54 protein-coding genes and 7 tRNA genes (2 of these 61 only partly in view) are annotated in these 57,280 nt (G+C 54.1%); 30 read left to right on the forward strand and 31 right to left on the reverse strand.

The features are described 5' to 3' along the window. The 3 genes in view from holA to leuS are tightly spaced (at most 14 nt apart) and all read right to left on the reverse strand, a layout consistent with a single transcriptional unit that may run on beyond the window. Positions 1-794 carry the 5' portion of a DNA polymerase III subunit delta gene (holA, locus tag C1N64_RS08395; protein ID WP_394515406.1) on the reverse strand. 238 nt of this gene lie to the left of the window's left edge, so 794 of the gene's 1,032 nt are visible here — the first part of the coding sequence; it begins with the start codon at positions 792-794; its stop codon lies beyond the left edge, outside the window. Further along, entirely contained in the window at positions 791-1,390 is a 600-nt protein-coding gene (lptE, locus tag C1N64_RS08400) for an LPS assembly lipoprotein LptE (protein ID WP_006118413.1), read from the reverse strand. Before lptE ends, holA begins: the two co-directional genes overlap by 4 nt. Before the next feature lie 14 nt (positions 1,391-1,404). Next, positions 1,405-3,987: a leucine--tRNA ligase gene (leuS, locus tag C1N64_RS08405; protein ID WP_039342889.1), complete on the reverse strand. Its 2,583-nt coding sequence runs from the start codon at positions 3,985-3,987 to the stop codon at positions 1,405-1,407. A gap of 222 nt (positions 3,988-4,209) precedes the next feature. Between leuS and C1N64_RS08410 the strand changes: the two genes are divergently transcribed. Beyond that, positions 4,210-4,692 (forward strand): zinc ribbon-containing protein, encoded by a 483-nt coding sequence (locus C1N64_RS08410; RefSeq protein ID WP_394515407.1) that lies wholly within the window; start codon positions 4,210-4,212, stop codon positions 4,690-4,692. Positions 4,693-4,725: 33 nt separating this feature from the next. On the opposite strand, the gene C1N64_RS08415 is transcribed toward C1N64_RS08410, so the two are convergent. The 4 genes from C1N64_RS08415 to C1N64_RS08430 form a co-directional block, all read right to left on the reverse strand. After that, on the reverse strand, positions 4,726-5,451 hold the full coding sequence (locus C1N64_RS08415) for an amino acid ABC transporter ATP-binding protein (RefSeq protein WP_039342886.1): 726 nt from the start codon (positions 5,449-5,451) through the stop codon (positions 4,726-4,728). Further along, entirely contained in the window at positions 5,452-6,129 is a 678-nt protein-coding gene (gene gltK, locus C1N64_RS08420; protein WP_006118417.1) for a glutamate/aspartate ABC transporter permease GltK, read from the reverse strand. It lies immediately after the preceding gene. Continuing rightward, the gene (locus tag C1N64_RS08425) at positions 6,129-6,869 is read right to left on the reverse strand and encodes an amino acid ABC transporter permease (RefSeq protein ID WP_006118418.1); all 741 of its coding nucleotides are present in this window, start codon (positions 6,867-6,869) and stop codon (positions 6,129-6,131) included. The genes gltK and C1N64_RS08425 overlap by 1 nt, the downstream gene beginning before the upstream one ends. A gap of 153 nt (positions 6,870-7,022) precedes the next feature. Next, positions 7,023-7,919 carry an amino acid ABC transporter substrate-binding protein gene (locus tag C1N64_RS08430; protein ID WP_394515408.1) on the reverse strand — a complete coding sequence of 299 codons (897 nt, stop codon included), beginning with the start codon at positions 7,917-7,919 and terminating at the stop codon, positions 7,023-7,025. Positions 7,920-8,269: 350 nt separating this feature from the next. On the opposite strand from C1N64_RS08430, the gene C1N64_RS08435 reads away from it, so the two are divergent. Beyond that, positions 8,270-8,482 (forward strand): hypothetical protein, encoded by a 213-nt coding sequence (locus C1N64_RS08435; protein ID WP_394515409.1) that lies wholly within the window; start codon positions 8,270-8,272, stop codon positions 8,480-8,482. Here C1N64_RS08435 and lnt read toward each other — a convergent pair. The 5 genes from lnt to miaB all read right to left on the reverse strand — a co-directional run bounded on the left by lnt (position 8,473) and on the right by miaB (position 14,127). Further along, complete coding sequence (gene lnt / locus C1N64_RS08440; protein ID WP_394515410.1) at positions 8,473-9,996, reverse strand: apolipoprotein N-acyltransferase; 1,524 nt, start codon at positions 9,994-9,996, stop codon at positions 8,473-8,475. The genes C1N64_RS08435 and lnt overlap by 10 nt on opposite strands. Before the next feature lie 4 nt (positions 9,997-10,000). Further along, positions 10,001-10,882, reverse strand: a complete 882-nt coding sequence (gene corC / locus C1N64_RS08445; RefSeq protein ID WP_033739293.1) for a CNNM family magnesium/cobalt transport protein CorC — start codon at positions 10,880-10,882, stop codon at positions 10,001-10,003. Positions 10,883-10,963: 81 nt separating this feature from the next. Next, positions 10,964-11,437, reverse strand: a complete 474-nt coding sequence (ybeY, locus tag C1N64_RS08450; RefSeq protein WP_033739295.1) for an rRNA maturation RNase YbeY — start codon at positions 11,435-11,437, stop codon at positions 10,964-10,966. Further along, the gene (locus tag C1N64_RS08455) at positions 11,434-12,495 is read right to left on the reverse strand and encodes a PhoH family protein (RefSeq protein WP_394515411.1); all 1,062 of its coding nucleotides are present in this window, start codon (positions 12,493-12,495) and stop codon (positions 11,434-11,436) included. The genes ybeY and C1N64_RS08455 overlap by 4 nt, the downstream gene beginning before the upstream one ends. 207 nt (positions 12,496-12,702) lie before the next feature. Continuing rightward, positions 12,703-14,127 carry a tRNA (N6-isopentenyl adenosine(37)-C2)-methylthiotransferase MiaB gene (gene miaB / locus C1N64_RS08460; protein ID WP_033739300.1) on the reverse strand — a complete coding sequence of 475 codons (1,425 nt, stop codon included), beginning with the start codon at positions 14,125-14,127 and terminating at the stop codon, positions 12,703-12,705. A gap of 168 nt (positions 14,128-14,295) precedes the next feature. Between miaB and ubiF the strand changes: the two genes are divergently transcribed. After that, a complete protein-coding gene (ubiF, locus tag C1N64_RS08465; RefSeq protein ID WP_006118486.1) occupies positions 14,296-15,468 on the forward strand; it encodes a 3-demethoxyubiquinol 3-hydroxylase in 1,173 nt (390 codons plus the stop codon). A gap of 93 nt (positions 15,469-15,561) precedes the next feature. Here ubiF and C1N64_RS08470 read toward each other — a convergent pair. The 12 genes from C1N64_RS08470 to nagB form a co-directional block, all read right to left on the reverse strand. Then, positions 15,562-15,636 (reverse strand) — tRNA-Gln (locus tag C1N64_RS08470). A 26-nt stretch (positions 15,637-15,662) separates the two neighbouring features. Beyond that, a tRNA-Gln gene (locus C1N64_RS08475) sits at positions 15,663-15,737 on the reverse strand. 6 nt (positions 15,738-15,743) lie between these two features. Beyond that, positions 15,744-15,820, reverse strand: a tRNA-Met gene (locus tag C1N64_RS08480). A gap of 22 nt (positions 15,821-15,842) precedes the next feature. Continuing rightward, positions 15,843-15,917 (reverse strand) — tRNA-Gln (locus C1N64_RS08485). A gap of 34 nt (positions 15,918-15,951) precedes the next feature. Beyond that, positions 15,952-16,026 (reverse strand) — tRNA-Gln (locus C1N64_RS08490). A 22-nt stretch (positions 16,027-16,048) separates the two neighbouring features. Further along, positions 16,049-16,133, reverse strand: a tRNA-Leu gene (locus C1N64_RS08495). 10 nt (positions 16,134-16,143) lie between these two features. Continuing rightward, positions 16,144-16,220 (reverse strand) — tRNA-Met (locus tag C1N64_RS08500). 217 nt (positions 16,221-16,437) lie between these two features. Beyond that, positions 16,438-18,105, reverse strand: a complete 1,668-nt coding sequence (gene asnB, locus C1N64_RS08505) for an asparagine synthase B (protein ID WP_006118422.1) — start codon at positions 18,103-18,105, stop codon at positions 16,438-16,440. A gap of 304 nt (positions 18,106-18,409) precedes the next feature. Further along, positions 18,410-19,162, reverse strand: coding sequence for an HAD-IIA family hydrolase (locus C1N64_RS08510; RefSeq protein ID WP_033739305.1), 753 nt, complete (start codon positions 19,160-19,162; stop codon positions 18,410-18,412). A gap of 40 nt (positions 19,163-19,202) precedes the next feature. Further along, positions 19,203-20,423: a DNA-binding transcriptional regulator NagC gene (locus tag C1N64_RS08515; RefSeq protein ID WP_394515412.1), complete on the reverse strand. Its 1,221-nt coding sequence runs from the start codon at positions 20,421-20,423 to the stop codon at positions 19,203-19,205. Between the two features lie 7 nt (positions 20,424-20,430). Then, entirely contained in the window at positions 20,431-21,579 is a 1,149-nt protein-coding gene (gene nagA / locus C1N64_RS08520; RefSeq protein ID WP_033739310.1) for an N-acetylglucosamine-6-phosphate deacetylase, read from the reverse strand. A 60-nt stretch (positions 21,580-21,639) separates the two neighbouring features. Continuing rightward, on the reverse strand, positions 21,640-22,440 hold the full coding sequence (nagB, locus tag C1N64_RS08525; RefSeq protein ID WP_039337946.1) for a glucosamine-6-phosphate deaminase: 801 nt from the start codon (positions 22,438-22,440) through the stop codon (positions 21,640-21,642). Positions 22,441-22,758: 318 nt separating this feature from the next. On the opposite strand from nagB, the gene nagE reads away from it, so the two are divergent. The 3 genes from nagE (at position 22,759) to C1N64_RS08540 (ending at position 27,239) form a co-directional block, all read left to right on the forward strand. Further along, the gene (gene nagE, locus C1N64_RS08530) at positions 22,759-24,792 is read left to right on the forward strand and encodes an N-acetylglucosamine-specific PTS transporter subunit IIBC (protein WP_039337948.1); all 2,034 of its coding nucleotides are present in this window, start codon (positions 22,759-22,761) and stop codon (positions 24,790-24,792) included. A gap of 151 nt (positions 24,793-24,943) precedes the next feature. Then, the gene (glnS, locus tag C1N64_RS08535) at positions 24,944-26,611 is read left to right on the forward strand and encodes a glutamine--tRNA ligase (RefSeq protein ID WP_006118428.1); all 1,668 of its coding nucleotides are present in this window, start codon (positions 24,944-24,946) and stop codon (positions 26,609-26,611) included. Between the two features lie 232 nt (positions 26,612-26,843). Continuing rightward, on the forward strand, positions 26,844-27,239 hold the full coding sequence (locus tag C1N64_RS08540) for a hypothetical protein (RefSeq protein ID WP_033739315.1): 396 nt from the start codon (positions 26,844-26,846) through the stop codon (positions 27,237-27,239). A gap of 59 nt (positions 27,240-27,298) precedes the next feature. On the opposite strand, the gene fur is transcribed toward C1N64_RS08540, so the two are convergent. The 4 genes from fur to ybfF all read right to left on the reverse strand — a co-directional run bounded on the left by fur (position 27,299) and on the right by ybfF (position 29,945). Then, positions 27,299-27,742, reverse strand: a complete 444-nt coding sequence (gene fur, locus C1N64_RS08545) for a ferric iron uptake transcriptional regulator (protein WP_033739317.1) — start codon at positions 27,740-27,742, stop codon at positions 27,299-27,301. A gap of 337 nt (positions 27,743-28,079) precedes the next feature. Continuing rightward, positions 28,080-28,610 carry a flavodoxin FldA gene (gene fldA / locus C1N64_RS08550; protein WP_006118431.1) on the reverse strand — a complete coding sequence of 177 codons (531 nt, stop codon included), beginning with the start codon at positions 28,608-28,610 and terminating at the stop codon, positions 28,080-28,082. 131 nt (positions 28,611-28,741) lie between these two features. Next, complete coding sequence (ybfE, locus tag C1N64_RS08555) at positions 28,742-29,017, reverse strand: LexA regulated protein (RefSeq protein ID WP_006118432.1); 276 nt, start codon at positions 29,015-29,017, stop codon at positions 28,742-28,744. Between the two features lie 163 nt (positions 29,018-29,180). After that, on the reverse strand, positions 29,181-29,945 hold the full coding sequence (gene ybfF, locus C1N64_RS08560) for an esterase (protein WP_263756849.1): 765 nt from the start codon (positions 29,943-29,945) through the stop codon (positions 29,181-29,183). A gap of 250 nt (positions 29,946-30,195) precedes the next feature. Here ybfF and seqA point away from each other — a divergent pair, with 250 nt between their 5' ends. Then, the gene (gene seqA / locus C1N64_RS08565; protein WP_006118434.1) at positions 30,196-30,747 is read left to right on the forward strand and encodes a replication initiation negative regulator SeqA; all 552 of its coding nucleotides are present in this window, start codon (positions 30,196-30,198) and stop codon (positions 30,745-30,747) included. A 25-nt stretch (positions 30,748-30,772) separates the two neighbouring features. Then, entirely contained in the window at positions 30,773-32,413 is a 1,641-nt protein-coding gene (gene pgm, locus C1N64_RS08570) for a phosphoglucomutase (alpha-D-glucose-1,6-bisphosphate-dependent) (protein WP_033739321.1), read from the forward strand. 39 nt (positions 32,414-32,452) lie between these two features. Here the strand turns inward: pgm and kdpE are convergent, their stop codons facing one another. Then, on the reverse strand, positions 32,453-33,127 hold the full coding sequence (gene kdpE, locus C1N64_RS08575) for a two-component system response regulator KdpE (protein WP_006118436.1): 675 nt from the start codon (positions 33,125-33,127) through the stop codon (positions 32,453-32,455). Positions 33,128-33,383: 256 nt separating this feature from the next. On the opposite strand from kdpE, the gene C1N64_RS08580 reads away from it, so the two are divergent. Continuing rightward, a complete protein-coding gene (locus tag C1N64_RS08580) occupies positions 33,384-33,584 on the forward strand; it encodes a YbfA family protein (protein WP_054634317.1) in 201 nt (66 codons plus the stop codon). A 381-nt stretch (positions 33,585-33,965) separates the two neighbouring features. On the opposite strand, the gene C1N64_RS08585 is transcribed toward C1N64_RS08580, so the two are convergent. Beyond that, the gene (locus tag C1N64_RS08585) at positions 33,966-34,436 is read right to left on the reverse strand and encodes a carboxymuconolactone decarboxylase family protein (RefSeq protein ID WP_277281665.1); all 471 of its coding nucleotides are present in this window, start codon (positions 34,434-34,436) and stop codon (positions 33,966-33,968) included. Positions 34,437-34,493: 57 nt separating this feature from the next. Here C1N64_RS08585 and C1N64_RS08590 point away from each other — a divergent pair, with 57 nt between their 5' ends. From C1N64_RS08590 to C1N64_RS08645, 12 genes are all read left to right on the forward strand, one after another. Beyond that, on the forward strand, positions 34,494-34,964 hold the full coding sequence (locus C1N64_RS08590) for a MarR family winged helix-turn-helix transcriptional regulator (protein ID WP_282498598.1): 471 nt from the start codon (positions 34,494-34,496) through the stop codon (positions 34,962-34,964). A gap of 133 nt (positions 34,965-35,097) precedes the next feature. After that, entirely contained in the window at positions 35,098-36,057 is a 960-nt protein-coding gene (locus C1N64_RS08595) for a YbgA family protein (protein ID WP_006118440.1), read from the forward strand. Positions 36,058-36,069: 12 nt separating this feature from the next. Beyond that, positions 36,070-37,497 carry a deoxyribodipyrimidine photo-lyase gene (phrB, locus tag C1N64_RS08600; protein ID WP_394515503.1) on the forward strand — a complete coding sequence of 476 codons (1,428 nt, stop codon included), beginning with the start codon at positions 36,070-36,072 and terminating at the stop codon, positions 37,495-37,497. 17 nt (positions 37,498-37,514) lie between these two features. Continuing rightward, complete coding sequence (locus C1N64_RS08605) at positions 37,515-38,258, forward strand: type 2 GTP cyclohydrolase I (RefSeq protein WP_033739329.1); 744 nt, start codon at positions 37,515-37,517, stop codon at positions 38,256-38,258. Positions 38,259-38,413: 155 nt separating this feature from the next. Beyond that, on the forward strand, positions 38,414-39,070 hold the full coding sequence (gene pxpB / locus C1N64_RS08610; RefSeq protein WP_172912279.1) for a 5-oxoprolinase subunit PxpB: 657 nt from the start codon (positions 38,414-38,416) through the stop codon (positions 39,068-39,070). Then, positions 39,064-39,996, forward strand: a complete 933-nt coding sequence (pxpC, locus tag C1N64_RS08615) for a 5-oxoprolinase subunit PxpC (RefSeq protein ID WP_394515413.1) — start codon at positions 39,064-39,066, stop codon at positions 39,994-39,996. The genes pxpB and pxpC overlap by 7 nt, the downstream gene beginning before the upstream one ends. Next, on the forward strand, positions 39,986-40,723 hold the full coding sequence (pxpA, locus tag C1N64_RS08620) for a 5-oxoprolinase subunit PxpA (protein ID WP_394515414.1): 738 nt from the start codon (positions 39,986-39,988) through the stop codon (positions 40,721-40,723). The genes pxpC and pxpA overlap by 11 nt, the downstream gene beginning before the upstream one ends. 57 nt (positions 40,724-40,780) lie before the next feature. After that, complete coding sequence (locus C1N64_RS08625; protein ID WP_006118446.1) at positions 40,781-41,512, forward strand: DUF969 domain-containing protein; 732 nt, start codon at positions 40,781-40,783, stop codon at positions 41,510-41,512. After that, positions 41,509-42,525, forward strand: coding sequence for a DUF979 domain-containing protein (locus C1N64_RS08630; protein WP_394515415.1), 1,017 nt, complete (start codon positions 41,509-41,511; stop codon positions 42,523-42,525). The genes C1N64_RS08625 and C1N64_RS08630 overlap by 4 nt, the downstream gene beginning before the upstream one ends. A gap of 6 nt (positions 42,526-42,531) precedes the next feature. Beyond that, positions 42,532-43,179: a pyroglutamyl-peptidase I gene (gene pcp, locus C1N64_RS08635; RefSeq protein ID WP_394515416.1), complete on the forward strand. Its 648-nt coding sequence runs from the start codon at positions 42,532-42,534 to the stop codon at positions 43,177-43,179. A gap of 11 nt (positions 43,180-43,190) precedes the next feature. Continuing rightward, a complete protein-coding gene (gene nei / locus C1N64_RS08640) occupies positions 43,191-43,979 on the forward strand; it encodes an endonuclease VIII (protein ID WP_039337980.1) in 789 nt (262 codons plus the stop codon). A gap of 94 nt (positions 43,980-44,073) precedes the next feature. After that, positions 44,074-44,661 (forward strand): GNAT family N-acetyltransferase, encoded by a 588-nt coding sequence (locus tag C1N64_RS08645; RefSeq protein ID WP_205955002.1) that lies wholly within the window; start codon positions 44,074-44,076, stop codon positions 44,659-44,661. Positions 44,662-44,741: 80 nt separating this feature from the next. Here the strand turns inward: C1N64_RS08645 and C1N64_RS08650 are convergent, their stop codons facing one another. Beyond that, entirely contained in the window at positions 44,742-46,025 is a 1,284-nt protein-coding gene (locus tag C1N64_RS08650) for a citrate synthase (RefSeq protein ID WP_006118451.1), read from the reverse strand. 625 nt (positions 46,026-46,650) lie between these two features. Between C1N64_RS08650 and sdhC the strand changes: the two genes are divergently transcribed. The 9 genes from sdhC to cydA form a co-directional block, all read left to right on the forward strand. Further along, complete coding sequence (sdhC, locus tag C1N64_RS08655) at positions 46,651-47,040, forward strand: succinate dehydrogenase cytochrome b556 subunit (RefSeq protein WP_033739345.1); 390 nt, start codon at positions 46,651-46,653, stop codon at positions 47,038-47,040. Then, on the forward strand, positions 47,034-47,381 hold the full coding sequence (sdhD, locus tag C1N64_RS08660; protein ID WP_006118453.1) for a succinate dehydrogenase membrane anchor subunit: 348 nt from the start codon (positions 47,034-47,036) through the stop codon (positions 47,379-47,381). Before sdhC ends, sdhD begins: the two co-directional genes overlap by 7 nt. Then, positions 47,382-49,148, forward strand: a complete 1,767-nt coding sequence (gene sdhA, locus C1N64_RS08665; RefSeq protein ID WP_006118454.1) for a succinate dehydrogenase flavoprotein subunit — start codon at positions 47,382-47,384, stop codon at positions 49,146-49,148. Between the two features lie 14 nt (positions 49,149-49,162). Further along, positions 49,163-49,879 carry a succinate dehydrogenase iron-sulfur subunit gene (locus C1N64_RS08670; protein ID WP_006118455.1) on the forward strand — a complete coding sequence of 239 codons (717 nt, stop codon included), beginning with the start codon at positions 49,163-49,165 and terminating at the stop codon, positions 49,877-49,879. A 200-nt stretch (positions 49,880-50,079) separates the two neighbouring features. Beyond that, positions 50,080-52,887, forward strand: a complete 2,808-nt coding sequence (gene sucA / locus C1N64_RS08675; protein WP_006118456.1) for a 2-oxoglutarate dehydrogenase E1 component — start codon at positions 50,080-50,082, stop codon at positions 52,885-52,887. 15 nt (positions 52,888-52,902) lie between these two features. Next, positions 52,903-54,126, forward strand: a complete 1,224-nt coding sequence (odhB, locus tag C1N64_RS08680; protein ID WP_006118457.1) for a 2-oxoglutarate dehydrogenase complex dihydrolipoyllysine-residue succinyltransferase — start codon at positions 52,903-52,905, stop codon at positions 54,124-54,126. Positions 54,127-54,194: 68 nt separating this feature from the next. Continuing rightward, positions 54,195-55,361: an ADP-forming succinate--CoA ligase subunit beta gene (gene sucC / locus C1N64_RS08685; RefSeq protein ID WP_006118458.1), complete on the forward strand. Its 1,167-nt coding sequence runs from the start codon at positions 54,195-54,197 to the stop codon at positions 55,359-55,361. After that, positions 55,361-56,236, forward strand: coding sequence for a succinate--CoA ligase subunit alpha (sucD, locus tag C1N64_RS08690; RefSeq protein ID WP_394515417.1), 876 nt, complete (start codon positions 55,361-55,363; stop codon positions 56,234-56,236). The genes sucC and sucD overlap by 1 nt, the downstream gene beginning before the upstream one ends. Before the next feature lie 742 nt (positions 56,237-56,978). Then, positions 56,979-57,280, forward strand: partial view of a cytochrome ubiquinol oxidase subunit I gene (gene cydA, locus C1N64_RS08695; protein WP_006118460.1) — the 5' end (the start) only. The gene runs 1,270 nt beyond the window's last position; only the first 302 of its 1,572 coding nucleotides appear in the window; its start codon is at positions 56,979-56,981; its stop codon lies off the right edge, out of view.

Below are 57,280 nucleotides of genomic sequence, written 5' to 3' on the forward strand. Positions count from 1 at the left end.
GTCTGATGACGTTGCAGGTGCAGCAGAGTCATCAGATCGCGCTGCAGCGCCCGCAGCAATATCGTCACTTCGCTGTCTTCACTTTCCAACTGTTGCAGGATATGCAGTGCGCGACGGCTCTTGCCTGCCAGTAGCGCGTCGACCCAGTGATAAGGCGTAAAGTGCGCGGCATCACTGACTGCGGCTTCAACGCGCGGTAGCGTGAGCTTGCCATCGGGCCACTGAAGAGACAGACGTTCAAGTGCCTGCGCCAGCGCCAGCAGGTTACCTTCGTAGCAGTAACAGAGTAGCTGGACCGCCGCATCGTCGATCGCGAGCTTCATCGCTTTGGCCCGGCTGGTGACCCAGCGCGGCAGTTGCGCCTGCTCCGGCGTCTGGCAGGGGACCAGCACCGCATGGGCTGACAGATCTTTAAACCAGGCGCTGTTTTCCTGCGCTTTGCTGAGTTTCGCCATCCGGCAAATCAGCAAAATATCCTCATGAAGCAGCGAGGCGAGCGTGATCAGATGTTCGGCGATGGCGGCATTGGGACCATTTTCAGGAAACTGCAATGTAAGCGTCTGTCGCTGAGTAAACAGGCTCATTGACTGGCAACTGACAAACAGGCTGTCCCAGTCTGTTTGTGCATCCAGGGTAAAACTCACATGTTCTTCAAAGCCCTGCGCCACGGCGCTGGCGCGAATGGCATCCGCACTTTCCTGCAACAACAGAGGTTCATTGCCGGTTAATAAATAACAGGCGCGCAGCCCCTCACGGAGCTGCGCGCTGAGTTGTTCCGGATAAATCCTGATCATTGCGTCAGGGGCGCCGCGGAAGAGGCCGTTCCCGCAGCAGAGTGAACCGGTTTTGCCACCGTTGACGAAGAGGATGTCTGCGGGCTGTCCATCTGGGCCGCATGTACCGCCAACAGCTTACGAACCAGTTGTTCGGCTGCACGTTGACGCATCTCCTGGGTGATCATGTCCTGTTCCGCATCTTTCGCCAGGGCCGCGTTCGGGTTATCAAAGAACGAGCGATAAACGGTCGTGCTGATAGGGTAGATCCCTTTGTTGGGAATCAAGACCTGAGCCGTAACCACCATCGCCATCTGATATTCAGCGGTGGTGCCGCTGATGAAGACGGATGCGGTGCTTCGACCCTGAGATTCCCCGCCCAGACGCAGGGTCGGTACGACCATGCTGTTTTTCTGCGTCGCTTCAACGATGTTAACGTTGTTGATTCGCAACTGCTGACGCACCACGCGCGTCAGCGGCCCGTAAGGATCGCCCGTTTCTAAGACCAGCGTTCGCAGTTCCGTCGGCACCTGAGTGGTGCCGCGCGGGTGAAAACCACAGCCAGCGGTGATCACCGCCGCCAGCATGACAAACAACCTGATAATCGGATGTCGCACAGTTCCTCCTGAACTTAACCCACAACCAGGTTAAGCAGTTTGCCCGGTACATAAATGACTTTACGAATGCTCACACCATCAAGGTATTTCGCCACCAGGGGCTCCTCAGCAGCGCGCGCCTGAACCTGCTCCTGTGTAGCCTCGGCTGCCACAGTAATTTTACCCCGCACTTTACCGTTGACCTGCACCACGACCAGCAGAGAATCTTCGACCATTGCGGCGTCATCCGCCACTGGCCATTCCGCATTGTCGATAGTGCCTTCGCCGCCCAGCGTCTGCCACAGCACGTAGCTGGCATGCGGGGTGAACGGATACAGCAAACGCGTCACGGCCAGTAAGGCCTCCTGCATCAACGCACGATCCTGCTCGCTGTCCTGCGGCGCACGCGCCAGCTTGTTCATCAGCTCCATGACCGCCGCAATCGCGGTGTTAAAGGTCTGGCGACGACCAATATCATCCGACACTTTGGCAATGGTTTTGTGCAGGTCGCGGCGCAACGCTTTCTGATCGTCATTCAGGCTGGCGACGTCCAGGGCAACCGTTGCACCTTTCTGTGAATGATCGTAGACCAGTTTCCAGACACGTTTCAGGAAGCGATTTGCCCCTTCCACACCGGATTCCTGCCACTCCAGCGTCATATCCGCAGGCGAGGCAAACATCATGAACAGACGGACGGTATCGGCACCATAGCGCTCAACCATCAGCTGGGGATCGATGCCGTTGTTTTTCGACTTGGACATTTTGCTCATGCCCGCGTAAATCACCTCGCGGCCCTGAGTATCTACGGCTTTAACAATGCGGCCTTTCTCATCGCGCTCGACAGTCACGTCAACCGGCGAAACCCAGTTACGTTCGCCGTTAACGCCCAGATAATAGAACGCATCCGCTAACACCATGCCCTGGCACAGCAGACGTTTGGCTGGCTCATTCGAATTCACCAGGCCTGCATCACGCAGCAGTTTATGGAAGAAGCGGAAATACATCAGGTGCATGATGGCGTGTTCGATGCCGCCGACATACTGATCTACCGGCAGCCAGTAGTTTGCTGCAGCCGGGTCCAGCATACCGTCCTTATAGTCTGCACAGGTATAACGCGCGTAGTACCACGACGATTCCATAAAGGTGTCAAAGGTATCGGTTTCGCGCAGCGCAGGCTGACCGTTCACGGTGGTTTTTGCCCAGTCCGGATCGGCTTTAATCGGACTGGTAATGCCGTCCATGACCACGTCTTCCGGCAGAATCACCGGTAACTGGTCTTCTGGTGTCGGCATGACGGTGCCATCTTCCAGGGTTACCATCGGAATCGGCGCGCCCCAGTAACGCTGACGAGAAACGCCCCAGTCGCGCAGGCGATAGTTGACTTTACGCTCGCCAACGCCTTTTGCCGCCAGCGCATCTGCAATGGCGTTAAAACCGGCACTGTGATCCAGGCCGCTGCACTCGGCAGAGTTAAACAGCGTACCTTTGTCGGTCATCGCGGCGGCGCTGACGTCAGGCTCGCTGCCGTCCAGATTGAGGATAACCGGTTTGATCGGCAGATCGTATTTGGTCGCAAATTCCCAGTCACGCTGGTCATGCGCCGGCACGGCCATGACCGCACCCGTACCGTATTCCATCAGGACGAAGTTCGCGACCCAGACAGGCAGGCGTTCACCCGTTAACGGATGCACGACAGACAGGCCTGTCGCCATGCCTTTCTTTTCCATGGTGGCCATATCGGCTTCGGCTACCTTGGTGTTGCGGCATTCTGCGATAAAATCAGCCAGAGCAGGGTTGCTGGCCGCCGCCTGTGCCGCCAGCGGATGACCGGCGGCGACAGCGACATAGGTCGCGCCGTAGAAGGTGTCCGGACGCGTGGTATAAACCGTCACTTTTTCGCTGCTGTCTGCCACGTCAAAGGTGATTTCCACCCCTTCAGAACGGCCGATCCAGTTACGCTGCATGGTTTTGACCTGCTCAGGCCACTCTTCCAGCGTATCCAGATCGTTTAACAGCTCTTCGGCGTAATCAGTGATTTTAATGAACCACTGTGGGATCTCTTTGCGCTCGACTTTGGTGTCACAGCGCCAGCAGCAGCCATCGATAACCTGCTCGTTAGCCAGTACGGTCTGATCGTTCGGGCACCAGTTCACCGCCGAGGTTTTTTTGTACACCAGGCCTTTTTCATACAGTTTGGTGAAGAACCACTGTTCCCAGCGGTAATACTCCGGTTGACAGGTCGCCAGCTCGCGGCTCCAGTCATAGCCAAATCCCAGCAGCTTAAGCTGGTTTTTCATGTACGCGATGTTGTCATAAGTCCAGGGCGCCGGCGCGGTATTGTTTTTGACCGCCGCGCCTTCCGCAGGCAGACCGAAGGCGTCCCAGCCAATTGGCTGCAGCACGTTTTTGCCGAGCATGCGCTGATAACGCGCAATGACGTCGCCGATGGTGTAGTTACGAACGTGGCCCATGTGCAGGCGGCCAGAAGGATAGGGCAGCATAGACAGGCAGTAGTACTTCTCTTTGCCTTCCTGCTCAGTCACTTTAAACGTTTCGTTTTCATCCCACTGCTGCTGAACGCGGGATTCAATCTCTTCCGGGCGGTATTGCTCTTGCATGGCTGCCTGTGGTCCTTAATAGATGACACTTTGCTGACTTTACGATCCGCATAGCATACCCATAAGGCCGCACATCAACAACACTTCCCACTTTTACGGGGGCGATTTATCGTCAACGCATCCCTGCTTTCACTCTTTTACGCTTCCTTACCCAGCGAGCCGGGCAAATGTGACAAAGTAGCTAAACTTAGTACAGGTACTGAGCGCAAAAAGGAGAATAAAATGAATAAAGTGGCCCAGGAATATCACGCCTCACTGGCGGTATTAACCGAACGTCTTCGCCACGGCTATCGCGATCTGGATACGTTAGTCGACGATCGGCGCCGTCATTTACAAGCGCACTCCGATCTGACGCCGGACGAAATCGATCGGGCGCTGACGTCGGTGCGTCGCGATCTGGCAGAGTTTGGCCGTAACTATGCAGAGGCGGAAGAGCCGGTCGCTGACTCCGTTTTTATGCGCGTGATTCGGGAAAGCATCTGGAAGGAGCTGGCAGATATTACGGATAAAAGCCAGTTAGAGTGGCGTGAGGTTTTTCAGGATTTGCAACATCACGGTGTGTACCAAAGTGGTGAGGTGGTGGGCCTGGGCAATCTGGTCTGCGAAAAATGCCACTTCACTCGCGCCATTTATACGCCGGAGACGCTGTCACGTTGCCCCGAATGCAATCACGATCAGTTTTATCGTCAGCCTTTTGAGCCGTAGAAGAAGCAGGCGGGCTTTGTGCCCGCCTGATGTTTAGTGCAGAATTTTTGCCAGGAAATCCTTTGCCCGCTCAGACTGTGGATTATTAAAGAAGTCATCTTTATGGGTGTCTTCGATAATTTTTCCTTCGTCCATAAAGATCACCCGATTGGCCACCTTACGGGCGAAGCCCATTTCATGTGTCACGACCATCATGGTCATGCCTTCCTGGGCCAGTTCGACCATAACGTCCAGCACTTCATTGATCATTTCGGGATCGAGTGCGGAGGTCGGCTCATCAAACAGCATGGCAATCGGATCCATACAGAGTGCCCGCGCAATCGCGACACGCTGCTGCTGACCGCCCGAGAGCTGGCCGGGAAATTTATCTGCATGCGCTGACAGGCCCACGCGAGTCAGCAATTTGAGGCCTTTCTCGCGGGCGGCGGTTTTGTCGCGCTTTAAGACTTTGACCTGCGCCAGCACCAGGTTATCAATAATGCTCAGGTGAGGGAACAGTTCGAAGTGCTGAAACACCATGCCGACCTTACTGCGCAGCTTGGCCAGATTGGTTTTTTTATTGTTTACTTCAGTACCGTTTACCGTAATGCTGCCCTGTTGCACAGGTTCCAGGCCATTCACGGTTTTGATCAGGGTCGATTTGCCCGAGCCTGACGGCCCGCATACCACAACCACTTCACCGGTCTTGACTTCGGTAGAGCAGTCGGTCAGCACCTGAAATTGACCATACCACTTAGAAACGTTTTTCAGGCTAATCATTTAAACCGTCCTTTTTCTTTTTAGATAGCTGACCAACAGTGACGCGCTCAGGCTGATCACGAAGTAGACCAGACCGGCAAACAACACCATCTCAACCTGGGTACCGTCACGCTCACCGATGGTGGAGGCGGTGCGGAAGAAGTCCGCCAGGCTCAGCACATACACTAACGAGGTATCCTGGAACAGGACGATGCCCTGGGTCAGTAACAGCGGAACCATGGCACGAAACGCCTGAGGCAGAATCACCAGGCGCATGGACTGCCACTGCGTCATGCCCAGCGCCAGCGCCGCGCTGGATTGCCCACGCGCAATACTGATGATGCCGGCGCGAATGATTTCCGAATAATACGCCGCTTCGAACAGCGAAAAGGCGACCATTGCCGAAATCAAACGAATGTCGGTTTTAGGGGAAATACCCAGCACCTGCTGCAGGAAACTCGGCACCACCAGATAAAACCACAGCAGCACCATAACCAGCGGTACCGAACGGAACAGGTTAACGTACAGTTTGGCAAACCAGCTGATGGGCCTGAAGGTCGACAAACGCATCACCGCCAGCAGCGTGCCCCACAGGATGCCGAAGACCACCGCCGTAAGCGTGATTTTAAAGGTAATGACCAGACCATTAAGCAGGTAAGGCAGGCTGGGAGGAATGGAACTCCAGTCAAACGCGTACATCACTTGCCTCCCATATTGCCGGGCAGACGCACTTTGCGCTCAACCAGGCTCATCAAAAACATAATCACCAGGTTGATGGCAATGTAGGCCAGCGTAATGGCCGTAAACGATTCATAGGCGTGTGCGGAATAGTCCAGCAGCTTGCCCGCCTGCGCAGCCATGTCCACCAGGCCGATCGTCGACGCAATCGCCGAGTTTTTAACCAGGTTAAGCATTTCTGACGTCATTGGCGGCACAATCACGCGGTAAGCATTAGGAAGCAACACATAGCGATAGGTTTGCGGCAGCGTCAGGCCCATTGCCAGCCCGGCATTCTTTTGTCCCCGCGGCAAAGACTGAATCGCCGCGCGCACCTGCTCGCAGACGCGTGCGGCGGTAAACAGGCCCAGACAGATCACCGACGAGATAAAGAACTGCAGGTTGGGATCCAGCTCCGACTTAAACCACATGCCAAGCTTCTGACCAACCAGCTCTGGCGCCACCAGATACCAGAAGAAGAACTGCACGATCAGGGGGATGTTACGAAACAATTCCACATAGCAGGTGCCAATCGTTGCCAGCAGCCGATTAGGCACGGTACGCAGAATGCCAAAGAATGAACCTACGCAGAAAGCGATAATCCAGGCACAGCAGGAGACAGCAATTGTCACCTGAAAACCGGACCACAACCAGCCGAGATAGGTGGTATTTCCGAACGGGGCCTGTTCGAGAAAAATGCCCCAGTTCCAATCGATACCCATAACGAACTCCGGTAAAAAAGGGTAGCAGAGCTACCCTGAAGATTGATGAACGGCTTAATGCGCCTGAGTCAGGGGAACGACCCGATCAGGCGGTCTGTCCACGCCGCGGTTTCAGCAATCGAGAGGGCGACAGCGCCGCCCTTGTTATCGTTGTTAATTCAGCGCTTTATCATTCGGCGTTTTGAACAGGGCTTTCATGTCATCAGACAATTCAAAGTTCATGTTCAGGTTTTTAGGAGGAATAGGCTGTTTAAACCAGGTGTCGAACCATTTTTCTGCCTGGCCGGAGGTCTGGGCTTTTGCAATGGTGTCATCAACCAGCTTTTTGAACTGCGGATCGTCTTTGCGCAGCATACAGCCATAAGCTTCTTTAGACTGTGGCGTACCGATAATGACCCAGTCATCCGGTTTTTTCGCTTTAGCGCGTTCGCCAGCCAGCAGGGCGTCATCCATCATAAAGGCCACGGCACGACCGGTTTCCAGCGTACGGAACGAATCACCATGGTCTTTGGCGCTGATGATGCGCATATCCATCTTTTTCTCGTCGTTCAGTTTATGCAGCAGCACTTCTGACGTCGTACCTGAGGTCACCACGACAGTCTTGCCTTTCAGATCGTCAAAATCCTTAATTGGGCTGCCTTTTTTAACCAGCAAGCGGGTACCGATAACAAAAATGGTGTCGGAAAAGGCCGCCTGTTTCTGGCGCTCAAGGTTGTTGGTCGTTGAGCCACATTCGTAGTCATAGGTGCCGTTTTGCAGCAGCGGAATACGGTTCTGTGAAGTAATCGGGATCATTTTGATCTGCAGATCAGGTTTATTCAGCTTCGCTTTAATGGCATCAGCAATCGCGTTTGAATAAGCCTGTGAATAGCCAACGACTTTCTGTTGGTTGTCGTAATATGAAAAGGGAACTGACGATTCGCGATGCCCGATAACAATGACGCCACTGTCATTAATTTTTTTCAGGGTACCGCTGAAATCTTCCGCCTGGGCCGCTCCCGCTGCTGCGCTCAACAGCAAAAGAGATAATGCCACTTTGCGTAATTGCATGTTCCAACTCCTTCGTGTGGAAATTGCACAGGATCAACCCTGTACTGAGTGTGATGTTGTGTGTATTTTGCACTGCTTTTCTTATTATTCCCTCGCGCTTCTGCGCTTAAGAATATTCACTAACATAGCGGATTGTTAACCTAATGAAACAAAAAAGTTTCTTTTTTGCGATGGCATTCGCACCAAAAAAAGGCAATCGCGCGTCCATGCACGCGGAAGGTGCGCAGATTGAGCGTTAATGGTGCATTACGCCCATGCCATCGTGGGTAACAAGCCCCGCGTTGCAGGAATACAGAAACATTTAGCAATCATCGTGCCAGAATAAAATGACAGTGGGGTGAACGGGCGGTTTGACTGAAGAAGCAGAAGCAGAAGCAGAAGCAGAAGCAGAAGCAGAAGCAGAAGCAGAAGCAGAAGCAGAAGCAGAAGCAGAAGCAGAAGCAGAAGCAGAAACAAAAGCAGAAACAAAAGCAGTAAAAGGGGGGAAGGGAAACAGCGTGCGGATTAAGGCACCGCGAAAGGCTGTGGCGAAGCAGCGCTTCACCACAGCGTGTCAGCGCTGACGTCGGATGAAGGCCAGTAACCCGGCCAGCACTGTCGCTATCCATACCGGCCAGATCCCGGCTTTCGAGTATGGCGTTTCGCCGCGGGTAGGCGTTACCTTATCCACGAGTACGCCGCGCGTGAATTGCGGCAGAACCTTTTCAACATCGCCGTTGGCATTCACCACGGCGGTTACGCCATTATTGGTGCCGCGCAGCAGCGGTCTGCCCAGCTCAAGTGCGCGCATACGCGCCATCTGGAAGTGTTGCCAGGGACCAATCGAGTGACCAAACCAGGCATCATTAGAGACGGTCAGCAGAAAGTCGGTGTCCGGACGGAAGTTCGCCCGCACCTGCTCACCCAACACGATCTCGTAGCAAATCGCCGTCGTAAGGTGATAATTCGCCACATTGAGCTGAGGCTGCAAATAGGCACCGCGGCTGAAGGCAGACATCGGCAAATCGAAGAAGGGGGCAAGCGGGCGCAGCAAATCCGCCATGGGAACAAACTCACCAAACGGCACCAGATGGTTTTTCTGATAGCGGTTAGTGCTGAAGTAGTTGTAGGGCTTCGGCCCGCCCAGCACAATAACCGTGTTGTAATCATGATAACGATTCTGCTCCAGGCGCGAATCCACGATACCGGTCACCAGTGCGCTACCGCGCGCGCGGAGTTCGGCATCCAGCGAACGCAGGAACGGTTGCTGGTTACTTTCCAGATCGGTAATTGCCGACTCCGGCCAGATAATAATGGGGGCTTTTCCCATCAGCGGCTGGCTTAAATCGTTATAAATGCGCAGCGTGTTCAGCAACTGCTGCGGGTCCCACTTCATCGACTGGGGAATATCGCCTTGCACCAGCGCGACATCGACCGCCTGCTGGGGTAAAGGTTGATACCAGTGCAGATAACGCAACGGCCAGCATACTGCCAGTACCGCGAGCGCGCCCACCAGGCTTTTCACCTGACGTCGCTGCTGCGCATAAACCAGCAAACCCGCAATGACCATCAGCAGGAAGGTAATACTTTCCACGCCAGCCAGCGGCGCAATCCCCTTTAGCGGGCCATCAATCTGACTGTAGCCAAACTGCAACCACGGAAAGCCGGTTAAAATCCAGCCGCGCAAAAACTCCGTCACCTGCCATAACGCGGGAGCGGCCAGCGCCAGTCGCCACAGTGTGGGACGTGGCCAAATCCGGTTCAGGATGCCGGTAAACAGCGCCGGATAAATCGCGAGGTAAGCCGCCAGCAGGACCACCAGAAAAACGTTCACCGGGCCAGGCATGCCGCCAAAAGTGGCAATGCTGACATAAACCCAGTTAATACCGCTGCCAAACAGGCCAAACCCCCAACTGAAACCAATGGCGCTGGCCTGAGGACTGGTGCGGTTCAACGTCAGAAGTTGCAGGCCGAACAGCGAAAGCAGGGCGGCAGGCCAGAAATCATAAGGGGAAAAGGCGAGCGTGCCACAGGCGCCGCTCAGTAAAGCCAGCAGCAGACGGACCCGCTGCTGCTGGTAAAAGGAGGCTAATGCCATAGCGTTATTCGTCATCCAGTTGAGGTAGCGCCGAATTTTCCGGGATTTTTACGTGGACCTGAATGATACGGCGGCTGTCGGCCATGGCAACTTTGAACTGGTAACCATCAATGTCGATGCTTTCACCGCGCGCCGGCAGATGACCAAAGCCCTGCATTACCAGTCCACCAATGGTATCCACTTCGTCATCGCTGAACTGGGTGCCGAACACCTCATTGAAATCCTCAATGGGGGTTAACGCACGCACCGTGTAGGTCTGGCGGTTGAGCTGGCGGATATCCCGATCTTCCTCATCGTCATATTCGTCTTCAATTTCGCCAACAATCAGTTCGAGAATATCTTCAATCGTGACCAGTCCGGACACGCCACCAAACTCATCGATCACAATCGCCATATGATAGCGCTGGGAACGAAACTCTTTCAGCATACGGTCAACGCGCTTGCTCTCAGGCACAACCACCGCAGGACGCAGCACTTTTTCGACGCTGAAGGCTTCTGATTCGCTGCTCATAAACGGCAGCAGATCTTTCGCCATCAGGATGCCTTCAACATGGTCCTTGTCTTCGCTGATCACCGGAAAGCGGGAGTGTGCGGAGTCAATGATCACATCCAGGCACTCTTCGAGGTTCTGGTTGCGTTTCAGGGTGATCATCTGAGAGCGCGGAATCATGATGTCGCGTACGCGCTGTTCTGCAATATCCAGCACGCCTTCCAGCATGTCGCGGGTATCCTGATCAATCAGGTCCTTTTGATTGGAATCACGGATAAGGCTCAGGAGCTCGTCACGGTTTTTGGGTTCACCGTGAAACAGTTGGTTGAGCAGTAGGGAAAAAAATCCCTTTTTACTACTGGGTGCATCGCTGTTTTGAGAATGGTCGTCGCTCATGGCGGTTTTTAAAGATCTCTCTGGTCAGTAAATGATGCTGCCGGTCGGGTTACCGGCAGCAGGATGGCCTGAGTCCACAACTCAGGCGTTTTCTTTCTCCGAAATGTACGGATCAGGATAACCAAGAGCAAGCATTATCTCGGTCTCCAGACCTTCCATCTCTTCGGCTTCGCTGTCTTCAATGTGATCATAACCCAACAGATGCAGCGTACCGTGAACCACCATGTGCGCCCAGTGGGCTTCGACGCTTTTCCCTTGTTCCTGCGCTTCCTGTTCCACGACCTGACGGCAGATGATCAAATCGCCCAGCAGGGGCAATTCAATACCGGGTGGCGCTTCAAAAGGAAATGACAACACATTGGTGGGTTTATCTTTACCACGATAGGTCAGGTTAAGCTCATGGCTTTCCTGTTCATCCACCAGACGAATAGTCACTTCGCTCTCCGGCTGAAACGGCGTCACCGCAGCTTCCAGCCAGCGCTGAAACTGGCTTTCCGTGGGGAGATTTTCTGTTTGTTCACAGGCCAGTTGCAGGTCGAGAATCACGTCGCTCATAGTTTCTCCTGAACGCTATGTTGGGCGGCAAGGGCTTCACGCTTACGCTCTTCAGCCTGCTGATCGCGACGTTTCTGATCGGCTTCTTCCCAGGCTTCATAAGCGGTCACGATGCGTGCCACGACCGGATGACGCACAACGTCTTCACTGTGAAAGAAGTTAAAGCTGATTTCTTCCACTTCAGACAGGACCTCAATCGCGTGACGTAAACCCGATTTTGTGTGGCGGGGCAGGTCAATCTGCGTGACGTCGCCGGTGATAACCGCTTTCGAGTTAAAGCCGATACGGGTCAGAAACATCTTCATCTGCTCGATAGTGGTGTTCTGGCTTTCATCAAGAATGATAAACGCGTCATTCAGCGTACGGCCGCGCATATAGGCCAGCGGCGCGACTTCGATAACGTTGCGTTCCATCAGCTTCTCGACTTTTTCAAAGCCCAGCATCTCAAACAGGGCGTCGTAAAGCGGACGCAGGTAGGGGTCCACTTTCTGGCTCAAATCGCCCGGCAGGAAGCCCAGTTTTTCACCGGCCTCGACGGCGGGGCGCGTGAGCAGGATGCGACGAATCTCCTGGCGTTCGAGCGCATCGACCGCGGCAGCGACAGCCAGGTAGGTTTTACCGGTACCCGCCGGGCCCACGCCAAAGGTGATGTCGTGGTCGAGGATATTGGCAATATACTGTGCCTGATTTGGGGTGCGCGGCTTAATGACGCCACGCTTGGTCTTAATATTGACCGCTTTACCGTAGTCGGGCACGCTTTCTGCCGTTTGTTCCAGCACCCGGCTTTCTTTGATCGCCAGATGAATCTGCTCGGGTTCGATATCCGGAATTTCGCCGCGCACGGGCGCGGTATCGACATAAAGTGTTTTCAGGATCTCGACCGCGGCATTCACGCACAGCACCCGACCAACCAGTTTAAACTGATTGTCCCGGCGGTTTATCTCAATGCCAAGACGACGCTCCAGCTGTTTTACATTGTCATCAAATGGACCGCACAGGCTCATCAGACGGCGGTTATCAGCCGGTTCAAGGGCGATTTCACGGGTTTCAATATTCAAACGAATCCTTTGGGTCACTCAGGGCCAGTTGAAAGGGATTGCGGGTGCATCAGATGTGTTAAGCGGATGCATCATAACGAAATTATTTATGCGGTCACGCCGGGGCGCAAGCTTACGAGGTGATATTTGGGCGGCACCGGCAGAAACCAAGTGCAAAACAGCAGAATGTGCGGCAGCCGACGGTGAGCTGCCGCACATAACGGAAGATCAGGGCTGGAAGACGCCAACGCCGATATCATTTTCTTTGCGGGTACGGGCGATAACGGAGGCCGGGCTTTCAACCACACGTAAGCCCATTTCCTCTTCAGTCCGCACCAGCTTGCCGCGCAAGGAGTTGGTATAGACATCGACAATTTCAACGTCGACAAACTTACCTATCATCTCTACCGGACCTTCGAAATTCACCACTCGGTTGTTTTCGGTGCGGCCGGTCAGCTCCATCACGTTTTTACGTGAAATGCCTTCTACCAGAATCCGCTGCACGCTGCCCAGCATACGGCGGCTGATCGCCATGGCCTGCTGGTTGATGCGATCCTGCAGAATATACAGACGCTGTTTTTTCTCTTCGTCGCTGACGTCGTCAGGCAAGTCTGCCGCAGGTGTGCCCGGACGCGCTGAGTAGATAAAGCTGTAGCTCATATCAAAGTTGATATCACCAATCAGCTTCATCGTTTGCTCAAAGTCCTGCTGTGTTTCACCCGGGAAACCCACGATAAAGTCAGAACTGATCTCAATGTCAGGGCGTGCAGCGCGCAGTTTGCGAATGATAGCCTTGTACTCCAGCGCAGTGTGCGCACGCTTCATCAGCGTCAGAATCCGGTCGGCGCCGCTCTGCACAGGCAGGTGGAGGAAGCTCACCAGCTCTGGCGTATCGCGATAGACATCAATGATGTCATCGGTGAACTCAATCGGATGGCTGGTGGTGAAGCGAATACGGTCAATGCCGTCAATCGCCGCCACCAGACGCAGCAGCTCAGCAAAGGTGCACACGTCGCCGTCAAAGGTTTCGCCGCGATAGGCGTTCACGTTCTGCCCTAACAGGTTCACTTCGCGTACGCCCTGCGCAGCCAACTGCGCGATCTCCAGCAGAATATCGTCTGACGGACGGCTGACTTCTTCACCGCGCGTATAAGGCACCACGCAGAACGTACAATATTTGTTGCAGCCTTCCATGATGGAGACAAACGCGGTGGGGCCTTCGGCCCGCGGTTCTGGCAGGCGGTCGAATTTTTCGATTTCCGGGAAGCTGATGTCCACAACCGGACTTTTGCTGCCGCGCACGGTATTAATCATTTCAGGCAGGCGATGCAGGGTTTGCGGACCAAAGACAATGTCCACGCAAGGCGCACGCTGGCGAATATGATCCCCTTCCTGCGACGCGACGCAGCCGCCAACACCGATGATCAAATCCGGGTTGCGCTCTTTGAGTTTTTTCCAGCGCCCCAACTGGTGGAAAACCTTCTCCTGCGCTTTCTCGCGGATTGAGCAGGTGTTGAGCAGCAGAATATCCGCCTCTTCGGCTTCCTCTGTCAGGGTATAGCCGTGCGTGCTGTTCAGCAGGTCAGACATCTTAGATGAATCGTACTCATTCATCTGACATCCCCAGGTTTTGATATGCAGTTTTTTTGTCATCGAGCTAGCCATTAAATCAGTGCAGTGAAGTGCTGGGCGCGTATTGTAATGCTTTGCTGCGGATGTGACCAGCCTGAGGGCTTTTCTGATCGTGCCTCATTTTTCCGGTACACTTTGCAGGAATACCACCGCGCTGAAAAGTGGCGGCCTAAGAGAGGGATACAAGTGATGCAGGATAACCAGTTTGATGTGGTGATTGTCGGCGGCGGCATGGTCGGAGCGGCGCTGGCCTGTGGTTTAGCGCAGCACCGCTTTCGGGTGGCGGTGATTGAGCGGGCAACCCCGCCACCTTTCGATCCCGACAGCCTGCCGGACGTGCGCATTTCCGCTGTCGGCTCCTCGTCGGTGGCGCTCCTGAAACAACTGAACGTCTGGCAACGCGTGGAGGCGATGCGCTGTGCGCCTTACCGCAAACTGGAAACCTGGGAGTGGCAGACGGCGCAGGTCAGTTTCGATGCGGAGTCGCTGGGTTTGCCTGAACTGGGTTATATGGTGGAGAACACGGTGCTGCAACGTGCGCTGTGGGAAGAGATGACGCAGCGAGGGATCACCTTGCTGTGCCCGGCGACGATGGAGGATCTTCAGCCCTGTAATGCGGGCTGGACGCTGTCATTAAGCAATGGCACGACCGTAACCGCAAAATTAGTGGTGGGGGCAGACGGCGCAAGTTCACAGGTGCGACAGATGGCGGGTATTGGGATTCATGGCTGGAGTTACGCACAGTCCTGCTTACTGATCAGCGTCACCTGCGAGCATCCGGCTGGCGATGCGACCTGGCAGCACTTTACGCCCGACGGTCCACGCGCTTTCCTGCCGCTGTTCGGTCATCATGCCTCGCTGGTATGGTATGACGCCGCCGCCCGTATCCGACAGTTACAGGCCATGCCTGTCGCGCAGCTGGAGAAAGAGATCGCCCATCACTTTCCGGCCCGACTGGGCCGTTTTCATGTGCATGCAGCCGGTGGCTTTCCCCTGGTGCGTCGTCATGCTGCGCGTTATGTCCTGCCGGGGCTGGCGCTGGTCGGCGATGCGGCGCACACCATTAATCCTCTGGCAGGGCAGGGCGTGAATCTGGGATATCGTGACATCGATGCGTTAATGGATGTATTAATTGCTGCGCGTGACAACGCTGAAACCTGGTCGTCGGAACGGGTGCTGTTACGTTACCAGCGCCAGCGCCGCCACGATAATCTGCTGATGCAGAGCGGGATGGATCTGTTCTATTTTACGTTTAGCAACCGCGTCGGCCCGTTAAAGCTGGTACGCAATCTGGGATTGATCGCCGCTGAGCATTCCGGCGTGCTGAAACGTCAGGTCTTGCGCTATGCGTTAGGCTTGTAAGCCTCAGCCACGCGTCGCACGGATGTGACGCGTGGTCATGAGCCGGAAGCCAGAAACAAAAAAGCCCGCTATTGCGGGCTTTTTTGCTTAATTTGGCTGGGGTGCAGGGATTCGAACCCCGGAATGCTGGTATCAGAAACCAGTGCCTTACCGCTTGGCGACACCCCAATGGTGTCAAATCAAATTGTCTAAAATGGCTGGGGTGCAGGGATTCGAACCCCGGAATGCTGGTATCAGAAACCAGTGCCTTACCGCTTGGCGACACCCCAAGAAAATGGTGGCTACGACGGGAATCGAACCTGTGACCCCAGCATTATGAGTGCTGTGCTCTAACCAGCTGAGCTACGTAGCCAAATTGTATTGCCTTTCGATGATGGCTGGGATACCTGGATTCGAACCAGGGAATGCCGGTATCAAAAACCGGTGCCTTACCGCTTGGCGATATCCCATTCGTCCACTCGCAGCTGCGAGATACATCGAAATTGGCTGGGGTACCTGGATTCGAACCAGGGAATGCCGGTATCAAAAACCGGTGCCTTACCGCTTGGCGATACCCCATCCATGCTGCCGACTCGTGAAATGGTGCGGGAGGCGAGACTTGAACTCGCACACCTTGCGGCGCCAGAACCTAAATCTGGTGCGTCTACCAATTTCGCCACTCCCGCAAAAAAAAGATGGTGGCTACGACGGGAATCGAACCTGTGACCCCAGCATTATGAGTGCTGTGCTCTAACCAGCTGAGCTACGTAGCCATCTTTTTTCGCGCAACCTTCATCGGCGTTGCGGGGCGCATTATGCGGAGTTGACTACACAGCGTCAACAAATTTTTTGCCGTTTTTTGCCTTCAAACGCCTGTTTGTCTGGCTTATAACCAGGGTGGTGCTTTATTCGGCAATTTTTCAGTGAATACAACGGCAACTCCACAAAAAATGGGCCATTACTGGCCCATCTGTTCACTCAGTATAGCACTTATTTGTAAGCGGACTGGTGCACGCCCACGGCACGTCCTGAAGGATCGTCCATGTTTTTGAAGGCTTCATCCCATTCAATGGCTTTTGCCGACGAACAGGCAACAGACGGCCCGCCCGGCACGCACTCGGCAGCACTTGGCAGCGGGAACAGTTCTTCGAAAATTTCGCGATAGAGATACGCTTCTTTCGAACCCGGCGTGTTATACGGGAAGCGGAAATGCGCCGTCGCCAGTTGCTGATCGCTAATCTGCTTAGCCGCCACTTCTTTCAGCGTGTCAATCCAGCTGTAACCTACGCCGTCAGAGAACTGCTCTTTCTGACGCCAGGCAACGCTTTCAGGCAGATAGGAAGAGAAACATTCGCGCAGAATGTGTTTTTCCATTTTACCGTTGCTGCCGCACATCTTGTCCTGTGGGTTGATACGCATGGCGACATCCAGGAATTTCTTATCCAGGAACGGCACGCGCGCTTCTACGCCCCAGGCGGACATCGCTTTGTTGGCGCGAGCACAGTCAAACATGTGCAGAGCCAGCAGCTTACGCACGTTCTCTTCATGGAATTCTTTGGCATCAGGCGCTTTATGGAAATAGAGGTAGCCACCGAAGACTTCATCTGCGCCTTCGCCTGACAGCACCATTTTAATGCCCATCGCTTTGATTTTACGCGACATCAGGTACATCGGCGTGGAGGCACGAATGGTGGTCACATCGTAGGTCTCAATGTGGTAGATCACGTCACGAATAGCATCCAGACCTTCCTGCACCGTGAAGTGGATTTCATGGTGAACCGTACCCAGGTGCTCGGCAACCAGTTTGGCTGCTTTCAGATCCGGTGAGCCTTCCAGACCGACGGCGAAAGAGTGCAGTTGTGGCCACCAGGCATCGCTTTTGTCCTGATCTTCAACGCGCTTAGCGGCAAAACGCTTGGTCACGGCTGAGATAATAGAAGAATCCAGACCGCCAGACAGCAGCACGCCATAAGGAACGTCTGACATCAGATGACTTTTTACCGACTCTTCCAGCGCATGTTTCAGGCCAGCCGCGTCAGTCACGTTGTTTTCAACGTTTTTGTATTCCATCCAGTCACGCTGCCAGTAACGACGAATTTCACCGTCAGTACTGGAAAGGTAGCTTCCCGGTGGGAATTCTTTAATGGTGCGGCAAACCGGCACCAGCGCCTTCATTTCAGACGCCACAAACAGGTTGCCGTGCTCATCGTTGCCCATATACAGCGGAATGATACCGATATGGTCGCGACCAATCAGATACGTTTGCTTCACGGTGTCGTACAGGATAAAGGCAAACATGCCCTGCAACTCGTCCAGGAAATCGACGCCTTTTTCCTGATACAGCGCCAGAATGACTTCGCAGTCCGAACCGGTCTGGAAACTATAACGATCGCTTAACTCTGCGCGCAGGGCCTGATGGTTGTAGATTTCACCGTTGACGGCCAGAACGTGAGTGTGATCGGCGTTATACAGTGGCTGTGCACCGTTGTTGACGTCGACAATTGAGAGACGTTCGTGAGCAAGGATCGCGTGGTCGTCAGCATACACACCTGACCAGTCCGGCCCACGGTGACGCATTAAGCGTGAGCTTTCCAATGCTTTTTTACGTAACTCAACGGGATCGCTTTTCAGATCCAGCACACCAAAAATAGAACACATATCTGACTCCTGAACTCACCTGCGGCGATGTAATTTTACGTTTGTCCGGCAGCCGTTCGCTGCGTGATGTATAAGAAAATGCGTTATTTCAGGTACACAATGCAAGAGGAATCGTGTTTCACTGATAAAAAGGTTGTTGAATAACCCTGGATATTGAATTTTATCTAATGAAAGCGTCTTTTTATTGATGAATCGGCAATGAAAAGTGATTTTGGGGTGTTTTTTGAACGATATCAAGCCAGCAGAGAGGGGCAACGAAGGGGGATGCACTGCCTGAGGCGGCAGTGCGTCATAAGCTGAACGTTTAGAAGAGATCGATATCGGCCACGGAAGGGAAAATCCAGTCAGGACGGAAAGGCATCGCGTCAATATCGCTCAGGGTTGACACCCCAGACAGGACAAGAATGGTTTCCAGTCCGGCCTGAAAACCGGCCAGAATATCGGTGCGAAGGTTGTCACCCACGATCACCGTGTCCTCTGAGTGCGCCTGCATTTTATTCAGCGCGGCACGCATGATATACGGGCTGGGTTTGCCGACATAAAACGGCCTGCGACCGGAGATCTTTTCAATACCGGCACACAAGGCACCGCAGGCGGGCACGAATCCCCTGGCGTGCGTGTCGGGGTTGGTGGCAATGAAACGCGCCCCGTTTGCCACAAAGAAAGCCGCCTTATGCATCATGTCCCAGTTAAACGACCGGGTTTCGCCCACGATGACAAAGTCCGGGTTAACGTCAGTGATGGTAAAGCCCGCTTTGTAGAGTTCGTGCACCAGCGCCCCCTCACCAATGACATAGGCTTTTTTGCCTTCCTGACGACGCAGAAAGTCAGCGGTCGCCATGGCTGAGGTGTAAAACACCGAATCCGGTATGTCGATGCCCGCGGAGGAGAATCGATTGGCTAAGTCCCGCGCCGTCTGGGAAGGGTAGTTGGTCAGCACCACTAATGGCATATCTTTAGCCAGAATGCGCTGCAAAAACTCTTTTGCACCGGGCACCGCGGTATTGTCGTGCATCAGCACGCCATCAATGTCACAAATTACATTTTTAATCGTCATAAATGTGTTCCGATGCGCGCTGTCAGAAAACAGGCTGCGCTTAGTCTTCCAAAAGATGTTGCAGCAGGATGCCGTTTAACAACGCTCGTTTCGCCAGCGCAAAGGCGCCGATCGCCGAGCGATGATCGAGTTGTGAACGCACCACAGGCAGATTTTTACGAAAGGCCGCCAGTGTCTGCGTATTAATGCAACTTTCAATCGCGGGTAGCAAAATACGTTCTGCTTCGGTGATCTCGCCTGCCAGCACGATTTTTTGCGGGTTAAACAGGTTGATCGCAATTGCAATCGCCTTACCCAGATAACGCCCCACATGCTCGACAACTTCGCAGGCTAACGCATCGCCCTGATTGGCGGCCTGGCAGATATGCTGCATCTGGCACGCCGCCTGAGTCAGGATGCTCGGGTAGCCTTTATTCAGTAGCTCGCTTACACGATGTTCAATGGCGCTGTTTGCCGCAATGGTTTCAAGACAGCCAAAGTTGCCACAGTGGCAGCGTTCCCCCAGGGGATCGACCTGAATATGACCGATTTCACCGACATTGCCATTACTGCCCAAAAAAATCTGCCCGTTGGCGATAATGCCTGCGCCGGTTCCCCGATGCAGGCGCACTAATATCGAGTCGGCACAATCGCGCGTTGCGCCAAAATAGTGCTCAGCCAGCGCCAGGCTGCGAATATCATGGCCCACAAAACTGGTGACGTTAAACCGGTGCTTTAGATTAGCAACCAGCGGCCACTGATTCACATGAATATGCGGCATGTAGCGGATTACGCCATTAAGCGGATCAACGAGGCCGGGCAAAATCACGGAAATCGCGATCAGCTCGCGAATTTTCGCTTCACTCTGCTGGATAAAATGCGCAATGGCATCGAACAACGCCTGTTCGAGTGCTTCCTGCGTGCGTTGGGGCAGGGGATAATCCTGCTGAGCCAGGGATTTACCGCTTAAATCGAACAGGGTTAGCGTGGCATCATTGCGGCCAAGGCGCACACCGATGGTGTGAAAGTGGCGGGTTTCCGTCACGATAGAAATGGCGCGGCGACCGCCAGTGGACGCCTGCTGGTCCACTTCTTTAATCAAACCGCGCTCAATAAGCTGACGTGTAATTTTGGTGACACTGGCGGGAGCAAGTTGGCTTAAATCCGCAATCTGAATACGTGAAATCGGCCCTTGCTGGTCGATTAACCGGTAGACGGCCGCGCTATTCAGTTGTTTGACAAGATCGACATTTCCAATTTGAGTCTGGCCGCCAGTGGTCATTCAGTGCTTACTCGCTCAGGACGTTATCTCCATTGACTAACGTCTTAATAATTTTAAAGTCGCGTGTAAAAACCGTCAGGTTGGCGAGTTTCCCTGCCTGAATCGTACCTGACTGTTTTTCAACGCCCATTGCCTGTGCGGGATAAAGTGATGCCATGCGCAGGGCTTCATCCAACGCAATGCCCGCATGCTCAACGCAGTTTTGTACGGCTTCAATCATTGTCAGTGCTGAACCGCTTAGCGTGCCCTGCTCATCCACGCACAACCCGTTACGATAATAGATTGTTTTACCAGCAAAAATAAACTTATCGATAGCAGCGCCCGCCGGTGCTGTCGCGTCGGTGACCAACACCAGTTTGTCACCTTTGATGCGTTTAGCATTGCGGACGTTAGCGTAATGGACATGTAAACCATCTGCAATAATGCCGCAGTATACATCAGGCGCATCAAACAGCGCACCGATGAGGCCGGGCTCACGTCCGGCAAAGGCAGGCATCGCATTATAGAGGTGCGTGGCGAACGTAATGCCCGCCGCAAACCCCGCTTTTGCCTCTTCATAAGTGGCACTGGAATGCCCGGCTGAGACCACGATACCCGCTTCGCTCAGTTGGCGAATCACCGCGCTGCCCACCACTTCGGGTGCCAGCGTGACTTTGCTGATCACGTCTGCATTGTCGCAAAGGAATTGCACCATCTGCGCATCGGGCTCACGGATCAGGGCAGGGTTATGTGTGCCCTTTTTCGCCACACTCAGCCACGGGCCTTCCAGATGTAAGCCCAGCATAACGTGAGGATACTTCTGCAAAAAGGCGCGCATTGTTTCCACCGCGCGCACCATCAGTGCGTCACTGCTGGTAATCAGCGTAGGCAGAAAGCTGGTACAGCCCGATTTCACATTGGCGCGATGCATGGTTTCCAGCGTTTCCACGCTGATGGCGTCTATATCGTCATTAAACTGAACGCCGCCACAGCCGTTAAGCTGCAGGTCGATAAAGCCGGGCGCGATAATGGCGCCGCTTACGTCCTGCTGTTCAATGCCTGACGGCAAGGCAGTAACAGGGCAAACCCGTTCAATGCGTCCGTCAGCGATCACCACGGCATGGTGATCCAGAATTTCGTAGCCGCTGTAGATTCGGCCATTGACTAATGCGTACATCTTCTTCTCCCGGCTTACCTGCCGCTCGTGCATCTGACAGCAGGTGACGTAATAACGGTATTAAACGCCCTGCATATTTTCCGCTTCCATTTCACGGAAGTACTTCACCGTTTTAACTTTCAACTCCATGGTCGCGGGCTCGTCGCAGACCACCACGGATTTAGGATGGAGTTGCAGGCAACTGATTGTCCACATGTGGTTCACGTTTCCTTCCACGGCAGCCTGCAACGCCTGTGCTTTAACGTGACCAGTAACCAGAATCATCACTTCTTCAGCGTCCAGCAGCGTGCCCACGCCAACGGTCAGGGCATATTTCGGCACCTGATCAACATCACCGTTAAAAAAGCGTGAATTTGCCACACGTGTGTCGTGAGTCAGCGTTTTGATACGAGTGCGTGAAGATAATGACGACGCGGGTTCGTTAAAGGCGATATGGCCATCATTACCGACGCCGCCCATGAACAGGTGGATTTTGCCCAGAGACCGAATTTTATCTTCATAACGGCGACATTCTGCGTCAATATCGGGCGCATTACCATTCAGCAAATTGATGTTTTCAGGTTGAATATCAACGTGGTCAAAGAAATTACGATGCATAAAGCTGTAGTAGCTTTCCGGATGCTCTTTCGGCAGCCCGACATATTCATCCATGTTGAAGGTAATGACATGTCTGAAGCTAACCTGGCCCGCTTTATGCATATCGATCAGGTGCTTGTACGCTTCCAGAGGCGTACCGCCCGTAGGCAGTCCCAGAATAAAGGGCTTGTCAGCGCTGGGATTAAACGCATTAATACGGTTCACAATATGGCGCGCTGCCCATTTGCCGACCTGAGTGGGAGTAGATAAAGGAATCAGTCTCATGTTGCACCTCAAATGTGAGTGAAGGATTCGACGCGCAGCAAAGCCATGTTGCCGGTGAGGACAGGCGAACGGGAAGGAAACGCGCGTCTTGATATTTCGCATCATAAAATAAGTGGGCATTCATAGCCAGTCATGTCGACGTTAAAAATCAATTTTTGGTGATTTTTGTCACAAATGGCTGCTATTAATTTGTAGAGCGAATTAATTTGTTATTACACTCCTCAGCACTGAGTGTAATGCCGTCAGAAGCGGGCTGCTGACATAACAACATTAAGCGGCAGCCATGCAATAAGTCAGTTTCAATGGGGGAAAAGGTCAATGTTAAGTTACTTACAACGTGTGGGGCGGGCCCTGATGGTGCCGGTCGCTACGCTGCCCGCAGCAGCAATTTTAATGGGAATAGGGTACTGGATCGATCCTGACAGCTGGGGTGCAGGCAATGCCTTTGCCGCGTTGTTAATTAAATCCGGTGGCGCGATCATCGAAAATATGTCGGTGCTGTTCGCCATTGGCGTTGCATACGGCATGTCAAAAGATAAAGACGGTGCGGCTGCACTGACCGGCTTTGTGGGCTTCCTGGTCGTCACTACGCTGTGTTCACCGGCTGCTGTAGCCATGATCCAGAAAATCCCGGTGGCGGACGTGCCGGCGGCGTTTGGAAAAATCAGCAACCAGTTTGTCGGTATTCTGGTAGGCGTGCTGTCCGCAGAAGTCTATAACCGTTTTAGCCATGTAGAACTGCCCAAAGCGTTCTCATTCTTTAGCGGGCGTCGGCTGGTGCCTATTCTGGTGTCCTTCCTGATGATTCTGGTGGCATTTATCCTAATGTACATCTGGCCTGTCATCTTTAATGGTCTGGTGAGCTTTGGTGAGCATATTCAGAAACTGGGATCGGTTGGTGCGGGTGTTTACGCCTTCTTTAACCGTTTGCTTATTCCGGTTGGCTTACATCATGCGCTGAACTCCGTTTTCTGGTTCGACGTAGCAGGCATTAACGATATCCCTAAATTCCTCGGCGGTGCGCAGTCACTGGCAAATGGCACTGCTATCCCGGGCATCACTGGCCGCTATCAGGCGGGTTTCTTCCCAATTATGATGTTCGGTTTGCCGGGCGCGGCGCTGGCAATTTACCATTGCGCTCGCCCTGAAAACCGGGCAAAAGTGGGCGGTATCATGCTGGCGGCCGCTTTCGCAGCATTCTTTACCGGTATCACCGAACCGCTGGAATTCTCCTTTATGTTCGTGGCACCGGTACTGTATGTCATCCATGCTGTACTGACCGGCATCTCGGTCTTTATCGCTGCCAGCATGCACTGGATTGCCGGCTTTGGCTTCAGTGCGGGATTAGTGGATATGGTGCTCTCTACCCGTAATCCCCTGGCGACGCACTGGTACATGCTGATTCCGCAGGGCCTGGTGTTCTTCGTGATTTATTATCTGGTCTTCCGCTTTACCATCAAAAAATTCAACCTGATGACCCCAGGTCGTGAACTGGCGGTAGCGGGGGATGAAGCGGACGGTTATGACGTGAACGTTGATACCACTGATAATGGTGAAAGCGCCACGGAATCACTGGCACGCCGCTACATCGGCGCGGTGGGCGGTTCAGACAACCTTACCGCCATTGATGCCTGTATTACCCGTTTACGTCTGAACGTGAAAGATGCGGGCCAGGTTAACGAAGGTGTGGCAAAACGGCTGGGCGCGTCGGGTGTGATTCGCCTCAACAAGCAAAGTGTCCAGATTATCGTGGGTACCCAGGCGGAAAGTATCGCCACGGCCATGAAAAAAGTGCTGGTGAAAGGCCCGGTTGCTGGCGCAGCCAGCAGTGGCAGTGCGCCAGCCCCCGCTAACGAGGCCAAACCCCAGGCCGTCCTGAACAGTGAAAAACGCGTTATCGCAACGCTGGTGGCCCCGGTGAGCGGTGAGGTTATCGCACTGGATGCGGTGCCGGATGAGGCTTTCGCCAGTAAAGCCGTGGGTGATGGCGTGGCGATTAAGCCGAGCGATAAGCGCGTCGTTGCGCCTGTTGCCGGTACGGTGGTGAAAATTTTCAACACGAACCATGCTTTCTGTCTGGAAAGTGAAAACGGGGTAGAGATCGTCGTGCACATGGGGCTGGATACCGTGGCGCTGGACGGTCAGGGCTTTACCCGTTTAGTGGAAGAGGGTGCACAGGTCACAGCAGGCCAGCCGGTGCTGGAGATGGATCTGGACTATCTTAACGCCCATGCCCGCTCAATGATCAGTCCGGTGGTGGTGAGCAATATTGAAGACTTCGCCGGTTTAACGCTGCTGACGCAGGGCCAGGTCATCGCCGGTGAAACCCCGCTGTATGAAGTAAAAGGCTAATTCCCTGTATCCTCAACAAAAGGCAGGAAGCGATTCCTGCCTTTTTTATTTTAATCGCCCAACAAACGGTTGTTTCTCTGCAACGCTTTGTGGATCATACCCGGATATTACGTGGTATAAACCACCCATTCTATGCGTTGAGGATTTTGAGATGAGTGAGGCTGAAGCCCGCCCAACGAACTTTATTCGTCAGATTATTGACGAGGATTTGGCGAGCGGTAAGCACAGCAGTGTGCATACCCGTTTTCCGCCAGAGCCAAATGGTTATCTGCATATCGGCCATGCTAAATCAATCTGCCTGAATTTCGGTATTGCACAAGATTATCAGGGCGAGTGCAATCTGCGTTTTGACGATACCAATCCGGTCAAAGAGGATATGGAGTTCGTCGAATCCATTAAGCGTGACGTGCAGTGGCTGGGTTTTACCTGGAGCGGCGAGGTTCGTTATTCATCTGACTATTTCGACCAGCTTTATCACTATGCCGTTGAACTGATCAACAAAGGCCTGGCCTACGTTGATGAACTGACGCCAGACGAAATTCGTGAATACCGCGGTACCTTAACGGCACCGGGTAAAAACAGCCCTTACCGCGACCGCAGTGTGGAAGAGAACCTCGCGCTGTTTGAAAAAATGCGCAATGGCGAGTTCGCAGAGGGCAAAGCCTGTCTGCGCGCGAAAATCGACATGGCTTCCAGCTTTATCGTCATGCGCGATCCGGTGCTGTACCGCATCAAGTTTGCCGAGCATCATCAAACCGGCAATAAGTGGTGCATCTACCCGATGTACGATTTCACCCACTGCATTTCGGATGCGCTGGAAGGCATTACGCACTCCCTTTGCACGCTGGAATTCCAGGACAACCGCCGCCTGTATGACTGGGTGCTGGATAACATTACTATTCCTGTTCATCCGCGTCAGTATGAGTTTTCGCGCCTGAATCTGGAGTATGCGGTGATGTCAAAACGCAAACTGACGCAGTTGGTCAGCGAGAAGCATGTTGAAGGCTGGGACGATCCGCGCATGTTAACCGTGTCGGGTTTGCGTCGTCGTGGTTACACCGCGGCCTCCATTCGTGAGTTCTGCCGCCGCATTGGTATCACGAAGCAGGACAACATCGTTGAAATGGCTTCGCTGGAATCCTGTATCCGCGACGATCTTAATGAAAATGCGCCGCGGGCGATGGCGGTGCTGGATCCGGTGAAAATTGTGCTGGAAAACCTGCCTGCCGGGCACAATGAAGTGCTCAGCATGCCAAATCATCCTAACAAACCGGAAATGGGCACACGCGATGTTCCCTTTAGCCGCGAAATCTGGATCGATCGTGCCGACTTCCGCGAAGAGGCGAATAAGCAATATAAGCGCCTGGTGCTGGGTAAAGAAGTGCGTCTGCGTAATGCCTATGTCATCCGTGCGGAACGGACCGCGAAAGATGAAGAAGGCAATATCACCTGCATCTACTGCACCTGTGACGTCGATACGCTGAGCAAAGATCCTGCTGATGGCCGTAAAGTCAAAGGGGTTATCCACTGGGTCTCAGCTGAACATGCACTACCGGCAGAATTCCGTCTGTATGACCGTCTGTTCAGCGTCCCGAATCCGGGTGCGGCGGATGATTTTCTGACGACAATCAATCCGGATTCGCTGGCGATTAAACACGGCTTCGTTGAACCCGGTCTGCGTGACGCAGAAGCCAGTGCGCCTTATCAGTTCGAACGTGAAGGCTATTTCTGCGCTGACAGTGTGTATTCAACACCGTCGCAGTTAGTGTTTAACCGTACTGTTGGTCTGCGCGATACCTGGGCGAAAAACGGCGAATAATTTACGCCGCATGGTCATCAGATGATCGGTAAAGGGCGAGCAATCGCCCTTTTTTATTGGGTGGATTTTTTTTAGCGCCGACATTTGTCCTGAACCCGTTTAATTCGATTAATTTTACTTCTGTGGAATCGCTCTCAGTTTAATTTTTTTAATAACTTTCCCGGTGTGAATTATTTTTTTTCAGGTACGCTAACCCTCTGTAGTCTTTGTTTGCGGGTTAAAAAGGAAAAAAATGACAGTTTTCGCACAGGAAGCCAAACACAGCGTTGTCGTCTTACATCAACTCATTGAACATATTTTTAACCACAGCCGTGACAGTGGTGACAGCTTTCATCTGCTGCTTTCTCATTTTCATCCTGACTTCCAGATGGTCACGCCACAGGGCAAGATGCTGAACCTCAATGAGGTTGAAGAACTCTTTCGCCGCTTACAGGGCGCACGGGAAGGGATGCGCATCGCGACCAGCGAACATGTGATCCTGTCAGAGCACGCTAACGAGGTCACCATTCAGTATCGGGAAGTGCAGATGATGAATGGGGAAAATAAAAGCCGCATTTCCGTTGCGATTCTGGACTGCTCCACCTCGGTGCCCCGCTGGCGCTACCTGCAGGAAACGCTGGTGGCGTGACTGACAGGCACAAAAAAGCCGATGCAGGCATCGGCTTTTTCTTTACCCTCTGACAAACGTTACTTGTCGTGCAGTGTTTCGTCTTCGCGGCAATCGCCCAGGGCACAGTGACCATACAGGTACAGGCTGTGGTTGGTGAGCTTAATACCGTGACGGGTCGCGATATCACGCTGACGCGTTTCAATAGACTCATCACTAAATTCAATGACTTTACCGCAATCCAGACAGATCAGGTGATCGTGATGGTGCTGCTGCGTCAGCTCAAACACCGATTTACCGCCTTCAAAGTTGTGGCGGGTCACAATGCCGGCATCGTCGAACTGGTTCAGTACACGGTAAACCGTGGCCAGTCCAATCTCTTCGCCCATATCAATCAGGCGTTTATACAGATCTTCCGCGCTGACGTGATGGCATGCAGGTTCCTGAAGCACTTCCAGAATTTTGAGTCTGGGCAGGGTGACTTTCAGGCCAGCCTTCTTTAATGCGGTGTTGTTGTCAGTCATGCGGATATTGTCCTGTTACTTTGGTCACTCTTGTGGCATGTAGCCTGTATGTCGATCGACCGCCATTCTCATTTGCGTCTCATTATAGAACTGATGCGCTGAAATGAAAACCGATGCTGCCTGCGATGAAACCGTGGCGATGTTCGCGGTACAAAGCATGGAGGGCGGGCTGGCTACCATTTCGCGTTGTATCATCTCAATTCCAGGGAAATAAGCAGATGATCGATGCGGGTATTCTACAGACTAAATGCGGAAAGTTACAAAAATGTAGCTATTATTTTTATAGGAAAAGCCATTGATGCAGTGTGGACCAGCGCCCACACTGCGCTCACGGCTATCAGGCTTCGATAATTTCTTTGAGTTGCAGTTCATCGAAGATCTGCTTAACCCACTTGTCGACGCGTTCGTTCGTCAGTTCTGGCTGGCGATCTTCATCAATCGCCAGGCCCAGGAAGTGGTTATCGTCTGCCAGACCTTTTGAGGCCTCGAAGTGGTAACCCTCGGTTGGCCAGTGGCCCACGATAATGGCACCGTTAGGTTCGATGATGTCACGAATGGTGCCCATCGCGTCACAGAAGTACTCGGCGTAGTCTTCCTGATCGCCACAACCGAACAGCGCCACCAGCTTACCGTTGAAGTCGATCTCTTCCAGCGTCGGGAAAAAGTCATCCCAGTCGCACTGTGCTTCACCATAGTACCAGGTCGGAATACCCAGCAGCAGGATGTCAAAGGCTTCCAGATCTTCTTTAGTGCTTTTCGCGATGTCGTGAACCTCTGCAACGTCTTTGCCCAGTTGTTTCTGGATCATTTTTGCAATGTTTTCGGTGTTACCGGTATCGCTGCCAAAGAAGATGCCTACGATTGCCATGGGTAAAATAACCTCTTAAATCCTGATGATAGAATGAATGCCTGAGCATATTCAGCAAATGATAGCAGACCACGCAAAAGGGCGGAACTTGTAAAGCCGCGACATTTGTTTCTGTGTGCGGTTTGCGTGCGTTAGTCCAGTTTGAGTTGCGCCAGCAGCATTTGTTCAATTAATTCACTGCGGCTGAGATTACGCTGTTCAGCCAGCGTATTAAGCGCTTCTACCGCCTGGCTGTTCATTTTGAGTTCGACACGGCGAAGCCCGCGCCCTTTGTCACGTTTCAGTTGATTGCGTTTATTGATACGCAGCTGTTCATCACGCGTAAGCGGACTGGTTTTAGGGCGACCAGGGCGACGCTCGTTAGCGAACAGATCGAGCGTCGTGCGGTCAGTGTTTTCTTTTGCCATGGCTTAGTACAACTGAATGGGCGCACACGGATCGTTCCGCTGCGCAGATTAAATTACTGGCTTTTACCGTGGATACGCGCCCACGGCAAAAATTTAGCGCGCCATCATACTCCAGGCTAACCATGGACGCCAATCCTAAACTTTTACAGCCAGTTAAGCGGATTTATCGTGCAAAAAAGCGGCGAATGCTGCGTAAAACAGCATCAGGTTTTTCGGCGTGGACCCAGTGACCTGCACCGCCAATCACGTGCGCCTGCGCGGCGGGAAACTGTTGCAGTATCGCGTCACGGTACTGATTGTCCAGATAAGGGGAGTCACCACCGCGAATGAACAACGCCGGGTGCGGCCACACGGGCACCGTTTCCCAGCCGGTGATATGCGCATAGTTGTCCCAGAGCGCTGGAACGTTAAAGCGCCATTCACCGCTACTGAACGATTTCAGGATGAACTGAATCACACCTTCTTCATTAAGATGCTGACGCATAATTTCGGCCGCCTCACTGCGCAGCGTCACGCCCGCGTCGGTGACGGCTCGGATCGCGGCAAAAATTTCGTCGTGGCGGCGCGTCTGATAGTCGACGGGCGCAATGTCGATCATCACCATCTGTTCTATCCGCTCAGGGGCCAGGGCGCTCATCGTCATGGCAATTTTACCGCCCATGGAGTGACCAATGACGGAAAGGCGCTCAATGCCCTGCGCATCAAGCGTGTCCAGCATATCCTGGGCCATAACCTGGTAGGTCATCTCGTCAGCGCGCGGAGATAAGCCATGATTACGCACATCAACCTGGATAAGCGGATGGTCATCTTTCAGACCGCGCGCCAGAACGCCGAGGTTATCAAGACTGCCAAACAAACCGTGAATGAGCAGAACGGGTGTGGAATCAGCAGAAGATTGTTCAGTTTGCAGACGGGCATTCAAAATCATAGCAAAGTTCTTAAGTGTGAGACCTGCGCTTAGGTTATCATGGTTTCACCTTTTCAGGTGCGCTGCTTCCGGTGGCATTAGGACATATTCTGACTTTTGCCCCTAAACCGTTTGAATGCTATCAGCCTGTCTGAATTTAACTTTATAATCTTCATGTTAGAACCTGCACACGGCCTGAAACCCCGGTGTTTACCTCTGGATTTTCAGAAAATCGCGGGTTCTGTCGTGAGTCAAAACCGTACGGAATAAGATGAAAACGATCGAAGTTGACGAAGAGCTCTACCGTTATATTGCCAGCCACACGCAACATATTGGCGAAAGCGCATCCGATATTCTGCGCCGTATGCTGAAGTTTACTGCGGGTCAGACAGCCACCGCGACCGAAACACAGCCTGTTGCCGCCTCGCAGCCGTCTAAAACGGCACAGTCGGCAGGGAATGAGTCACGCCCTCAGGATCGTGTTCGTGCGGTGCGCGAGTTGCTGCTTTCTGATGAATATGCAGAGCAGAAGCGGGCGGTAAATCGCTTTATGCTAATCTTGTCAACGCTCTATCGTCTGGATACGGCCGCGTTTGCTGAGGCGACCACCTCCATGCAGGGCCGTACGCGCATCTATTTTGCAGGCGATGAGCACACGCTGCTGCAAAGCGGCACCCATACCAAGCCGAAGCATGTGCCCGGCACGCCGTACTGGGTCATTACGAATACCAATACCGGTCGTAAACGCAGCATGATCGAACACATTATGCTGTCGATGCAGTTCCCATCGGAACTGGCTGAGAAAGTTTGCGGCACCATTTAAACTGAAGCGTCAGGGAGAAGCGCCAATGGCCAATCACCCCCGTGCCGGGCAGCCTGCCCAGCAGAGCGATTTGATTAACGTTGCACAATTAACTTCACAATATTATGTCCTGCAGCCCGATGTGGCGAATCCAGAACATGCGGTGAAATTTGGCACATCAGGCCATCGCGGTAGCGCAGGACGTCACAGCTTTAACGAAAAGCACATTCTGGCGATTGCGCAGGCGATTGCGGAAGAGCGTAAAAAGAACGGTATTACCGGCCCGTGCTATGTGGGTAAAGATACGCACGCGCTGTCTGAGCCCGCGCTGCTGTCCGTGCTGTCCGTGCTGACCGCAAACGGGGTTGATGTGATCGTTCAGCAGGATAACGGTTATACGCCAACGCCTGCGATTTCGAACGCTATCCTTGAACATAACAAATCCGGCGGCCCACTGGCGGATGGCATTGTGATTACGCCGTCGCACAATCCCCCGGAAGATGGCGGCATTAAATACAATCCGCCAAACGGTGGGCCGGCAGATACCAACGTTACCAAAGTGGTGGAAGACCGCGCGAATCAGCTGTTGAAAGACGGCCTTAAAGACGTTAAACGTCTGTCACTGGATCAGGCCTGGGCCAGCGGCCACATCCATGAAAAAGATCTGATTCAGCCTTACGTGGAAGGTCTGTCACAGATCATCGATATTCCTGCGATTCAGAAAGCGGGCCTGAAGATTGGTGTCGATCCGCTTGGCGGTTCCGGGATCGCTTACTGGCAGCGTATCGCTGAGCACTACAAGCTGGATCTGACGCTGGTGAATGACGCTGTCGACCAGACTTTCCGCTTTATGCACCTGGACAAAGATGGTGTGGTGCGCATGGACTGTTCGTCCGAATGCGCCATGGCGGGGCTGCTGGCCTACAAAGACAAATTCGATCTGGCCTTCGGAAACGATCCGGATTATGACCGTCACGGCATTGTTACCCCTGCCGGGCTCATGAATCCAAACCATTATCTGGCCGTTGCGATCAACTATTTGTTCCAGCACCGTCCGCAGTGGGGTCAGGACGTTGCCGTGGGTAAAACCCTCGTGTCCAGTGCGATGATTGACCGGGTCGTGGACGATATTGGCCGCAAGCTGGTAGAAGTCCCGGTGGGCTTTAAATGGTTCGTGGATGGCCTGTTTGATGGCAGCTTTGGTTTTGGCGGCGAAGAAAGTGCGGGCGCGTCATTCCTGCGCTTCGACGGCACACCCTGGTCAACCGATAAAGACGGGATCATCCTGTGTCTGCTGGCGGCAGAAATTACGGCCGTAACGGGCAAGAACCCGCAGCAGCACTATGACGAACTGGCTGCACGCTTCGGTGCGCCAAGCTACAACCGTCTGCAGGCACCGGCAACATCGGCGCAGAAAGCCGCATTGTCGAAGCTGTCACCTGAAATGGTTAGTGCAGATACGCTGGCGGGCGATCCGATTACCGCGCGCTTAACGGCCGCTCCCGGTAACGGCGCGTCTATCGGTGGACTGAAAGTCATGACGGAAAACGGCTGGTTCGCTGCGCGTCCATCGGGCACCGAAGACGCGTATAAGATCTACTGTGAAAGCTTCCTGGGCGCAGAGCACCGTGCGCAGATCGAGAAAGAAGCCGTCGAGATTGTCAGTGAAGTGCTGAAAAACGCCTGATAAATCTGTTAAATAAAAAAAGCGCCGCTGGCGCTTTTTTTATGGCATGAACCGGTAGCCGATACCGGTTTCCGTCAGCAGGTGAACGGGTTGGGTCGGATTGGCTTCAAGCTTTTGCCGCAGATGGCCCATATAAATGCGCAGATAATGGCTGTGTTCGACAGCATTGGGTCCCCAGACCTGATTCAGCAGCTGACGCTGCGTCAGAACTTTCCCCGCGTTATTCAGTAATGTGGTCAGCAAACGAAACTCGATGGGCGTAAGGTGAACCTCTTCGCCCGCGCGCAGCACACGGCGTGCGGCAATATCGACGACCACGTCGGCGAAGCTGACCTTCGGATCGGGGTGCTTCCCGGCATGACGCCGCAGGGCGACCCGAACACGCGCCAGCAGTTCACCAATCCCAAAAGGTTTAGTCAGGTAATCATCGGCACCAGCATCCAGTGCGTCAATTTTGTCCTGCTCGTCAGTACGGGCAGAGAGAACAATAACCGGCAGCGTGCTCCACTGGCGGAGTTCACCAATAAACGTCTTGCCGTCGCCATCAGGTAAACCCAGATCAAGGATGACTAAATCGGGCTTTCGCGTGGCGGCTTCGATCAGCCCACGTTGCAGCGTCTCAGCATCGAAAACCTTCAGGCCTTCACTTTCCAGCGCGAGGCGCACGAAGCGGCGAATTTCTTTCTCATCTTCAATGATTAAAACCGTGGTCACACCAATCCTGCCATTGCCTGAAAAGGGAAAACACACTGTATCAACTTTTCTGGCGTTCGTCCGTGTTGCCATGAAATCCGTTGAAGGATCACCTCTGTAACTCATAATTAACCTGGGTATAACGGCCAGGTAAACTTACCCGTGCAGAACAAAAAAGACGCAAATTTAGTGGTCAGATGAGTAGTAAAATCATCCAACCCGGCGTAATATTAGACACAGATCACATTTATGACGTTTTTTTACTCAGGAGGCTGCTATGTACCGCACCTATCCACTTCACAAAATTATTTTGCGCCGAACGCTGGTCATCCTGTCAGGTCTGCTCGCTCTGCCAGTTATGCTGTTTCGTCAGGATCGGGCGCGCTTCTACAGCTACCTGCATCGGATGTGGTGCAAAACCAGCGCCAAACCGGTCTGGCTGGCGCAGTCTGAAGCAGCGGCGGGTATTTTCTGGTAAGTCCCTGCTGTGCGGTTGATTTTACGCCGCGCAGGCAGGGGGACAAATCCCGACAGAGGGGATTGCCAGCGTTTTCAGACGTGCTTATCTGTTTCCACCTGCAGTGTGCTGTGGCCCGGTATTAAGGGCGACACAGCGCCTCTTTTTTCCCTGTTCGTTCCGTCACGCAGCTTAGTTGCGCCTTAGCTTTGCGCCAGTGAAGCAGGAAACCTTCCCAGTGTCCGCGTAAGCCGCCCCGTTCGCCAGTGCCCATTCACGGGCATCCTTTCCTTGTTATCTGATCCGTAGCCCCGACATGGCAGCCCCGACGGGCACCGCACCTTACGCGCTTCAGAACCCGCTGCAATATCGCCCACAGGCAGAAGCACTGACGGCAGACCGCTAGCGTTTAGGCACCGGCGGGGCAAACTGCAGCGCGCCTGCGATACGGTTCCAGGCATTGATCGCGGCAACAGCCGAGGTAAGAAACGCGATTTCCTGTTTATCGAAGACGCGGCTGACCTCAGCATACACCGCATCAGAAACCGGCTGCTGCGCCATTAAGGTCAGGGCCTCTGTCCAGGCCAGCGCCGCACATTCCCGCTCCGAATAGATACCGGTTTCGCGCCATACGGCGACCAGATCCATTTTTACCGGGCTCAAATCGGTCTTACGCGCCAGATTGAGATGGTACTGGAGGCAAAAAGCGCACGCATTCAGCTGTGAAGCGCGCAGTTTGATCAGCTCAGTGAGCGATTTTTCCAGCCCGGAATCGTCAACGGCTTTGCCCAGCATCGCTAAGGCTGCCACCACATCGGGTGCGGTATGTTCGAACGAAGACCAGTCGCTGCGACGGTGATTAAGTGATGTCACGATATACCTCATCTGTTAATATAAGAATTCGAACAACAATATACGAACTCTTATATTATGCGCAAGTCAGATCTGCAGAGCACCACCATCCCCGAACCCGGTGAAGGAAAACGCGGTGAGTCAGGCCATATTGGTTATCTGCTGCGTCAGGCCCATGCGGCTCATAAAATCAGAATGGAAAATGCGCTGAAGGATAAAGGCGTCACGTTGCCGCAATTTTCGGTGCTGACCATGCTTGCGGCCTATCCCGGCGCATCGGGTGCCGACCTTGCGCGTCTGTCGCTGCTGACGCCACAGACGATGAGCGTCATTGTGGCGAATCTGGAGCGGGCCGGAATGATTCGTCGTCGTCCGCACGCGGTGCACGGCAGAATTCAGGTGATTGAGATTGCTGACGCCGGGCGTGACGTTCTCGCGCAGTGCAAAGTAGCGGTTCAGACGGTTGAGGCCAGCCTGCTTTCGGGTGTCACGCCTGAGGATGAAAAGGTGATTCGGCGCTGGCTGGTCAGCGTGGCGGTGGGAGAATAAACCGTTAAAAAAGACCACGGGCTGGTCATCTGAAAGGCTTCGCGGCGTTCACTTTTGCTACGCAGAATCTGTACCATCCCGGTCGTTTTACGCTACACTTAAACCTCTACAAGTTTTCGGAGGTTGTACAAGTATGAGCGAAAAAATTCCCGTTGGGATCAGCGCTTGCCTGCTTGGTGAGAGCGTCAGATTTGATGGCGGCCACAAGCGGCTCGCGTTCGCCACTGAGCAACTGACGCCTTTTGTTCGCTTCGAACCCGTTTGCCCTGAAATGGCGATTGGGCTGCCCACGCCGCGCCCGGCGCTGCGCTTAGTTAAGCAGAGCGACGACGATGAACTGCACCTTTGCTTCAGCAAAGAGGGCGGCGATGACATCACCGATAAGATGCGCGACTGGTCCGAAAAACGCGTGAAATCGCTGCATCACCTGTGCGGCTACATACTGTGTGCAAAATCACCCAGTTGCGGGATGGAGCGCGTGCGTATCTACGAGCCCGCCACCAATAATAACCGTAAAGCGGGAACCGGTATATTTACCCGTTTTCTGCAACGTGAAATGCCCTGGTTACCGCTCGAAGAAGACGGGCGTCTGAACGATCCGACATTACGTGAAAACTTTATCGGCCGGATTTGCGCGCTGCACGAGTTTCATGAAATGTGGAAAAAGGGGCTGACCCGTCATGGCCTGATTGCCTTCCACAGCCAGTATAAATTGTTACTGCTGGCGCATTCGCAAAAAAAATACCGTGAACTGGGCCCCTTTGTTGCCTCGATGAACCAGTGGGAGTCACTGGAGGCGTTTGCCTTCGAGTACCGCAACCGCCTTATGGATCTGATGTCACAACCGGCCTCGCGCACTAACCACACCAATGTGTTGATGCATGTTCAGGGTTATTTCCGCAGTCAACTGAGTTCGCCGCAACGCAGAGAACTGACGTCACTGATTGATTGTTACCGTCAGGGCACGCAACCGTTACTGGCGCCGATTACGATTCTTAAGCATTACATGGCTGAATATCCTCATCCGTGGCTGACGCAGCAGCGCTACTTCGATCCTTACCCGGAAGCGCTGCGCCTGCGCTACGGACAGTGAGTCGGGAGCATGATGACGACCCATCTTGTCTGGTTCCGTAATGACCTGCGCATCAATGATAACCTTGCGCTGCATGCCGCCTGCAGCAAGTCAGATGCCCGTGTCATAGCACTGTTTATTGCCACGCCGGGACAGTGGCAGCAACACGATATGGCCCCCCGCCAGGCCGCGTTTATTCACCAGAATCTCTGCAGCCTGCAGGCATCACTGGCCGAAAAAGGCATCCCGCTGCATGTTCATCAGTGTGATGATTTCGCTGCCAGCGTGGATTTTCTCGTCACGTTTTGTGAACAGCAACACGTTGATCAACTGTTTTATAACTACCAGTACGAATTTAACGAACGTCAGCGCGATGCGCAGGCGGAAAAGCGGTTAGATGAAGCGGACGTGATCTGTCAGGGGTTCGATGACAGCGTACTTTTGTCGCCCGGCAGTATCCAGACCGGCGATGGTGAGATGTACAAAGTATTTACCCCGTTCAGCAAAGCCTTTATTCGTCGCCTGCAGCAGGGGTTGCCTGAGTGTGTCCCGGCGCCTAAAGCCCGGGATGGCGCGCCCCTGAACACACCAAAAGCGATTTCGCCATTTGATTACGACCATGCTGAGGTTGATGATGCGCTGTTTCCGGCCGGTGAACAGGCGGCGATTAAGCGGCTACGTGCGTTTGCGCAGCATGCCGTGCTGGATTATCCAAAGCAGCGTGACCTGCCTGCGCGCGACAGCACCAGCCGGTTATCGGCTTACCTGACCATCGGCGTGCTTTCACCGCGCCAGTGTCTGCATCGGGTGTTGCATGAACATCCCGGGGCGCTGGAAGGCAGCCCGGCGGCTGTCTGGATCAATGAACTCATCTGGCGTGAGTTCTATCGCCATCTCATCGTTGCGTTTCCCCGACTGTGTAAGCATCAGCCTTTTGTCCACTGGACGCGTCATGTCGCGTGGCAACGAAACGAGGCGCATTTTGACGCCTGGAAAGCCGGGAAAACCGGTTATCCCATCGTCGATGCGGCCATGCGACAGATGTTGCAGACCGGCTGGATGCATAACCGGCTTCGCATGATCACGGCCAGTTTTCTGGTAAAGGATCTGTTAATCGACTGGCGTGAAGGCGAGCGCTATTTCATGCAGCAGCTTATCGATGGCGACCTGGCCGCCAATAACGGGGGCTGGCAGTGGGCGGCGTCCACGGGCACCGATGCCGCGCCGTATTTCCGCATTTTTAACCCTACGACGCAAAGTGAGCGTTTCGATGAACAGGGTGATTTTATTCGTCACTACCTGCCCGAACTGAAAGACGTGCCGGACAGTGCGATTCATCAGCCGCACGAATGGGCGCGGAAAAACAACAAGACACTCGATTATCCAACACCGATCGTGGAACATAAGGACGCACGTAAAAAGACACTCGACGCCTTCGAGCGCGCAAAAAATGCGGCCTGAGGTGGCAAGGAGCAGAAATGAATCACTATGCGTTAGAAAAAATCGTTAACGATCAGCTGGCAACCCATACCTTCAGCGATTATGCGCCAAACGGGCTACAGGTCGAAGGCCGACCTGAAGTGAAAACGATCGTTACCGGCGTGACCGCCTGCCAGGCGCTGCTGGATGAAGCGGTGGCGCGCAAAGCCGATGCGGTGCTGGTACATCACGGTTATTTCTGGAAAAGTGAACCGGCGGTGATTAAAGGCATGAAACGCCAGCGTCTGCGCACGCTACTGGCAAACGATATTAACCTCTACGGCTGGCACCTGCCGCTGGATGCGCACCCTGAGCTGGGCAATAACGCGCAGTTGGCTAAGCTGCTGGGTATTAATGTGATGGGCGAGATTATGCCGCTGGTGCCCTGGGGCGAACTGACTCAGCCTGTGAGCGGCCATGCGTTGGCACAGCGTATTACTGAGGTGCTGGGACGGGAGCCGCTTCACTGTGGTGATAATGCGCCAGCAGCGATCCGTCGTGTTGCCTGGTGCAGTGGCGGCGGTCAGGGATTTATTGATAATGCGGCCGCCTTTGGCGTAGATGCCTTTATTACGGGCGAGGTCTCTGAGCAAACCATTCACAGCGCCCGTGAACAAGGCCTGCACTTTTTCGCCGCAGGCCACCATGCCACCGAACGCGCGGGTATTCGGGCGTTGGGTGAATGGCTGGCGGAGCATCATGGCCTGGATGTCACGTTTATTGATATTCCCAATCCCGCCTGATCCCCCTGGATTCTGCCATCTGCGCAGAACCCAAACCTGTTGACACATTACCGTCACTTTCGCATAACTACCTTCCTGGGTTGTAAAACACACTTGGCTTTTGCGCGCCAGAATCCTGTCTGAGTGCCGCAAAGCTGTTTACCAGGAGGTACGTGTTGCAAAAAACACGATGCTATATGCTCGGCGAGCGCGCGGTGGTACTGGAGTTGTCTCCGCCCGTTTCGCTGGCCAGTCAGCAGCGAATCTGGCATCTGTGCCAGCGTTTGCAGTCACACGACGCGACCCGGGAAGTGATTCCCGGCATGAACAACCTGACGCTGCTGTTACGGGAGCCGCCCAGAGATGCCCGACAGGCGACGGCGCAACTTGAACAGTGGTGGCAGGAAAGTGAGGCGCAGGACACAGAGTCGCGCCTTGTGACTATACCGGTCATCTATGGGGGCGAGGCGGGGCCGGACTTGCGTCAGGTGGCCGACCACGCCGGCATGACGGAAAAGCAGGTCGTCGCGTTACACAGCAGCACGGATTACGCGGTTTTCTTTATTGGTTTTCAGCCCGGCTTTCCTTACCTGGCCGGCCTGGATGCGCGCCTGCATATGCCGCGCCGCGCCGAACCGCGCGTTGCGGTTCCGGCTGGATCGGTGGGCATCGGCGGCAGCCAGACCGGTGTTTATCCGCTGGTCTCACCAGGCGGCTGGCAGTTGATTGGCAGGACGCAGGTCGCGCTTTTCACACCCAGCCAGCAGTCGCCAACCTTACTTCGTCCGGGTGACAATGTCCGGTTTGTGCCGCAAAAGGAAGGGATATGTTAAACATTCTTCGCGCGGGTCTGGCAACCAGCATTCAGGATTTCGGACGCTATCACTGGCGACAGTATGGCATCGGCGTCAGTGGTGTTCTGGATCAACCCGCCATGATCACAGCCAATCTGCTGGCAGGCAATCCGCCGGGCAGCGCCGTGCTGGAGATTGTCCTCGGACAGTTTAAAGCGGAATTCCGTCGGGATGGGTGGTTTGCACTAACGGGAGCGGGTTGTCAGGCCGAACTGGATGGCAAGCCTGTCTGGACAGGCTGGCGTTTACCGATAAAAAAAGGGCAGGTCCTGGTGTTGAAGAAACCGATTCACGGCATGCGCAGCTACCTGGCTGTGCACGGTGGATTCGCTATTCCGCCAGTGCTGGGCTCATGCAGCACCGACATTAAGGCCGGTTTTGGCGGCTTTGAGGGGCGGACGCTGCAGGACGGCGACGTCATTCCGCTGGGCAAACCGCAACAGCACTTCACGAGCAAAAAAGGCGTGCGCCAGTTGCTCTGGGGTAACCGTATTCGGGCGTTACCCGGACCGGAATACCATGAATTCAGCGAAGCGTCACAACAGGCGTTCTGGCGAGCAGCCTGGAAGCTGAACCCTCAAAGTAATCGCATGGGCTACCGTTTGCAGGGCCCTGCTTTGCAACGCGACGTGCCGCGCGAGTTGTTATCGCATGGTCTGGTGCCCGGCGTCATTCAGGTGCCTGGAAACGGTCAGCCGATCGTCCTGCTGGCGGATGCACAGACCACCGGCGGCTATCCACGTATCGCCTGCGTCATTGAATGCGATCTTTATCATCTGGCGCAGATTCGTCTGGGCGAGCCGATTCATTTTATGCTCTGTACGCCCGAAGAGGCGCTGGCGGCAACGCGACAGCAGCAGCATGTATTGGGGCAAATGGCCTGGGGACTGGCAAATGAAAATTGATTTAAACGCCGATCTGGGCGAGGGGAGCAGCAGCGATCGTGCGCTGTTGCAGCTGGTGAGTTCCGCCAACATCGCCTGCGGCTTTCACGCAGGCGACGCGCAGATGATGTTGCAGGCCATTCGCTGGGCCAGCGAATTTGGCGTGGCGATTGGCGCGCATCCCAGCTTTCCCGATCGTGAAAACTTTGGCCGCAGTGCGATGCAACTGCCGCCGGAAATCGTCTATGCGCAAATCATCTATCAGGTTGGTGCACTCAAAAGTCTGGCGGAAAGCGAAGGGCAGTCGCTTGTTCACGTTAAGCCTCACGGTATGTTGTATAACCAGGCGGCGGCGGATGCCACGCTGGCCGAGGCGATTGTGCGAGCCGTCAAAGCCGTCGATGCCCGGCTGATCATGGTAGGGCTGGCTAACAGTGAGTTGATTCGCGCGGCGGCCCATCACGGCCTGAAAACCCGGGAGGAGGTGTTTGCCGATCGCGGCTATCTCAGCAGCGGCGCGCTGGTGCCCCGTGGCCAGCCCGGCGCATTGATTGAAGAGGAAGACCAGGCGATTCAGCAAACCCTGATGATGGTGCGACAGGGGCAGGTCATCAGTGTGACCGGTGAGGCGGTTCAGGTGAACGCAGAAACCGTCTGCCTGCATGGTGACGGGGCGCATGCACTGACGTTTGCGCAACGTCTGCGTGCCAGCTTTGCCAGCCATGCTATCACCGTCACCAGTCAATAAAAAAACGGCATAACCAGCCTGAACGTCTCGGGCTTACTATTTCACGAGGGGAAAAGTATGGACAGCGTAGTAAATCTCTGGCCGCTGCTGGGCATTGCTGCCATCGTCGTTGGCTTCGTTTTGCGTTTTAATCCGGTGCTGGTGGTCATTGTTTCAGGCTTCGTCACCGGTATCGCTGCCCTGATGCCGTTGGGCGATATTTTACAAAAGCTGGGTGAGGGATTTCTGAATACCCGCAACCTGCCGTTGATCCTGCTGCTGCCGCTGGCGGTTATTGGCTTACTGGAACGCCATGGTTTGAAACAGCGCGCGCAGGCGTGGATTGCCCAGATCAAAACGGCGACGGCGGGACGGTTGCTCATTGTCTATCTGTTTGTGCGTGAGGTGACTGCGGCCCTCGGGCTGACCAGTCTCGGCGGTCATCCGCAAATGGTGCGCCCGCTACTTGCGCCGATGGCCGAGGGGGCCAGCGAAAACCGCTACGGGGCCCTACCGCCCGAGGTCCGTCATCGTCTGCGTGCCATGTCCGCTGCCACCGACAACGTCGGGCTGTTCTTTGGCGAGGATATCTTTGTCGCCTTTGGCGCCATTATTTTTATGCATAATTTTATGCAGGAGTCCGCCGGTATCCAGACTGAGCCACTGCATATTGCCCTGTGGGGCATTCCCACGGCGCTCTCAGCCTTTCTGATTCATTCCGCCCGCCTGATCAGGCTGGACCGCCAGCTGGCACGAGAACTGCGCGTCATCAACAGCGAGGCCATGAAAGCCAAAGGAGAGCCGTCATGATTCAGCAACAGTATCTGATGTGGCTGGCTGGCCTGATTCTGCTGGTTGTCGCGGTTTTATCCTGGCGCGACAGCGCAAATCCGCGCCGTTTCACCACTGGCTTATTTTGGGGACTCTATGGCCTGATTTTTCTGGTGGGTGACTGGACAACCGCTCTGATGACCCAACTGATGGGCTCTGCCGAAAGCGGCACACGTACGTTGCAAATTAGCGTGGGCGTAGCGGTGGTTATCATGGGGATCCTTGCCGGTTGTGGTGGGGTAAAAATGGGCCGCTATCACCAGCGCAGTGAGGCGGAAAAACAGGGCAGTGCCCAGCGTCTGGGCAACAAACTTTTCCTGCCAGCCCTGGCGATCCCCGTCGTGACAGTGATCGGTGTGTTAGCGTTTAATAACCTTCCCGGTCTGCAAACGTGGGTGTTCGGCGCGGGCAACCATTCCACCCTGATTACGCTGTTTTCCATGGCCACAGGCTGTCTGCTGGGCTGGCTGATCGCCATGAAAATGACGCGTGAAACCCCAGTGCAGTCGATGCAGGAAACCCGACGTTTGCTGGACTGCATCGGCTGGGCATTTCTCCTGCCGCAAATCCTGGCAACCCTGGGGCTACTGTTTACGGCCGCGGGCGTCGGTGGCGCGATCTCTCATCTCACCGAACATTATCTTGCCGTGGATAACCGCTTCATTGCGGTCACGGTTTACGCGGCAGGGATGGCACTGCTCACCATGGTGATGGGGAATGCGTTCGCGGCGTTCCCGATTATTACCGCGGGCATAGGCATTCCCATTCTGGTGTTACATCATGGCGGTAACCCGGCGGTCATGGCGGCAATCGGGATGTTTTCCGGCTACTGCGGTACGTTAATGACGCCGATGGCAGCAAACTTCAACATTGTGCCTGCTGCCTTGCTGGAGTTACCGGATCGCAACGCGGTCATCAAAGCTCAGGTGCCAACCGGTGTGCTACTGTTAATGGTTAACATTTTCTTACTCTACTTCCTGATGTTTTTGTGAGGCAGCATGAAAACGGTATTAATGACGGCATTTGAGCCCTTTGGCGGCGAATCCATTAATCCCTCCTGGCAGGCGGTCAGTGCCCTTGAAGGCCAGACTATTGCCGACGCACGCATCGTGACGCGCCAGTTGCCCGTCGTATTCAGCGAGGTGCTGGACGTGCTGTATCAGGCGCTGGAAACGATCAGGCCCGATGCCGTTATCGCTGTCGGGCAGGCAGGCGGTCGCAGCGATATCACGGTAGAGCGAATTGGTATTAATGTGGATGATGCGCGCATCCCGGATAATGCGGGCAGGCAACCCGTGGACGAACCCATCGTTCAGGATGGCCCGGCCGGATATTTTTCACGCCTGCCGATCAAAGCCATTGTGGCCGCGGTGCGGGAAGCGGGCATTCCGGCATCGGTGTCGCAAACCGCAGGAACCTTTACCTGTAACCGGGTGATGTATGGTCTGTTGCACTGGCTTGAAAGCAACGGCAGCCCGGCACGGGGCGGTTTCATTCATATTCCCTACCTGCCTGAACAGGCGGTGCATCACCCGGGTGCACCCAGTATGCCCGCCGCAACCGTTATTGAGGCGCTGAAAATTGCCGTACAAACGACCCTGACCACCGCTCAGGATGTGAAGGAAGTGGGTGGCGCAACGCATTAAGAGGACGAGTGATGCCTGAAGGACCGGAGATTCGCCGCGTGGCGGATCAGCTTGAAGTGGCCATCGTCGGCCAGCCCCTGACTGACGTCTGGTTTGCGTTTCCCGAATTAAAAACCTATGAGCCCGCATTGCTGGGAGAACAGGTGGCGTCGATAGAGACGCGCGGTAAAGCGTTGCTGACCCATTTCAGTAACGGTCTGACGCTGTATTCACACAATCAGCTGTACGGCGTCTGGCGCATCGTCCCGCCAGACATGCAGCCCGAGACAAAACGGCAGTTACGTGTGCGTCTCGCGACGGCCAATCAGGCGATATTGCTTTACAGCGCGTCGGATATTGAACTCCTGAATGCGGAAACGCTTGCCCGTCATCCGTTTCTCAACCGCATCGGGCCGGATGTACTGAATGCGGAGTTGACCGTAGAGGCGGTCAGGGAACGGCTGTGCTCGCCGCGTTTCTGTCGCCGCCGGTTCAGCGGACTGTTACTGGATCAGGCTTTTCTGGCCGGACTGGGCAACTATTTACGTGCTGAGATCCTCTGGCTGGCCCAGTTGCTTCCCCGGCATAACGCACAGTCGCTGAGTGAGGCGCAACTGACGGCTTTCTGCGAAGCGCTGTTGTCTGTGCCGCGTCATGCCTATCGCATGCGCGGCACCATGAAAAAATACCACAGCGAAGCGGCATTTCGGTTTGAAGTGTTCCACCGCCAGGGCAAGACATGTCGCCGCTGCGGTGAAGTAATCGAAAAGGGCGTCCTGTCCGCCCGACCGTTTTACTGGTGCCCTGGCTGTCAGAGATAAAAACGCTGGACTGTCCCGCCGTTGCACGCGGGCAATGTCACTCGTCAGCGAAGGATATCGTCACCCGGTTTTCTTCACAGCATAAGGAATCATCATGACACCTGAGATTGTGACGGAAAGGCTGCGCTTAAAACCCCTGTCGCTGGAGGATGCCGATGCCATGCAGATCGCGTTTCCGCGCTGGGAAATTGTACGCTACCTGATCGATTCGGTGCCCTGGCCTTATCCCGAGGGCGGGGCACGAGACTATATTGCCAATGTCGCCTTACCGGCGGTCGCGGCCGGGACGGGCTGGTACTGGACATTGCGGCCTAAAGCGGCGGAACAGCAACTGATTGGCGTTATTTGCCTGATGGAGACGCCGGATAATAACCGGGGCTTCTGGTTGGTACCGGAGTGGCAGGGGCAGGGCTATATGACAGAAGCCTGCCTGGCCGTGACGGATTACTGGTTTACCGATCTGAAAAAACCGCTGCTGAGAACGCCAAAAGCGGCACTGAATCAGCGATCTGTGAATATTTCGGTCAACAGTGGGATGCGCTGTATCCGCACAGAGAAAAAACAGTACGTTTCAGGCACACATGCCTCGCAATTATGGGAAGTGACGCGAGAAGAATGGCAGGCCTTTCGGGCATCTCAAACGTCCGCCGTTCATCCTCTCACTAAGATTCGCTCACGCTGACCGGCGGCGTCAGTAAAAAAAAGCGGCGGTGCCCGTAAGGACACCACCGCTTTTCGCCTTACCGCCCGTTGCCGGACAGCTTATTTATCCAGCTTCGAGCTGAACTCGCGTTCGGTGTAACCGGTATACAGCTGACGCGGACGGGCAATTTTCATGCCTTCGTCGTGCATTTCTTTCCAGTGCGCGATCCAGCCAACGGTACGCGCCATGGCGAAAATCACGGTAAACATGGACGAAGGGATGCCCATGGCTTTCAGGATGATACCGGAGTAGAAATCCACGTTTGGATAGAGTTTGCGCTCGATGAAGTACGGGTCGTTCAGCGCAATGTGTTCCAGTTCCAGCGCCACTTCCAGCAGATCGTCTTTCATGCCCAGTTCGTTCAGCACTTCATGGCAGGTTTCACGCATAACGGTCGCGCGCGGGTCATAGTTTTTATAAACACGGTGACCAAAGCCCATCAGGCGGAAAGAGTCATTTTTGTCTTTAGCACGGCGCACAAACTCAGGAATGTGCTCGACGGTGCTGATCTCTTCCAGCATACGCAGACAGGCTTCGTTCGCGCCGCCGTGTGCGGGTCCCCACAGGGAGGCAATACCGGCCGCGATACAGGCAAACGGGTTAGCGCCTGACGAGCCAGCGGTACGTACGGTAGAGGTCGAGGCGTTCTGTTCATGATCGGCGTGCAGAATCAGAATGCGATCCATGGCGCGTTCAAGCACAGGGTTAACCTTGTATTCTTCACACGGTGTTGCAAACATCATGTGCAGGAAGTTACCGGCATAGGAGAGGTCGTTACGGGGATAGACGAACGGCTGACCGATTGAATACTTGTAACACATCGCTGCCATGGTAGGCATTTTCGACAGCAGACGGAAAGCGGCGATTTCACGGTGGCGCTCAATGTTTACATCCAGCGAATCGTGATAAAACGCAGCCAGTGCGCCGGTCACGCCGCACATCACCGCCATCGGGTGTGAATCACGACGGAAACCGTGGAACAGACGGGTAATCTGCTCATGAATCATCGTGTGGCGCGTAACCGTTTGTTTAAACTCTTCAAACTGGGCTTTCGTGGGGGCTTCACCATTTAACAGGATGTAGCACACTTCCAGGTAGTTAGAGTGGGTAGCCAGTTGGTCAATAGGGAAGCCGCGGTGAAGCAGAATGCCTTCATCACCATCGATAAAGGTGATTTTTGATTCGCAGGACGCTGTAGACGTGAAACCAGGATCGAAGGTAAACAGGCCGTTGGAACCCAGTTGACGGACATCGACGACATCCTGGCCCAGCGTGCCTTGCAGTACACCCAGTTCAATGGACGTTTCATCTGATAGGGTTAGCGTCACTTTTTTATCTGTCATTTTCGTCTCCATAGCGCCTTAGGCAGGTAAGGATCTTTCGACACCTGAAACGCGTGCATGTTGCAATTTGGCAGTACTTCACGGTGTCACTCTGCATTATAAGCAGTGAAGGGTACAGAGTGAGAGGCGCGTTCCACTGGAAATGTAAAGCCGTGACATGTGCATATCGCGGTTGTTAAAGATCCGGTCAGGACATAACTTCTTTGTAACCAATAACCTGATGGTATTTAAAGCGGTTACCGACAATGTTACATAACTTCAGCTTAGGAGAAAGTGTATCCCCATAACTTTTGTGCATCATAGGATTTTATCGGACTAGTTTGTAACTGAATTGTTGAACTATTGTCAAATCAGATAATTAAATTTGTATGAATTGTGAAAAACGTGAGTGGGATCACTGTTCCATCGAAAATTCTCCAAAGAGTTTGTAGGGGAATTGTAATCAGAATGTGATCGTCCTATACTTCCGGCCAGGTCTCCGGAACACCCTGACACCAGGAGCCACCCAGCGTTTGTACCACGTCATTTAACACTGGATGTTGCTATTTTGGTGACGGATTAAGACTGAACCTTTTTTTCGGGTTTGGGCCTGTCTTCCGGAGGAAGCAAAATAAAAAAGAGCTGTGTGGGCAAAACCGTGAAAAAACAAAGACCTGTCAACTTGGATCTCTCGACGATCCGGTTTCCCGTTACTGCAATATCGTCCATTCTCCACCGTGTCTCCGGCGTCATCACTCTGGTTGCTCTCGGCATCCTGTTGTGGCTTCTCGGTCTTTCTCTCTCCTCTCCTGAAGGTTTTCAGCACGCGGCATCTATCATGAGCGGCTTCTTTGTGAAGTTTATCATGTGGGGCATTCTGACCGCGTTGGCCTATCATACGGTGGGCGGGATACGTCATATGTTAATGGATTTTGGTTATCTGGCGGAAACGCTCGAAGCAGGTAAGCGTTCTGCGCAGGTGACATTTGGTATTACTGTCGTGCTTTCAATCTTAGCAGGAGTCCTCGTATGGTAAGCAATGCATCCGCGTTGGGTCGCAATGGCATTCAGGACTGGCTGTTGCTGCGCGCGTCGGCAATCCTTATTACGCTTTACATCATCTACATGCTCGGTTTCGTGGTGATGACAGACACGCTGACGTATGACATCTGGCGTGGCTTCTTTGCCTCAGCATTTACAAAAGTGTTCACGCTCCTGACGCTGTTTTCCATCCTGATCCACGGCTGGATTGGTATGTGGCAGGTCTTAACGGACTACGTGAAATCGCTGGCGGCGCGTTTGCTGTTACAGCTGGTTATCGTGGTGGCACTGTTGTCATATGCAATTTATGGGTTTGTTGTGGTGTGGGGTGTGTAAATGAAGTTACCAGTCAGAGAATTTGATGCCGTGGTGATCGGCGCAGGTGGCGCGGGTATGCGCGCGGCACTGCAAATCTCCCAGTCGGGCCAGACGTGCGCCCTGCTGTCCAAAGTGTTCCCAACCCGTTCTCATACGGTATCCGCGCAGGGCGGTATTACCGTTGCGCTGGGCAATACCCATGACGATAACTGGGAATGGCATATGTATGACACCGTCAAAGGCTCCGACTATATCGGCGACCAGGACGCGATTGAATACATGTGCCACGTCGGTCCGGAAGCGATTCTGGAACTGGAACACATGGGCTTACCTTTCTCCCGTCTTGATGACGGCCGCGTTTATCAGCGTCCGTTTGGTGGTCAGTCAAAAAACTTCGGTGGTGAGCAGGCGGCGCGTACTGCCGCGGCAGCTGACCGTACTGGCCACGCCCTGCTGCATACGCTGTATCAGCAGAACCTGAAAAACAAAACCACCATCTTCTCCGAATGGTATGCACTGGATCTGGTCAAGAATGACGACGATGCGATTGTAGGTTGTACCGCTATCTGCATGGAAACCGGTGAAACCGTCTACTTCAAAGCCAAGGCGACCATTCTGGCGACCGGTGGTGCAGGACGTATCTATCAGTCGACGACCAATGCCCACATTAACACTGGCGACGGTGTTGGCATGGCGCTGCGCGCAGGTGTACCGGTGCAGGACATGGAAATGTGGCAGTTCCACCCAACCGGTATCGCAGGTGCGGGTGTGCTGGTCACCGAGGGCTGCCGCGGTGAAGGCGGCTATCTGCTGAACAAACACGGTGAACGCTTCATGGAGCGCTATGCGCCAAACGCCAAAGACCTGGCAGGTCGTGACGTGGTGGCCCGTTCTATGATGGTGGAAATTCGTGAAGGCCGGGGCTGTGATGGTCCATGGGGCCCGCACATCAAGTTGAAACTTGACCATCTGGGTGCCGAAGTGCTGGAGTCACGTCTGCCGGGAATCCTGGAACTGTCCCGTACCTTTGCGCACGTTGACCCGATTAAAGAGCCGATTCCTGTTATCCCAACCTGTCACTACATGATGGGCGGCGTACCGACCAAAGTGACCGGCCAGGCGCTGCGCGTCAATGCGCAGGGCGAAGATGAAGTGATTCCGGGCCTGTTCGCTGTGGGTGAAATCGCCTGCGTATCTGTTCACGGCGCGAACCGTCTGGGCGGAAACTCACTGCTGGACCTGGTGGTCTTTGGTCGCGCGGCGGGTGTTCATCTGCTTGAATGTCTGGAAGAGCAGGGCGAACTGCGCGAAGCCAGTCAGGAAAACATCGATGCTGCCATGGCGCGCTTCAATCGCTGGGAGAACAACACCACGGGTGAAGATCCGGTTGAAATCCGTAAAGCGTTGCAACGCTGCATGCAGAACAACTTCTCGGTCTTCCGCGAAGGTGATGCCATGCGTGAAGGTCTTGAAGAGCTGAAAGTGATTCGTGAGCGCCTGAAGTCTGCGCGTCTGGATGACCGTTCACCCGACTTCAATACACAGCGTATCGAGTGCCTTGAGCTGGATAACCTGATGGAAACCGCCTATGCCACAGCGGTTGCGGCTAACTTCCGTACAGAAAGCCGTGGTGCACACAGCCGCTTCGACTATCCGGAACGTGATGATGCGAACTGGCTGTGCCATAGCCTCTATGTTCCGCAAACGGAAAGCATGACGCGCCGTGAGGTGAACATGCAACCGAAACTGCGTGCGGCCTTCCCGCCAAAAGCGCGTACCTATTAATTGCGGAGATCATCATGAGACTAGAATTTTCGATCTATCGTTATAACCCGGACGTCGATGATAAACCGCGCATGCAGGATTACAGCCTGGAAGCGGAAGATGGCCGTGACATGATGCTGCTGGACGCGCTGATCCGTTTAAAAGAAAAGGATCCTACGCTGGCTTTCCGTCGCTCGTGCCGTGAAGGCGTGTGCGGATCAGATGGCCTGAACATGAACGGTAAAAACGGCCTGGCCTGCATTACGCCGGTTTCCGCTTTAGGCAACGGTAAGCAGAAGATTGTGATTCGTCCTCTGCCTGGCCTGCCTGTGGTGCGCGACCTCGTGGTAGACATGAGCCAGTTTTATACTCAGTATGAGAAAATTAAGCCTTTCTTGTTAAACAACGGTGAAAACCCACCTGCGCGTGAGCATCTGCAGACGCCGGGCGAGCGTGAGCATCTGGACGGCCTGTATGAGTGTATTCTCTGCGCCTGTTGCTCAACCTCATGCCCGTCGTTCTGGTGGAATCCCGATAAGTTCATCGGGCCTGCGGGTCTGCTGGCGGCATACCGCTTCATTATTGACAGTCGCGACACCGAAACCGATGCGCGTCTGGATAATCTGAGCGATGCATTCAGCGTGTTCCGCTGCCACAGCATTATGAACTGTGTCAGCGTGTGTCCTAAAGGTCTTAACCCCACGCGCGCCATCGGCCATATCAAGTCGATGCTGCTGCAACGCGGGGCATAGTGATACAGCCGGGAACCTCAGGTTCCCGGTGTTTTACGGAAGCCTCTTTAAACGCGGTCCCGACCACGTTTACAAAGGTTCCCTTACGGGCCGGGCGCGCGCTGCGCACAGTGCTCGTATCGCTGAACTCACTACGGCAAACCGCGAAAGCGGCAACAAATGAAACCTCAATAAAGCATAACATTGCTTAAGGGATCACAATGCAGAACAGCGCGATGAAGCCCTGGCTGGACTCCTCCTGGCTGGCCGGCGCGAATCAGTCTTACATAGAGCAACTCTATGAGGATTTCCTGACCGATCCTGACTCTGTGGATGCAGTGTGGCGCTCGATGTTCCAACAGTTACCAGGCACGGGAGTGAAACCCGAGCAGTTCCACTCCGCGACCCGCGAATATTTCCGTCGCCTGGCGAAAGACGCATCTCGTTACACCTCCTCAGTCACCGATCCGGCAACCAACTCCAAGCAAGTGAAAGTGCTGCAACTGATCAACGCGTTTCGTTTTCGCGGCCATCAGGAAGCAAACCTGGATCCGCTTGGCCTGTGGAAACAGGACCGTGTTGCCGATCTCGACCCTGCTTTTCACGATCTGACCGACGCCGATTTTCAGGAAAGCTTTAACGTAGGTTCTTTTGCTATTGGCAAAGAAACCATGAAGCTGGCCGATCTGTTCGAGGCGCTGAAGCAGACTTACTGTGGTTCGATTGGTGCAGAGTACATGCACATCAACAACACCGAAGAGAAACGCTGGATTCAGCAGCGTCTCGAATCCGGTGCTGGCCACTGTTCGTTCAGCGGTGAAGAGAAAAAAGGTTTCCTGAAAGAGCTGACTGCGGCAGAAGGCCTTGAAAAATATCTGGGCGCAAAATTCCCGGGTGCCAAACGCTTCTCGCTGGAAGGCGGTGATGCACTGGTGCCTATGCTGCGTGAGATGATTCGTCATGCAGGTAAAAGCGGCACCCGCGAAGTGGTGCTGGGGATGGCGCACCGTGGCCGTCTCAACGTCCTGATTAACGTGCTGGGTAAAAAGCCACAGGATCTGTTCGACGAGTTCTCAGGCAAACATAAAGAACACCTAGGCACCGGTGATGTGAAATATCACATGGGCTTCTCATCGGATATCGAAACCGAAGGCGGTCTGGTACACCTGGCGCTGGCCTTTAACCCGTCTCACCTGGAAATTGTCAGCCCGGTGGTCATGGGGTCGGTGCGTGCCCGTCTGGATCGTCTGGCTGAGCCGGTCAGCAACAAAGTGCTGCCCATCACTATTCACGGTGATGCGGCGGTCATTGGTCAGGGCGTGGTGCAGGAAACCCTGAACATGTCTCAGGCCCGCGGCTATGAAGTCGGTGGCACCGTGCGTATCGTGATCAACAACCAGGTGGGTTTCACCACCTCGAATCCGAAAGACGCGCGTTCTACACCGTACTGTACTGACATTGGTAAAATGGTGCTGGCACCGATTTTCCACGTCAATGCGGACGATCCGGAAGCGGTGGCCTTTGTAACCCGACTGGCGCTGGACTATCGCAACACTTTTAAACGCGATGTGTTTATCGATTTGGTGTGCTATCGCCGCCATGGTCACAACGAAGCGGATGAGCCAAGCGCCACGCAGCCGTTGATGTACCAGAAAATCAAAAAGCATCCCACACCGCGTAAAATCTACGCCGATCGTCTGGAAAGCGAAGGTGTCGCGTCGCAGGAAGATGCCACCGAGATGGTCAATCTGTACCGTGATGCGCTGGATGCCGGCGAATGCGTGGTGCCAGAATGGCGTCCGATGAGCCTGCACTCCTTCACGTGGTCACCGTATCTGAATCACGAGTGGGATGAACCCTATCCGGCTCAGGTGGACATGAAGCGTCTGAAGGAGCTGGCGCTGCGTATCAGCCAGATCCCTGAAGAGATTGAAGTCCAGTCTCGCGTCGCCAAGATCTATAACGATCGTAAGCTGATGGCCGAAGGCGAGAAAGCGTTTGACTGGGGCGGCGCTGAAAACCTGGCGTACGCCACGCTGGTCGATGAAGGCATTCCGGTACGTTTGTCGGGTGAAGACTCCGGCCGTGGCACCTTCTTCCACCGTCATGCCGTGATCCACAATCAGACCAACGGTTCAACCTACACGCCACTACACCATATTCATAACAGTCAGGGTGAATTCAAAGTCTGGGACTCCGTCCTGTCTGAAGAAGCCGTGCTGGCCTTTGAATACGGTTATGCCACCGCAGAGCCGCGCGTGCTGACCATTTGGGAAGCGCAGTTCGGCGATTTTGCTAACGGTGCGCAGGTGGTGATTGATCAGTTCATCAGCTCCGGCGAGCAAAAATGGGGCCGTATGTGTGGCCTGGTGATGCTGCTGCCACACGGCTATGAAGGTCAGGGCCCTGAGCACTCCTCCGCCCGTCTGGAACGTTATCTGCAGCTCTGCGCTGAGCAGAACATGCAGGTCTGCGTACCCTCAACACCGGCTCAGGTTTACCACATGCTGCGTCGTCAGGCGCTGCGCGGTATGCGCCGTCCGCTGGTGGTGATGTCACCGAAGTCGCTGTTGCGTCATCCTCTGGCGATTTCCTCGCTGGATGAACTGGCAAACGGCAGCTTCCAGCCAGCGATTGGCGAAATTGACGATCTGGATCCGCAAGGCATCAAGCGCGTCGTGCTGTGCTCCGGTAAGGTCTACTACGATCTGCTGGAACAGCGTCGTAAAGACGAAAAAACCGATGTCGCTATCGTGCGTATCGAACAACTTTACCCGTTCCCGCATCAGGCAGTACAGGAAGCGTTAAAAGCGTATTCCCACGTACAGGATTTTGTCTGGTGTCAGGAAGAGCCACTGAACCAGGGTGCCTGGTACTGTAGCCAGCACCATTTCCGTGATGTGGTACCGTTTGGTGCAACGCTGCGTTATGCAGGTCGCCCGGCATCGGCTTCACCGGCCGTGGGTTATATGTCCGTACATCAACAACAGCAGCAAGACCTGGTTAATGACGCACTGAACGTCAATTAATTAAAAGGAAAGATAATGAGTAGCGTAGATATTCTCGTTCCCGACCTGCCTGAATCGGTTGCAGATGCCACAGTAGCAACCTGGCACAAGAAACCAGGCGATGCAGTCAGTCGCGATGAAGTCATCGTCGAAATTGAAACCGACAAAGTGGTTCTGGAAGTGCCGGCGTCTGCGGACGGCGTGCTGGAAGCCGTACTGGAAGAGGAAGGGGCAACCGTTACCTCTCGTCAGATTCTCGGCCGCCTGAAAGAAGGCAACAGCGCTGGCAAAGAAAGCAGTGCGAAAGTCGACAGCAACGAATCCACACCAGCCCAGCGTCAGACCGCTTCTCTGGAAGAAGAGAGCAACGATGCGCTGAGCCCGGCGATTCGTCGTCTGATTGCCGAACACAACCTTGATGCCTCACAGATCAAAGGCACCGGCGTGGGTGGACGTTTAACGCGCGAAGATGTTGAAAAACATCTGGCGAACAAACCGCAGGCAGACAAAGCCGCGGCACCGGCATCTGACGCGCAGCCTGCCCAGCAGCCTGTGGCTAACCGCAGCGAAAAGCGTGTGCCAATGACGCGCCTGCGTAAGCGCGTCGCGGAACGTCTGCTGGAAGCCAAGAACAGCACCGCCATGTTGACAACCTTCAACGAAATCAACATGAAGCCGATTATGGATCTGCGTAAGCAGTACGGCGAAGCGTTCGAGAAGCGTCACGGTGTGCGTCTGGGCTTTATGTCGTTCTACATTAAAGCCGTGGTGGAAGCGCTGAAGCGTTATCCTGAAGTCAACGCCTCAATTGATGGCGAAGACGTGGTTTACCACAACTACTTTGATGTCAGCATCGCCGTTTCTACCCCACGCGGCCTGGTGACCCCTGTTCTGCGTGATGTGGATGCGCTGAGCATGGCTGACATCGAGAAGAAAATTAAAGAACTGGCAGTAAAAGGCCGTGACGGCAAGCTGACGGTTGACGATCTGACGGGCGGTAACTTCACCATCACCAACGGTGGTGTGTTTGGTTCACTGATGTCAACGCCAATCATCAACCCGCCACAGAGCGCAATCCTGGGCATGCACGCCATTAAAGATCGTCCTATGGCGGTGAATGGTCAGGTTGTGATCCTGCCAATGATGTACCTGGCGCTCTCTTATGATCACCGTTTGATCGATGGTCGTGAATCTGTCGGCTATCTGGTCGCAGTGAAAGAGATGCTGGAAGATCCGGCGCGTCTGCTGCTGGATGTCTGATTCATCACTGGGCACGCGCTGCGTGCCCAACCTCAATACTCTTTTCAGATCTGAATGGATAGAACATCATGAACTTACACGAATACCAGGCTAAACAGCTGTTTGCACGGTATGGCATGCCAGCACCGACCGGCTACGCCTGTACTACACCACGTGAAGCAGAAGAAGCGGCATCGAAAATCGGTGCAGGCCCGTGGGTAGTTAAATGTCAGGTTCATGCCGGTGGCCGCGGTAAAGCGGGCGGTGTGAAGGTGGTTAACAGTAAAGAAGACATCCGTGCTTTCGCTGAAAACTGGCTGGGTAAACGTCTGGTGACCTACCAAACTGACGCCAATGGCCAGCCGGTAAACCAGATTCTGGTTGAAGCGGCGACCGACATCGATCAGGAGCTGTATCTGGGTGCCGTGGTCGACCGTGCAACGCGTCGCGTGATCTTCATGGCGTCAACCGAAGGTGGCGTGGAAATCGAGAAAGTGGCGGAAGAAACCCCGCACCTGATCCACAAAATGGCGCTCGATCCGCTGACCGGTCCTCAGCCTTATCAGGGCCGTGAGTTGGCGTTCAAACTGGGCCTGACCGGCAAGCAAGTCAGCCAGTTCACCAAAATTTTCATGGGTCTGGCGACCATGTTCCTGGAACGTGACTTGGCGATGGTTGAGATCAACCCGCTGGTCATCACCAAACAGGGCGATCTGATCTGTCTGGATGGCAAACTGGGTGCCGATGGCAATGCCCTGTTCCGTCAGCCAGAGCTGCGTGAAATGCGCGATCCAAGCCAGGAAGACCCACGTGAAGCACACGCAACGCAGTGGGAACTGAACTATGTTGCGCTGGAAGGCAACATCGGTTGTATGGTTAACGGCGCAGGCCTGGCGATGGGCACCATGGACATCGTTAAGCACCACGGCGGTCAGCCAGCAAACTTCCTGGATGTCGGCGGCGGCGCGACCAAAGAGCGCGTAACGGAAGCCTTCAAAATCATCCTGTCTGACGATGCCGTGAAAGCGGTTTTCGTTAACATCTTCGGCGGCATCGTGCGTTGCGACCTGATCGCAGACGGCATCATCGGTGCAGTGGCAGAAGTGGGTGTGAACGTACCGGTTGTGGTACGTCTGGAAGGTAACAACGCTGAGCTGGGCGCTAAGAAACTGGCGGACAGTGGTCTGAACATCATTGCAGCAACCAGTCTGACAGACGCGGCACAGCGTGTTGTTGCTGCTGCGGAGGGTAAATAATGTCCATTTTGATCGACAAAAACACCAAAGTCATTTGCCAGGGTTTCACCGGCGGACAAGGGACGTTCCACTCTGAGCAGGCGCTGGCTTACGGCACGCAGCTGGTCGGCGGTGTGACGCCAGGCAAAGGCGGCACCACTCATCTGGGCCTGCCGGTGTTTAACACCGTGCGTGAAGCGGTTGAAGCCACTGGCGCAACGGCTACCGTCATCTACGTTCCGGCTCCGTTCTGTAAAGACGGTATCCTGGAAGCGATCGATGCCGGCATCAAGCTGATCATCACCATCACCGAAGGCATCCCGACGCTGGATATGCTGACCGTGAAAATGAAGCTGGATGAAGCGGGCGTTCGCATGATCGGGCCAAACTGCCCGGGTGTGATCACCCCAGGCGAATGTAAGATCGGTATCATGCCGGGCCACATTCATCAGCCAGGCCGCGTCGGTATCGTATCGCGTTCAGGTACGCTGACGTATGAAGCCGTTAAGCAGACTACCGATATCGGTTACGGCCAGTCTACCTGTGTTGGTATTGGTGGTGACCCGATCCCGGGTTCTAACTTCATCGACATCCTGAAAATGTTCCAGGACGATCCACAGACTGAAGCGATCGTCATGATCGGTGAAATCGGGGGCAGCGCGGAAGAAGAAGCGGCTGCCTTTATCAAAGATCACGTGAACAAGCCGGTTGTGGGCTACATCGCAGGCGTGACCGCGCCGAAAGGCAAACGTATGGGCCATGCAGGCGCCATCATCGCCGGCGGTAAAGGCACGGCAGACGAGAAGTTTGCTGCACTGGAAGCGGCGGGCGTGAAAACCGTACGCAGCCTGGCTGACATCGGTGATGCTGTTAAAGCCGTTCTGCCAGCGAAGTAATCGCATCCACTGAAAAAGCCACCTTCGGGTGGCTTTTTTTATGGCTGGCAAAACATTGCCGCACAGCCACAAGGCCGGTCACGAACGTGGGTAGTGAAAAAAGGGCGCTGGCCGGACGGGCAGGGCGGATTGCAGGCAGGATGATTGCCTGTCACTCACTTAAAAAATACGCTGCCCTCAGGCCCGTTTTTAGATATTGAATAAGAACGTGAAATAACCATTAAATTAATTTAAGTATTGCCCCGTTTATTTGCTATGATGAATTCAGCCCACCGCATCGTCGTCGCGGATCGTTAAGTTATTAAACAGGGATCAAAGTTAAATTTCTTTATAATTAAAAATTAATAAGAGACAATTTTTTAACAAAGAACGCTTAAGAACATATTTTTATCTTTGCTTCATTATTCCAGATCAACTTCCCCTTATATATAACAAACTTTACCGCTAGCAAAGCCTACCGTTAAGCGCTTAAATTGCGCTGCATCAATCCAGCCTTTTAAAAAAATAAACAAACGTTTGTTCAAATACGGGAAAGCATCAATTTTTATTTATCCCCCGTTAAGCGTTTGAACCACGCCGCTGCGTTGATGTTTAACCAGGTTAGATTAACCGCTACTCCCTCATCTCAGGCCGCACAGCGTTATGACCTGCCGATGATAAAACTGGAATCAATAATCAGTCGTTCCTGACGCTTATTCGGCCCACACGGCTCAGGCGTTCATGCGAGGAGCAAGGAGTTTTTATGCTAGATATCGTCGAACTGTCGCGTTTACAGTTTGCCTTGACGGCGATGTACCATTTTCTGTTTGTGCCATTAACGCTCGGTATGGCGTTTTTACTGGCCATCATGGAAACGGTATACGTCCTGAGTGGTAAACAAATCTATAAAGATATGACCAAGTTCTGGGGCAAGTTGTTTGGTATTAACTTTGCCCTGGGCGTGGCCACCGGACTGACAATGGAATTTCAGTTCGGCACCAACTGGTCTTATTATTCTCATTATGTTGGCGATATTTTTGGTGCGCCGCTCGCGATTGAAGGCTT

Source organism: Pantoea sp. SGAir0215, from assembly GCF_043543215.1.

Coding starts and splice junctions, on each gene's coding strand:
- C1N64_RS08650 (WP_006118451.1), bottom strand. CDS start 46,025: ATGACAGATAAAAAAGTGACGCTAACCCTATCAGATGAAACGTCCATT.
- ybfE (WP_006118432.1), bottom strand. CDS start 29,017: ATGGCAAAAGAAAACACTGACCGCACGACGCTCGATCTGTTCGCTAAC.
- C1N64_RS08670 (WP_006118455.1), top strand. CDS start 49,163: ATGAGACTAGAATTTTCGATCTATCGTTATAACCCGGACGTCGATGAT.
- C1N64_RS08595 (WP_006118440.1), top strand. CDS start 35,098: ATGAGCGAAAAAATTCCCGTTGGGATCAGCGCTTGCCTGCTTGGTGAG.
- sdhD (WP_006118453.1), top strand. CDS start 47,034: ATGGTAAGCAATGCATCCGCGTTGGGTCGCAATGGCATTCAGGACTGG.
- nagA (WP_033739310.1), bottom strand. CDS start 21,579: ATGTACGCATTAGTCAATGGCCGAATCTACAGCGGCTACGAAATTCTG.
- pxpA (WP_394515414.1), top strand. CDS start 39,986: ATGAAAATTGATTTAAACGCCGATCTGGGCGAGGGGAGCAGCAGCGAT.
- C1N64_RS08625 (WP_006118446.1), top strand. CDS start 40,781: ATGGACAGCGTAGTAAATCTCTGGCCGCTGCTGGGCATTGCTGCCATC.
- lnt (WP_394515410.1), bottom strand. CDS start 9,996: ATGGCATTAGCCTCCTTTTACCAGCAGCAGCGGGTCCGTCTGCTGCTG.
- gltK (WP_006118417.1), bottom strand. CDS start 6,129: ATGTACGCGTTTGACTGGAGTTCCATTCCTCCCAGCCTGCCTTACCTG.
- ybfF (WP_263756849.1), bottom strand. CDS start 29,945: ATGATTTTGAATGCCCGTCTGCAAACTGAACAATCTTCTGCTGATTCC.
- ybeY (WP_033739295.1), bottom strand. CDS start 11,437: ATGAGCGACGTGATTCTCGACCTGCAACTGGCCTGTGAACAAACAGAA.
- leuS (WP_039342889.1), bottom strand. CDS start 3,987: ATGCAAGAGCAATACCGCCCGGAAGAGATTGAATCCCGCGTTCAGCAG.
- fur (WP_033739317.1), bottom strand. CDS start 27,742: ATGACTGACAACAACACCGCATTAAAGAAGGCTGGCCTGAAAGTCACC.
- C1N64_RS08425 (WP_006118418.1), bottom strand. CDS start 6,869: ATGGGTATCGATTGGAACTGGGGCATTTTTCTCGAACAGGCCCCGTTC.
- ubiF (WP_006118486.1), top strand. CDS start 14,296: ATGCAGGATAACCAGTTTGATGTGGTGATTGTCGGCGGCGGCATGGTC.
- C1N64_RS08510 (WP_033739305.1), bottom strand. CDS start 19,162: ATGACGATTAAAAATGTAATTTGTGACATTGATGGCGTGCTGATGCAC.
- phrB (WP_394515503.1), top strand. CDS start 36,070: ATGACGACCCATCTTGTCTGGTTCCGTAATGACCTGCGCATCAATGAT.
- sdhA (WP_006118454.1), top strand. CDS start 47,382: ATGAAGTTACCAGTCAGAGAATTTGATGCCGTGGTGATCGGCGCAGGT.
- C1N64_RS08645 (WP_205955002.1), top strand. CDS start 44,074: ATGACACCTGAGATTGTGACGGAAAGGCTGCGCTTAAAACCCCTGTCG.
- pgm (WP_033739321.1), top strand. CDS start 30,773: ATGGCCAATCACCCCCGTGCCGGGCAGCCTGCCCAGCAGAGCGATTTG.
- C1N64_RS08605 (WP_033739329.1), top strand. CDS start 37,515: ATGAATCACTATGCGTTAGAAAAAATCGTTAACGATCAGCTGGCAACC.
- glnS (WP_006118428.1), top strand. CDS start 24,944: ATGAGTGAGGCTGAAGCCCGCCCAACGAACTTTATTCGTCAGATTATT.
- nei (WP_039337980.1), top strand. CDS start 43,191: ATGCCTGAAGGACCGGAGATTCGCCGCGTGGCGGATCAGCTTGAAGTG.
- C1N64_RS08415 (WP_039342886.1), bottom strand. CDS start 5,451: ATGATTAGCCTGAAAAACGTTTCTAAGTGGTATGGTCAATTTCAGGTG.
- sucD (WP_394515417.1), top strand. CDS start 55,361: ATGTCCATTTTGATCGACAAAAACACCAAAGTCATTTGCCAGGGTTTC.
- nagB (WP_039337946.1), bottom strand. CDS start 22,440: ATGAGACTGATTCCTTTATCTACTCCCACTCAGGTCGGCAAATGGGCA.
- seqA (WP_006118434.1), top strand. CDS start 30,196: ATGAAAACGATCGAAGTTGACGAAGAGCTCTACCGTTATATTGCCAGC.
- miaB (WP_033739300.1), bottom strand. CDS start 14,127: ATGACAAAAAAACTGCATATCAAAACCTGGGGATGTCAGATGAATGAG.
- C1N64_RS08590 (WP_282498598.1), top strand. CDS start 34,494: ATGCGCAAGTCAGATCTGCAGAGCACCACCATCCCCGAACCCGGTGAA.
- pxpC (WP_394515413.1), top strand. CDS start 39,064: ATGTTAAACATTCTTCGCGCGGGTCTGGCAACCAGCATTCAGGATTTC.
- C1N64_RS08580 (WP_054634317.1), top strand. CDS start 33,384: ATGTACCGCACCTATCCACTTCACAAAATTATTTTGCGCCGAACGCTG.
- corC (WP_033739293.1), bottom strand. CDS start 10,882: ATGAGCGACGACCATTCTCAAAACAGCGATGCACCCAGTAGTAAAAAG.
- C1N64_RS08630 (WP_394515415.1), top strand. CDS start 41,509: ATGATTCAGCAACAGTATCTGATGTGGCTGGCTGGCCTGATTCTGCTG.
- odhB (WP_006118457.1), top strand. CDS start 52,903: ATGAGTAGCGTAGATATTCTCGTTCCCGACCTGCCTGAATCGGTTGCA.
- C1N64_RS08515 (WP_394515412.1), bottom strand. CDS start 20,423: ATGACCACTGGCGGCCAGACTCAAATTGGAAATGTCGATCTTGTCAAA.
- fldA (WP_006118431.1), bottom strand. CDS start 28,610: ATGGCAATCGTAGGCATCTTCTTTGGCAGCGATACCGGTAACACCGAA.
- asnB (WP_006118422.1), bottom strand. CDS start 18,105: ATGTGTTCTATTTTTGGTGTGCTGGATCTGAAAAGCGATCCCGTTGAG.
- C1N64_RS08430 (WP_394515408.1), bottom strand. CDS start 7,919: ATGCAATTACGCAAAGTGGCATTATCTCTTTTGCTGTTGAGCGCAGCA.
- C1N64_RS08540 (WP_033739315.1), top strand. CDS start 26,844: ATGACAGTTTTCGCACAGGAAGCCAAACACAGCGTTGTCGTCTTACAT.
- C1N64_RS08410 (WP_394515407.1), top strand. CDS start 4,210: ATGAATAAAGTGGCCCAGGAATATCACGCCTCACTGGCGGTATTAACC.
- nagE (WP_039337948.1), top strand. CDS start 22,759: ATGTTAAGTTACTTACAACGTGTGGGGCGGGCCCTGATGGTGCCGGTC.
- sucC (WP_006118458.1), top strand. CDS start 54,195: ATGAACTTACACGAATACCAGGCTAAACAGCTGTTTGCACGGTATGGC.
- sucA (WP_006118456.1), top strand. CDS start 50,080: ATGCAGAACAGCGCGATGAAGCCCTGGCTGGACTCCTCCTGGCTGGCC.
- pcp (WP_394515416.1), top strand. CDS start 42,532: ATGAAAACGGTATTAATGACGGCATTTGAGCCCTTTGGCGGCGAATCC.